Genomic DNA, 55366 nt, shown 5'->3' on the forward strand with positions numbered 1-55366 from the left:
GATGTCGGTCAATCCCGGCTTCGGCGGCCAGGCCTTCATCCCTTCCGCGATCGGCAAGATCCGCGACATCCGCGCGATGACGGCCGGACGCCCGATCGACATCGAGGTTGATGGCGGGGTCGGCCCCGACGTTGCGGGCGCGCTCGCCGCGGCCGGCGCCAACGCCTTCGTCGCCGGCACATCCGTGTTCAGGGGCGGCATGCAGGAAGCCTACAAGACCAACATCGCCGCGATCCGCAATGCCGCGCTGGGGGCTCGCGGCGAAGCGATTTGAGCTGGACCAAACGGCGCAGGCGGACGGCGGAAAAGCCCGCGGCTTTTACGGGTATTGCAACGCGTAATGCCTAAAATTGCGCTCTTGATCCGTACTCATCCGGACTTCACTGATTCGCGCAAATCACCGCAAGTGACTCCTGCCTGCTTTTGACGGGAGCACATCATGGCGACGACCCTGGTTTGGACTGGCGTAGCGTTGTGGCTCGGTTTCAATGCGGCGATTGCGGCTCGCAGCCTCTATGTGGATGTGGCGCGACCGGTGAAGGCCGCGGCTTCTGCCCGCATCATCCACCTTCGTCGTCGGGGCTGAGCGCCATGCAGATCGCACTCGTGAAGCGCCAGCCGAAGCGCAGGTGCCGGATCCCGCGCCGCCCGCATCCGGGCCTCGATTATTTCTTCGGCCGCCTCGAGCGTGCCGATGGCGGGCTGGACGACGATGCCGGGTTCGACAATTCAGACCTCGATCATTCGTTTCCTTCGCAGCGCCGACGCTGAGACACTCTTTTCCGGACCACCTCCCATGAAACCGCACTGCCCGAACTGCCTCAAGGAAATGACCAAGGCATCCGCGTCGCGTAACCTGTTCAATTGCGAGCCCTGCCGCGAGATCATCCAATATTTCGGCGGAAGCGCGGATCACGGCGAGCCCGGCCCGCAATTCTCCTGGCCGATCCGCCGCAAGCGCACTGCTCACTCCGCCCACGCGGCCTGATCACAGCCTCAAGTCGGCAGGCGGCCTATCCCGGCGCCTCGCCGGCATTGGCCTCGCCGGCCTCCCCCGCCATCCGCGGCGGCCGCACCACGGTGACGGTGCAAGACGCTTCCGCGGCCACCTTGGCCGAAACGCTGCCAAGCAGCGTGCGCCTGAACGAGCCCTGCCGCGCCCCGATGATGACGTGATCGACGTGGTTGACCTCGGCGAATTCCAGGATCGCCGCGGCGGGGTCGACCGCCTCCAGCACATGAGCCGACAGCCGGCTCTCGTCCAGCTTCAGCGGCGTGGCCCAATGCCGGAGCGCCACCAGCCGGTCGATATGCTTGTTGGAGCCCTGCTCGTCCAGCGTCCGATCGATCGCGATGCGGTTGAGCTTTAGCACGTTAAGGCAGGCGAGCCGCGCCGAGGGCAGCGTGGCGAGAATGCGCTCGGTGGTGACGCGCAGCGCCTCGTTCAGCTCGGGCGCGCCTTCCACCGTGTCGAGCGCCACCGCGAGGATCGGGCTCGAGGCAATCTGGGCTGCGACATCTGATTTCGCGCGCGGCTGCATGACGCCCTGGTTGAAGCGGCGCCGCCAGGCGATGCTGAGGGGGTCGCGCTTCATCCGCTCCGAGCGCGTCGTGAGCCTGACCTGATCCGGGTGGGTCAGATCGAAGGCGAGCTGGGACGCAGTCGGATAGCGCCGCACCGGCTCGATCTCGAGGCAGCGCAACACCACCTCCTGCAGCCAGGGCGGATAGTCGGCGCGCAAGCTTCGCGGCGGATGCGGATCGCGCCACAGCCGGCGCCGCATCGCGCGCAGCGTCTCGCCCTCGCCGAACGGCCGTTCGCCGGTGGTGAAGAAATAGAGCAGCACGCCGAGCGAAAAAAGATCGCTGCGCGGGTCGTCGCGTACCCCTGACAGCCGCTCGGGTGCCATGTAGGGCGCGGTGCCGTAAGGCAGGCGGAACTCCTCCTGCAGGAGATCCGGCAGGTGGTTGTGATGCGACAGGCCGTAGTCGATCAGCACCGCCTCGCCGCTCTCGCGGAACATGATGCTGCTCGGCTTGATGTCGTGATGGATCACGTTCTGGCGGTGAAGATCGGCAAGCGCGGTCGCGATCCTGGCGACGAGCTGCCGCGCCTCGTCGTAAGGCAGCGGCAAGTCGGGCAGCCTCTTGTAGAGCGTGGTGCCTCCGATGCGCTCGATCACGACATAGGCCTGGTGCGCGAAATCGCCGGTGCCGAAACAGGCCGGGACGTGCGGACCCGCGAGCCGCGGCAGAATCATCATCTCCATCTCGAAGGAGACGATCGCGGCTGGGTCCTCGCCCTCCGACACCCGCGGGATCTTCATCAGCAAGGGTACATCGATGCCGGGATGGGTGACCGTCCACAGCGTCGCCATGCCGCCGGCATGAACGCATTCACCGATGGTGTAACCATCGATCACCGCGCCGGATTTGACCAGGGGCTTCGGCATCGCCGTCAGCGCCCCTGCGAGAGCCGATCGGCGAGCCAGTGCGGCAGGCCGTTGTCACGAATCCTGTCCGCCGCGGTCCCGATGTCATAGGGCGCGCGGCAGTAGGTGATCTGGCACGATTCGGTGTCGAACAAGACGAAGGCCGCCGACGGATCGCCGTCGCGGGGCTGGCCGACCGAGCCGAGCACGGCGAGCCATTGCCGGCCGCGCAGAAGCTGCACCGGGACGTCGGTCTTCGGCACGAAGCTTGTCATCTTGGCCGTCACCGACATCGAATAGAGCGCGGGACGATGGATATGGCCGCAGAACGTGACATGGGCGGGCGTCGCAATCAGGCTCTTGGCGGCGTCCACCGTCGAGCGGACGTAGTGCCAGCGCTGGGGGCTGGAGGCTTCCGAATGCACGAAGAGACGATCGCCATCCTCCACCAGCATCGGTAGTTCGGTCAGGAACCGCCGCTGCGCGGTATCAAGGCGGCCGCGGGTCCATTCGATCGCGATTTGCGCCTCGGCGTTCATGGTCTCCGTCGAGGAATTGACCGCCTGGTCGTGATTGCCGCGGACGGCGATCGCCCCCTGGGCAACGAGCTCCATCGCGGTATCCACCACCCATTCCGGATCGGCGCCATAGCCGACGAAATCGCCGAGCAGGACGAACCGCTCAGCGCCCTTCGCCCGGGCAACCTTCAGGCAGGCCTCGAAGGCCTGCCTGTTGCCGTGGATATCCGAAAAGACAGCTAGGAGCACGCACCCTCCACCCTCCAAATCTTATTGAAGCCCGATAAGGCCAAATTGAGGGAGGTCAAAACCTTGCGCCAGCGCCGCGCCGTTTACCAGCGCAGCCTTGCGGTGATGATCTTGCGGCGCTGGTGAAGGGCCTATTGCTCGTCCTTTGGCGGCATTCGAGGCGGCGGCAGCGGGGTGAAGCTCACGCCTTGCGCGCCGGCCGGTGGTGCGATGAATTCGCCGGTCGAGGAATCGCCGCCGGTCGTCTCCATGATCGTCTTGGGCGTCACATATTCCCGGACCATGTCGATGAGGCTGCCATCACCGCCGCCGAAATCCGCGGCGCGGCCACCTTGCGGATGTCCCAACGCGATCTCGTTCTCCGCGGCATGGGTCTTGTCGGCAAGCCTGTCGTCGTAGGGTACACGGAAGGCGCGCGGGATGCCGCTCGGGCGATTGTCCTCGTCCAGCTGCTCGACCCACAGATAGATCGAGCCGGGATCACCCTGAAGCGAATGCGGCTCGACGATGCGGGCCTTCAGCAGCTTGAAAGTCGCCGGCAGCCGGTCGGCACTGGCCCAACCGAGCAGCCCGCGCATTTCGGTGAAGCTGACGACGTAGAAGGCGCTGGTCACGACCACGGCGATCGCCTTCAGCGACCAGTGCAGGCGCGCGTAGACCAGCACGACCAGCAGCAACGCGCCGATCACGGCGTAGGCGAGCGACAGTGTGAGGATGACCGTTTGCAGGCTAGTCACGGCGCACCCTCGCAGCGTCCTTGCTCACACCGGTCCTCGGATCGAGATCGGCGCCGTTGCGCCAGCTGCTGCGGAACGTCTCCAGCAGCGATTTCGGCCGCTGGTCCACATTGACGACCTTGCCCTCGGCATCGAGCCGGAACCGCACCGCGGTCTTCTCGTCACCGGTGTGGTCGAGCGTGAACTTGTTGTCGAAGACCACCTGCGCGGTCGGATTGAGCTTCTGCACCTTCACATTGGCCGTGACGGGTTCGCCGGTCGTCGCCACGAAATGCGAGACGTTGACGGTGTATTCGCCGGCGATGATGCCGCGCACCGTGACGATCTCCTCGCGGATCGGCGAGGCGATCTTCTTGCCGTTGACGATGATGAAGTCGTTGGCCCCGCCGCGATCGTCGCGATCGAGGGTCAGGAAACCGGCCTCACGATGGCGATACCAGGCGATGTTGCCGGCGGGATCCTGCACGAACAGGTCGAGATCGTCGGGGTGGCTGTCCGGCCAGTCCAGCGTGATCATGAACTCCGCCTTGGAGTCGATTTTGCCCTCCTTGGCATCAGGAGAGACCGCGAGTAGCGCAAGAAAGAACAGGAACGCGATCACCTGGAGCGCCTTGAACAGCATCACGCCCAGTGGATCGAACGACTCCTCGCGCGGATAGAGACCGAAATCATCCATCATGACGGGATTCCGGCACCCTTGATTCCAGAGCCCTTTTCAGAACCCTTGCGCTCCAGCACCGGCGTCACATAGGTCTCGGTCAGCACGACCGCATCCGAGAACACCCGCTGGGTCGCGGCATCCAGCATGTAGTACTGGATGCGGACCAGGATCGAGCCGACGAGACCTGCGAGCGTCGTGTACATCGCGACCGCCATGCCGTCGCTCATCAGCCCCATCGAAGAGCGCATCGCGACCTTGTCGGCGGCATCCAGCCCCGCGATCGGCGCCAGCATGATGATGAAACCGACGATGGTGCCGAGCAGGCCGAGCTTCATCAGCGTATCCGAGACGAAGGCGCCGAACCCATTGGAACCGCGCAGCCGGTCCGCGAGCGTCCGCAACAGCAGAGTCTGGTCGACCGGGCGGTAGTCCTGCGCGGCCGCTTTCGTCACGAGGCTCTGGATGTGGTCGCGCACCAGCCCGCGCGGCAGCGCGGCCGCGCTCGCATCGAGCACCTTGCCGCCGTCAGGCACCGCGAGCGCCTCGCGGCAGCGCCGCGCCGCTGCGCCTTCACGCGCGATCGCCCGCGTGCGCAGGAAGCAGTGGCCGCAGGTCAGGACATAGAGCACTGCGATGACGCTCGAAATGTAGGTCCGGTCCGAGGTCAGCATCAGATGAATCAGGCCGAAGCGCCACAGCAGCACGACGGCGAAGATCGAAAGCCCCGTGAAGATCATCCAGAACAGCAGCGCGCTGCGCTCGGATGGGTCGGTCGCCGCTCCCGCGATCGGTCCAATCGTGATCGAACTCATGCTGCACTGCTCCCGGCCCGCAACGATTGGCCTGCAAAGATTTCTGGCCGATTAGATCAAAGTCGCCGCGCCCGGTCCAAAGACCCATGCCCAATCCGGCTTGGGAAATTTGCCCGAGCTGCAATCCTGCCACACCCCGCAATTGGCAAGGCGCGCCGGCGTTGTTAGGCTCAGCTTATCAAACGTCGGGGATGATCGCATGCGCCTCGTGCTTCAGCTTGTCGCCCGTCTGCTGCTTATCGTGGCCCTGTGCCTTGGCGCGGCAACCATATGGGCCACACTCGACGCCTATCGCAGCGTCGACCGGTCGACGGCTGCCTCGGCCCAGCGGGTCGCGCAGGCGCTTCAGGCGCTGTATTGGCGCGAGCTTTTGTTGCGTAGCAGCAGAGCGCGCGAGCATCTCCTGCCCGTTCCGGACTGGCGCACCCTGGAGACCATGAAGCTGATTTCGCCCGGCGTCTGCGTCGAGTTCCAGCCGGCCGCGGCATTCGAGAAGCCGCTCTGCGGCCAGAGCGAGGGGCTAGGCAAGACGCCGCCGCGCTGGTTCGCCGCGATCGTGCCGACCTTCCTCGGCAGCCACGCCGAGGCGGTCCGACCCGTCAGTCCCCGTGCCGCTTCTGCCGGCACCGTGGTCGCGACGCCGGATGCCGCGGCCGCCATCTCGCTCGCCTGGGAGTACATCCTCAACGTGATCGACGTCGCGCTATTGATGGCGGCGGCGATCGCGCTGCTGGCTTCGCTGGCGATCGCGCATGCGCTGGCACCGGCGCGCGCGATCGTGACCGCCCTGCAGCGCATGGCGCGCGGGCAGTACCGCACCAAACTGCCGCGCTTCCGCTCCATGGAGCTCGCGATGATCGGCAACGCCGTCGACGCGCTCGGCGGCCGCCTGGAGGAAGCCACCGAGCAGCGCGCGGCGCTGACGCGGCGCCTGCTGGAGATCCGCGACGACGAACGCCGCGCCCTCGCCCGCGAACTGCACGACGAGTTCGGGCAGAATCTCTCCGCCATTCTCGCTTTCGCCAACACGATCGAAACGGCGAACACAAAGGACAACCGGGATCACGGCACCGCGCAGGACGCGCGCATGATCTCGCAGGCCACCCATCATCTGATGGCCTCGCTCCGCGATGCGCTGAAGCGCCTGCGCAATCCCCTGCCCGAGGAGCTCGGGCTCGAGGCAAGCCTCGTCAATCTCGTCGACAGCTGGCGCTCGCAAAGTGCCGCGCGGCCGACCATCCAGCTCGATCTCAGAGGTGACCTCACTGACATCAGCGGTCCGGCCGCCACCACGGCCTATCGCGTGGCACAGGAATGCCTGACCAACGCGCTGCGTCACGGTGCGGCGCGCGAGATCAGCTTGCGCATCGAACGCCGGGCCGGCGAGGATGACGCCCTGCTGATCCGCGTCGAGGACGACGGCGGCGGCGATGCGGAGCGCGTCGCGCAATCGGCCGGCTTTGGCCTGACCGGCATCCGCGAGCGCGTCACGGCGGCCGGCGGATCGCTCTCGATCCTGCCCGCCCGCGGCGGCCTCAGTGTCGCCGCCACCATCCCGCTTGCCGCGTGAGGGCGGAATGAGCGAGGTTGCGGCAACAGGCATCTCCGTGCTGCTCGTCGACGACCACCCGATCGTCCGCCAAGGCTATCGGCGCGTGCTGGAAAGCCAGGGCGATCTGCACGTCGTGGCGGAAGCCGACAACGCCGCGGACGCCTACGGCGCGTTCAAGGCACATGATCCCGATGTCGTCTTGCTCGATATCTCGATGCCCGGCGCGAGCGGGCTGGAGGCGATCCGCAACATTCGCGCGCGCAGCCCGCGGGCGCGGATCCTCGTCTTCACTATGCACAACGAGGCCGTGCTGGTGAAAGCCGCCTTCGGCGCCGGCGCCAGCGGCTTCGTCACCAAGAGCAGCGAGCCGTCCGCCGTCGTCACCGCGATCCGCGCCGTCGCGCGCGGCGAGCGCGCCATGAGCGACGATATCGCGCACATCCTCGCCGAGGACAGCCTGTCGGCGGGCTCAGCGTTGGATCAGCTGGGCGAGCGCGAGATCGAGATCCTGCGCCAGTTCGCCGGCGGCGCCACCACCGAGCAGATCGCGACGCATCTCAATCTCAGTGTGAAGACAGTGCAGAACTACCACTATCTGATCAAGACCAAGACCGGCGCGCGCACCGACGCGCAGCTGGTGCGGCTGGCAGCGAGTTGCGGACTGACGAGGATTTAGCAGCAAAGCTGCCGCACTGCCCCCTGCCCCCTTGAAGCTTCTCAATCTGCTGAACGAAATTGGAACGGACCCCATCCGGCTCCGGTTAGTATCGGAGTGAAGGAGTCACAAGGTCATGAGTAAGGGTCATCACAAGGCGGTCGACCATCCCCCGATCATCACAGTAGGCGAGCTCATCGACGAACTTTGCCGCCTGCCGGACACAGCCATTGTCCACTTCCGCTGTCCAATGCTCGATCAGGAGCTAACCTTCTACCGTCTTCGCAAGCGATCAAAGGACTCCGTCGAAATCGCGGTCAATGCATATCCGAATAGTCCGCCGGTCGTTCCATCGTCCGATCCTGTCTTCCACGCGCGAAGACATTCGGCTTCCTCGCCATCGCTTCGCGACGGCGTCCTTCTTCACAAGGCGAGAGGTTGATCGGCGGCACCGCGGATTGAACGGGTTCCTGCGGCCTCAGGCCGCCTTCAGACCGCGCAGCAGCAGCGCGAGCGTCGCGTCGACGCGCGCGGAGAGATCAGCATCCTTCCACTCGTCGGCATGCGCCGGATGGTGGAAGCGGCTGGTTGCATCGTAAATCGCGCGCGCGGTGGCCTTGACGTCGTCGATGGCGAAGACGCCCTGCGCCACACCGTCGGACAGGATGGCCACGACCTGGTCGGTCAGGGTGTCCTTGTGGCATTTGACGGCCGCGCAGGCCTCGCGCGCCAGCGTCAGATAGGTGTCGAACATTTCGGGGTCGTCGAGCACTCGCGAACGCTTGGCGGCGAACAGCGTGCGCAGCCAGCGGTCGAGCCGCGCCGGCGCCGGACCCTGCTCCTCGGCGATCTGGCGAAGCGGCGCATCGATGCGGTCCAGCCAACGTTTGGCGACGGCCTCGCGCAGCGAAGCCTTGCTCGGGAAATGGCGATAGACGCTGCCGTGGCTCACATCGAGCGCACGGGCCACGTCGACCACGGTGGCCTTGGCAAGTCCGTAACGCCGCAACACGTCCTCGGTCACTTCGAGGATCCGCTCCGGCGTCAAGACAACGGCTTCATTCATGCCAGCACCATGTTCCCGTTTGGGCTCAGTTATCCGGCTAGAGCTGCTTCCGAAGCGCCCCTGCCGGCCGTTTCGGAAAGCTCTCGCCTCAATGAGGCAGTTTTGCAGCCTGCGCCGCGATCTGGCGCGCCACCAGCAAATTGAGCCAATGCCCAATCGCCCCGGTGAGATTGATGATTTCGGTCGTCATTTTCTTATATCTCCATTCGTCCACGGCCCTCGCCCTTCGATGGCGACCGTCGATCCGAGAGGTATTTCGGATGTCGGGCTCCCCCTGGAGGTAACCGCGGGACGCCCAATCGGAGCGTCCGAGAACGGATATACACGTCCCGCTGACAGATTTCAATATCTGTCAGTCAATGATCCGTGATTGACAGTTAATATTTGGGGCCGGACCCCTGCCCCCTGCCAGCCGGCCCGGTGGATAGCTCGGCGATACCGCTCTCCCGGGGCCCAGACCGTTTGTTTCGCCCTGCCCGCTCTGTTAAATCACGGCGTAAAAAGCATTTTGGCCAGCGCCGCCCCTTGGGGACCGCCCGCCCACCTTCCTGGAGCCGTCAGATGATCCCCCGCTATACCCGCCCGGAAATGGCCTCGATCTGGGAGCCGCAGACCCGGTTCAAGATCTGGTTCGAGATCGAGGCGCATGCGGCGGACGCCCTCGCCGAACTCGGCACCATCCCCAAGGAGGCCGCCAGAACGGTCTGGGCCAAGGCCAAGGACGCCACCTTCGACGTCGCCCGCATCGACGAGATCGAGCGCGAGACCAAGCACGACGTCATCGCCTTCCTCACCCACCTCGCCGAGATTGTCGGCCCCGAGGCGCGCTTCGTGCACCAGGGCATGACCTCCTCGGACGTGCTCGACACCTGCCTCAACGTCCAGCTCACCCGTGCCGCTGACCTTTTGCTCGCCGACCTCGACAAGGTGCTGGCCGCGCTGAAGAAGCGCGCCTTCGAGCACAAGATGACGCCGACCATCGGCCGCAGCCACGGCATCCATGCCGAGCCCGTCACCTTCGGCCTCAAGCTCGCTTATGCCTATGCCGAATTCTCGCGCGCCAAGGAGCGCCTGATCGCGGCGCGCAAGGAGGTCGCGACCTGCGCCATCTCCGGCGCCGTCGGCACCTTCGCGCAGATCGATCCGCGCGTCGAAGAGCACGTTGCGAAAGCCATGGGCCTCGTCCCCGAGCCGATCTCGACCCAGGTGATCCCGCGCGACCGCCACGCGATGTACTTCTCGACGCTCGGCGTGATCGCCTCCTCGGTCGAGCGCATCGCGGTCGAGATTCGCCACATGCAGCGCACCGAGGTGCTGGAGGCCGAAGAGTTCTTCTCCGAAGGGCAGAAGGGCTCCTCCGCGATGCCGCACAAGCGCAACCCGGTGCTGTCGGAGAACCTCACCGGCCTCTCCCGTATGGTGCGCGCCTATGTGACGCCTGCGCTGGAGAATGTCGTGCTCTGGCACGAGCGCGACATCTCGCACTCCTCAGCCGAGCGCATGATGGGTCCGGATGCCACCGTGACGCTCGACTTCGCGCTGGTGCGCCTCGCCGGCCTGATCGACAAGCTCCTGGTCTACCCCGCCAACATGCAGAAGAACCTCGACCGCCTCGGCGGCCTCGTGCATTCGCAGCGCGTGCTCCTGGCGCTCACGCAGAAGGGCGCAAGCCGCGAGGACGCCTACAAGCTCGTGCAGCGCAACGCGATGCCGGTCTGGCGCGGCGAAGGCGATTTCCTTCAGCTGCTGAAGAAGGACACGGAGGTGAAGAAGTATCTCAGCGACGCCGAGATCGAGGAGCAGTTCGACCTCGGCTATCACCTCAAGCACGTCGACACGATCTTCAAGCGCGTGTTCGGCGAGAGCTGAGCATCGCTTGCGTCGCCCGGGAGCCACATTCGTGGCTGCCGGGGCACGTGCGATTGCGGTCTATAGTCGCTTCTGCAGCCATTTCACGAGCGCGGGGCTGCCGATGGTGGCGGTGATGAAGCCGCACATGTTGCCGTCGACATAGCCCGCGCGGCCCCGCCCCTGCACATAGCGCTTGCTGAAGAAGATCGTGTGCAGCTGATTGCCGGCGTCATCGAGGAAGACGAGCTGCCAGCGCAAATCGGGTTGGTAAGACAATTGTGCGGGCGCCAGCGCCTTGACGGCTGCCGCCAGTTCGGTCGCGTCGGTCGCGGTCAGGACCTGTGTCTTGCGTTCGCTCGCATAGCTCGCAAAATGCTCCGGCGAGATCGGAATGCTGGCGAGCAGGCGATCGGAGATCTTCAGAAGATCGATCCTCTTGATCTGGCCCGCCTGGATCTTCTGGCTGATCGATCCAATCGCGGCAGTGGCCGGGCCGACATCGCAGGCGAAGGCCGGGCTGGCCATGATCGAGAAGCAGCCCGCCAGCACAAGAATGTCGCGTCCGAACTTCATGGCCTGCCCTCGTCCCCGGCGTATCGCTGCCTCACCTTATAGCCACGGAACGGGGCGACGAAAGCCCGGCGACCATTTGCGGACCGCGATGCCGCGGAGTACGCTTCCAGCTCATCAATCCTGCGAGCACAGAAGAAACGGACCTTTTCAATGCCCATCGTCAACCGCGTTGCCGCCCTCTCCGACGAAATGGCCGCCTGGCGCCATGACTTCCACGAGAACCCGGAGCTGCTCTACGAGGTCCACCGCACCGCGGGCATCGTCGCCGAGAAGCTGCGCGAGTTCGGCTGCGACGAGGTGGTGACGGGTATCGGCAAGACCGGCGTGGTCGGGGTGATCCGCGGCCGCAAATCCGCCTCCGGCAAGACCATCGGCTTGCGCGCCGACATGGACGCTCTGCCGATCGTGGAGACGTCGGGCGTGCCTTATGCGTCGAAGATCCCCGGCAAGATGCACGCCTGCGGCCATGACGGCCACACCGCGATGCTGCTGGGCGCAGCCAAATATCTCGCCGAGACGCGTAACTTCGACGGCACGGCGATCATGATCTTCCAGCCCGCCGAGGAAGGTGGCGGCGGCGGCAAGGCCATGGTCGAGGACGGGTTGATGACGCGCTGGAACATCCAGGAAGTCTACGGCATGCACAACATGCCCGGCCTGCCCGAAGGCCATTTCGCCACGACCCCGGGCGCGATGCTCGCCTCTTCCGACAACATCCAGATCACGGTTCACGGCAAGGGCGGCCACGCTGGCGCGGGTCCGCACAAATCCGTCGACAGCGTGCTGATCGGCTCGCAGATCGTCAACGCGCTGCAGTCGATCGTGGCGCGCAACGTCGATCCGCTGAAGTCGGCCGTCATCTCGATCACGCAATTCCACTCCGGCACCGCCTTCAACATCATCCCGGAGGTCGCCGAGCTCGGCGGCACCGTGCGCACGCTCGATCCCGAGGTGCGCGATCTCGTCGAGCGCCGCATCGGCGAAGTCGCCGAAAGCGTCGCCCGCGCCTATGGCGGCTCTGCCGAGACGAAATATACGCGGATGTATCCGGTGACGATGAACCATGCGCGCGAGGCCGGGCTTGCCGCCGACGTCGCCCGCGACATCGTCGGCACCGATCGCGTCAACGACAAGTTCATCCCGATGATGGGCGCCGAGGATTTCTCGTTCATGCTGGAGGCGCGTCCCGGCGCGATGGTGCTGGTCGGCATGGGCGACGGCAACGAGTGCCATCACCCGGCCTACGTCTTCAACGACAACATCCTCGGGCACGGCGCGTCGTTCTGGGCGCGTCTGGTCGAGACGCGGATGCCGGCTGGATAGTCGCGCATTCGCAAAGGTCAGATGATGAAGCCAACCAGTTCTCCGACAAGGCCGGTCGGAGGCCTGGAGGACATCAGCTGCAGACCTCGATCACATTTCCCCTGGCGCGCAGCACGGCTAATTGCAGACTTCCGCTTGTATCATGCCGGCACTACCCGGCCTGGGATCCCGCACGATGCGGCACCCCTTGGCAACCGGCCTGCATCCGGCACTCGTGCAGATTATCTGTCCTGAGGCTTGCGGCGCTGCCGGCGCCGCCTCCGTCTGCTTTCGATCCGAATCCCGCCTCCGCGACTCCTCGCGCGTTGCGACCGGCTTCTTCTCCTGGACCTTCTCGCATTCATTGTCCTCGCCGACGCGATAGCCGGCGCGGCAGGTGATCTTGACGCATTGGTCGCCGTCGGCCTTGAAGCCGAAATTGCACACCAGCGGGCAAACCCTTCCCGGCTTCGCCTTCAGCGCATCGAGCGCATCCACGCTCGCGAGCTTCACGTCGAGCTGGGTGCCGGCATATTTGTTGAACAGCGTCAGCGAGCGCTGCGACGTCGCATTCCAGTCACCGTCCGCCGCGGCGGACAGGCAGCCGACGCGGCGCAACTCGCTCTGCACGGACTTAGTTAGATCAGCCGCCGACAATGTGGACGCCGGAGCGGGCGAGAGCGCGGCGACTTTCTGGTTCTCGACTTCGGGCATCTGCCGATCGGCCGTCGGCTTGGCCGCCTGCTCAGCCTTCTCCGCTGCCTGCTTTGCAGCAAGCTCGGCCTTGGCCTTCTCCGCCGCCTGCTTCTCGGCCAATGCCTTCGCAGCCGCCGCCTCGGCCGCCTTGCGTTGCCGTTCGGCAGCTTCCGCCTTCGCCTGCTCGATCTGCTTTTGCTTCTCGGCCGCGATCCGCGCCTCTTCGGCCGCCTTGGCCGCCGCTGCCGCCTTGTCCTGCTCGGCCTTCTGGGCGCGCTCGGCAATGAGCCTCGCCTTCTCCTGCTCGGCCGCCTTCGCCTTTTGCTCGGCTGAGGCACGCGTCTCCTCGGCGCCGATCTTGTTCAACTGACCTTTGGCGAGATTCGCATAGAATCCCTCGGGATATTGCGCCAGGAACGCTTCCCAGCCGTCACGGGTGCCGAGTTGGAGCGCAAGTTCATAGTCTCGCCTGAGCTCAGACTGCGGATTGGCTTGCGGGCCGGTCGCAACGGGCTTGGCAGGAACGAGCGGCACGTCGTCGCCGCCGAGCGAGCCATACACGAAGGGCTCTTGCTTGTTGGCCGTGCTCTTCAGCACGTCATCGCGCACGAAGCCGAACGCTTTGCGCAGATCCAGGCCGGGCTTTGGCAGGTGGTCTGCGAGAGCCGTGGCAAACGGGCTGTTTCTGGAGTCTCCGTCGGACGCCGTCGAACCGGCCTTGGCTGCAAACGCAATCATCGTGTTCGGAGTGGTTGGCTCGACCTTGGCGAGCCCGCGGCCGATCGCGCGCGAGGCCACCGTGCGCTTCATGGATTTGGCGAATGGATTGTCGCGGCAGGCATCGAGAATGACGAGACGAAGCTGTTTGGCGGGCTCGATGCTCACCAGCACGCGATCGATCGGCAGCGCCTCGTCGTAGACGTCGGTGTCGGTCTCGAGCGCGGCATCGATCGGGATCAGATAGTTGGTGCCGTCCACCTCCATGCCGTGGCCCGCATAGTAGATGACCGCGACATCGGCATCCCTGGTCCGCCCGCCGAATTCACGCAGCGCCTTGCGCATTTCAGACGCGTTCAGGTCCTGCCTGACGTCGACCGTATCGAAGCCGGCCTTCCTCAACATGCCGCCGATCAAGCCGGCGTCGCTCGCGGGGTTGGCAAGCTTCGGCACGCTCTTGTAGGCGGAATTGCCGATCAGGAGCGCGACGCGCTTGTCGGCGAGCGCCGGGCTGCAGGCGAGACAGCCTGCAAGAGCAAAAAAAGCAAGGGCCGTCAGCGCGATGGAGCAAGCCCGAAAGATGTGCTTCATCATCAGTTGCATATTTCAGCCGGTATCTTAGCCGCGGGATTGGAAGGATGATTAGCGGTCCCGAGCCGGCATCCCTTGGCGATCGGCCTGCATCCGGCGGCATTGCAGATCATCTGTCCCGAGGCTTGCGGCGCGGCCGGCGCGGCCTCCCTTTGCTTTCGATCCGTATCCCGCCTCCGCGACTCCTCGCGCGACGCGACCGGCTTCTTCTCCTGGACCTTCTCGCACTCGTTGTCGTCGCCGACGCGATAGCCGGCGCGGCAGGTGATCTTGACGCATTGGTCGCCGTCGGCCTTGAAGCCGAAATTGCAAACAAGCGGGCAGACCCGCCCCGGCTTCGCCTTCAGCGCGTCGAGCGCATCCACGCTGGCGAGCTTCACGTCGAGCTGGGTGCCGGCATATTTGTTGAACAGCGCCAGCGAGCGCTGCGACGTCGCGCTCCAGTCGCCGTCTGCGACGGAGGACAGGCAGCCGACGCGGCGCAATTCGCTCTGCACGGATTTTGTCAGATCAGCCGCCGATAACGTCGATGCCGGCGCGGGCGAGAGCGCAGCGACTTTCTGGTTCTCGACTTCGGGTATCTGCCGATCGGCCGTCGGCTTGGCGGCCTGCTCAGCCCTCTCCGCCGCCTGCTTCGCGGCAAGCTCGGCCTTGGCCTTCTCCACTGCCTGTTTCTCGGCAAGCGCCTTCGCAGCCGCCGCCTCGGCCACCTTGCGCTGATGCTCGGCCGCTTCTGCTTTCGCCTGCTCGATCTGCTTTTGCTTCTCTGCGGCGATCCGCGCCTCTTCCGCCGCCTTGGCCGCCGCGACCGCCTTCTCCTGCTCGGCCTTCTGAGCGCGCTCGGCGATGAGCCTCGTCTTTTCCTGCTCGGCCACCTTGGCCTTTTGCTCAGCCGACGCGCGCGTCTCTTCGGCGGCGATCTTGTTCAACTGGCCCTTGGCGAGGTTAGCGTAGAAACCGTCGGGATACGCCGCCAGAAACGCTTCCCAGCCGTCGCGCGTCGCAAGCTGAAGCGCGAGCTCGTAATCCCTGCGAATGGCATCCTGCGGGTTGGCCTGCGGACCGGTCGCGGCCGGCCTCACGACGAGGGGCACGTCGTCACCCCCGAGCGAGCCGTAGACATAGGGCTCCTGCTTGTAGCCGGTAGTCTTGAGCACGTCGTCGCGCACGAAGCCGAACGCCTTGCGCAGATCCAGCCCCGGCTTCGGCAGATGCTCGACCAGCGCGGTGGCGAACGGGCTGTTTCGGGCATCGCCATCGGACGCCGTCGATCCCGCCTTGGCCGCGAACGCAATCATCGTGTTCGGGCTGGTCGGCTCGACCTTGGCGAGCCCGCGCCCGACGGCGCGTGAAGCCAGCGTACGTTTCATCGACTTGGCGAACGGGTTGTCGCGGCAGGCATCCAGGATGATCAGGCGCAGCTGCTTGGCGGGCTCGACCGCGAACAGCGCGCGTTCGACCGGAATGGTCTCGTCGAGAACGTCGCCATCCGTCTCCAGTGTCGCGTCGGTCGGAATGAGATAGTTGGCTCCATCGAGCTCGATGCCGTGGCCGGCGTAATAGATCACCGCCATGTCCGCGTCGCGCGTCCTGCCGGCGAACTCGCGCAACATGCGCCGCATCTCGCTGGCACTGAGATCCAGCCTGACGTCGACGGAATCAAAGCCCGCCTTCTTGAACATGCCGCCGACCAGCGTGGCGTCGTTCACCGGATTGCTGAGCTTGGGCGCGCTCTTGTAAGCGGAATTGCCGATCACGAGCGCGACCCGCCGGTCGGCATGCGCCGGTCCGCAGGCAAGGCCAATCGCGAATATCAACAAGGCAAACAGTCGAAACGGAATCACTTGCGTCCCCCCGGATGCAATTCCCTGAGACTATTCGCTAGCGTCGCCGATTGCTAATTCTTCCTATGTGATTCCTGTCACACAAGCCGGTCTAACGGGGGTAAGGATAATGCGGCGAAGCGTCACCCTGGTTTTTCCAGGGGACGCCGCCGTCTGTCGAGGCCGCTACTTTTGCACCACCTCGTGGCGGATCACGAAGGGTGCAAGCAGCGCGTGTACCTCGCTCGCAACCGCCTCGCGCTGGTCCGACGGCAGCCCGGCAAGGGTCACGGTGGCGATTGATCCGTGACTGCCATGGGCACCGACTTTGACCCTGCAATCGATGCCGCGCTCGACCAGCGGCGTGAGCACCTTGGTGAACACGCGCTCCGCCGCGTCCCAGCGCAACTGAGGCTTGAACACCTTGCCGACACCGGTCACCGGCATCTGGTCGATCGGAATGACCTGCACCGGAACGGCGGCACGCTCCGGCGTGCGCTCGCGAACCCAGGATTCCAGTTCGCCGGGCTCCACGGTGGCGCCGGGCTTCAACTGCACGTATCCCACCGGCAGTTCGCCGGCATAGGCGTCGGGCTGGCCGACGACGGCGGCGAAGCCGACCGCGGGATGCCGGAACATGATCTCCTCGACCGGCGCGGGATCGATGTTATGGCCGCCACGGATCACGAGATCCTTGGCGCGGCCAGTGATCCAGAGATAGCCCTCGGCGTCGAGCCGGCCGAGATCGCCGGAATTGACCCAGACCTCGTCGACGAAGGCGCCCTTGTTGTGCTCGTCGTTGAGATAGCCGCCGAACACGCCGGGCCCCGCCATGATGACGACGCCGATCTCATCAGGCGCGCAGTCGCGGATCAGGCGGCCATCGGCATCGAGTTGCACGATGCGCACGCGCGCATAAGGCATGGGAAGGCCGACGGAGCCGAGCCTGATCGGCCGCGATGGATAGGCCAGCGTGTGCACGCTCGAGGTCTCGGTCATGCCATAGACCTCGACCACCGGCAGCTTCAGCTTGTCCTGGATCGCCGAGCCGACCGCGACGGGGATCGCCGAGCCGCCGCCTGCGGCATATTTCAGGCTGGAGATGTCGGCATCGCCGGGCGGCACCGCGAGCGTCGCCGCAAGCACCGTCGGCACGCTCGACAGCGCTTCGGGCTTGAACCGCTCCACCAATTTCCAGATGTTCTTCACCGCATTCGGATTGCGCCATCCGCTCGGCGACAGCACGACCAGCGAGCCGCCCGCCGACAGCGTCAGCAGCACCTGCGTCAGCGATCCCCCGACATGGAACAGCGGCATGCCGAACAGCATGTTGCCGCCCGGCTTCGACTTCAGCAGCAGATTGAGCGCCCAGGCCTGATAGACTTGGTTGGTATGCGTATGCCGCACCAGCTTGGGCGTGCCGGTGGTGCCACCGGTGTGGAAATAGGCGGCGATGTCGGCACCCGAAATCTTGCGCCCGCTGACAAGCCGATCCGAGGGCTGCTGCTTGATCAGGTCGCTGAAGGCGAAGATGCCATTCGCGGGATCGCCGCCGCCGAACACTTGCACGATCGCCTTGAGGTGCTTGAGTTGCGGGCGGATCTGCTCGACCTTTTGCCAGATATCGGTGCCAGGCATCGGCCCGAGCGCCACCAGGATTTTGGTGTTCGCAGCTTCCAGGATCTCCGCAATCTGGTGCGGCTCGAGCAGCGGATTGACGGGATTGGCGATGCCGGCAGCCTCCGCGCCGAACAGCGTCACGAAGGCATCCGGCACCAGCGGCAGCATGAAGCTGATGACGTCGTCTTTCTCCGCGCCGAGCGCGTGAAACATGTTGGCAGCCTGCGTGACGCGCGCAATGAAATCGCGGTACGTGACCACCAGTGGCGTGTCGGCGGGATCAGCGTTTTGCAGAAACTGGATCGCCGCCCCGTCGGGATTGCGCGCCGCACCGAGCCTGATCGCGTCAAACGTGCTCTCGGCGGCGATGCGGTCCGCATAGGGGACCCGCTCGAACGCCCGGACCTCCTCGTCGGTCAAAAGGTTCGGATAGTCGCTGCCAATGAGCCGATCGAGCGCGTGGATGCCCGCCATGGAATTCCGTCCTCCCTCAGATACATGTCCCCGCCCCCTGTCTTTTGACATTTTGGGTCGGCGAGGCCCCGACCGATGACCGGCCCGGCGCGGACAGAATGATGGATGATTTGGCGTTCGTCCATCGCCAACGGCTCCGGCGATCGAATGCAACCTGAGCGGCGTTTGAACCTCCGCGGCCGATCCGGGGACCAAGAACTGGCGCTGAATTCGCTCGCCAGCGCCCTGCCGCAAGACTTGAGGTCATCATGACGACGCCCCTGCGGAACCGCGTCACACGGCTGATCGCCGCATTCGCCATCGCATCGACGATCGCGCTGCCCCGCGCGGCGCTCGCTGCGGACGGCCAGCTCGACAAGATGCGCGCCAAGATCGCAGCATTCGTCACCGACAAGATGGAGAAGCTGGGCGGATCGCGCATCATCTACAAGGTGGATAGTGACGCCTTGCGGGAGGCGGTCACCACGGATCTGCGCGACGACGTCTACAAGACCCTGCGCGAGGGCCGGATCGCCTTCGCCGGCCTTACGATTCGTGACGGCGGCGTCGACGTCAAGATCGCGGACGCCAAGGGCCGCGAACTGCTCACGCGCAAGCTCGCCTCGGCGGCAGAGGGATTGCCCACGCACGCGCTCGCCGTGACCGACGCCGGAGACGGGCTGATCAGGCTTGCGCCGACCGATGCCGCATCCGCCGCACGGCTGCGCGATCTCGTCGAGGATTCCATCGCCATGATCGAGCAACGCCTCAAGGACGCCGGCGTCACACTGGCCAGCGTCCAGCCTGAGGGAACGGATCGCATCCGCATCTTCCTGCCGGGCACGATGGAGCCCGAGCGCATCACCGCGATCTTCGCCAGGAGGGTCAAGGTCAGCTTCCGCCTGATCGATGTCACGATGTCGGCGGAGCAGGCGCAATCCGGCACGCCTCCAGCAGGCACGGAAGTCATGTTCGGCTTCAAGGACAAGCTCCCCTATCTCGTCAAGGCCAGCGCGCTCGACGGTGACGACATCAGCTACGCGGGACCGGGATTGACGAGCGACACGAAGGAGCCGATCGCCTCGTTCCGCTTCAACGGTCGCGGTACGCGACGCTTCGCTCACATCACCGCAGAGAACGTTGGAATGCCCTTCGCCATCGCGCTCGACGACAAGGTGATTTCCGCCCCCGTGATCCGCGAGCCCATCACCGGCGGCTCAGGCCAGATTTCCGGCAACTTCACCCTGGAAGAGGCCAACAGCGTCGCCATGCTGCTGCGCGCCGGCTCGCTGCCCGGTCGTCTTGGCTTCGTCGAGCAGCAGGTCATCCAACCCGCCGCCAAGCCATAAGGCGAAGTTCGTCCGACGCGCCCCGCCTCGGGCATCCAGCCCCTCCACGACGCCGAAGTCCGCCCGAATCACGGCCCCGTTGCAGCCGGACGCACAACCAACGGGCAATTGCCGAAACGCCCGATCAGGCTAAAATTTGCCTCTTGCGGCGTGACGGCCAAAGGCTTCATTTCAGGCGGCCGTCATTCGATTTCGGCTATTAGGTGTCGAGCATACCGACCAGGACTGAAAGCCTTACGCGGGGTTAGTACCATGCCGTCCGGCAGCGCAGACATTTCCTCGATCCTCGACCGCATTCTCGATGCGGCAACGGACAACCTCAGGATCGCGAAGATCCTGGTCCAGATGGGCCTCGACCCGAACAACGTCACCTATGATGCGATCTTCAACCGGCTGCTGGAGATCTTGGTCCACAACATCACGTTTGCCAATCTGTTCGCCGCGGTCGGCGCCGGTTTCTTCGTCGCCACCCTCTTGATGCGGACCATGGTGCCCCTGCGCGTTGCCAACATGATCGGCTGCGCGTTTTTTGCCGTCTTCGGCGCGCTCTCCGCCAATGTCGCGACGTTCCTGCTCTATCTGCTGCTGCTTCCGATCAACGCTCTGCGCCTGCGGCAGATGCTCAAGCTGGTCAAGAAGGCGCGCCACGCGGCCGAGGGCGACATGTCGATCGAATGGCTGAAGCCGTTCATGACCGAACGCAAATATCGCCGCGGCGACACGCTGTTCAAGCTGGGCGATCCGGCCAAGGAGATGCTGCTCACGGTCACCGGCAAATTCCTGGTCAAGGAGATCAACGTCGAGATTGGGCCGGGCGCGCTGATGGGAGAACTCGGCTTCCTGACGCCGGACAACCGGCGCACCGGAACCATCGAATGCGTCGAGGACGGACAGGTGCTGACGATCACCTATGACCGTCTGCTCGAGATCTACTTCCAGGACCCGCAGTTCGGCTACTATTTCCTGGTGCTGACCAGCCAGCGCCTGCTGCAGAACATCGATCGCCTGCAGAAGCAGCTGGCCACGGAGCGGGCGGCCACGACGAACAGGATCGCGTGATCGCCGCTGCTCAGTCCAGCAGCAGCGCCATGCCGGGATCGCCCTTCTCCATCGCGCGCCGGTACGCGGGACGTGCACTGACGCGGCCGAGATATTTGACCACGTTCGGGCAGCGTGCGAGATCATAGGGCTGGAAGTAACGCATCGTCGTCAGCGAAAAAAACGTCATGATGTCGGCGGTGGTGAAGGCGTTGCCTGCCAGATATTCGGCCTCGCGAAGGCGCGCGTCGAGCAGATCGTAGGCGCGATCGAGCCGTCCCTTCATGGCAAGCAAGGTCGCGTTGTCCTTTGCGAGATCGAGCCGATTCAAAATCATCATCCGCCCCATGCCGGGTTGCAAGGTGCCATTGGCGAAGTGAAGCCAGTACAGGAACTGCGGGAAGGCGGGGTCATTGGGGCCAAGCACCAGACGGCCGTTGCCGTACTTTGCGACGACGTAGTCGACGATGGCGCCGGACTCCGCGAGCACGAGATCGCCGTCGGTCACGACGGGCGCCGCCCCACTCGGGTGCAGCGCCTTGTACTCCGGCGGCGCCAGCATGGTGACGGGATCGCGTGCGTAGCGCTTCAGCTCGTAGGGAAGCCCCAGTTCCTCGCACAGCCAGACGATGCGCTCGGACTGAGACTTGCCGAGATGATGGACGGTGAGCATGAGGCCTCCTGCAGCGGTAAGTTGGGCACGTCGTGATGACGCATATAGCAGCCATTGCCAGGGGTGGGATCTCGGTCTTGCGCCCAGTCCGCAGCGCCTCCAGCCTCCCCCCAAACAGCCCCGCCGCAAAATCGCCCTAAAAACCGAATGGTAACCATGCCGGGCTAGGGTAATGACGTGACCAATTCTCCGACGATCCTGGTGTTCGATTCCGGCCTTGGCGGGCTTACGGTGCTCCGCGAGGTCGTGGCCGCGCGTCCGGACGCCCATTTTGCCTACGTCGCCGACGACGCCTTCTTCCCCTACGGCCACCACAGCGAGGACGAGATCATCGCCCGCGTCGTGCCGCTGATGGGTGAACTGATCGGCACGCATGACCCTGATATCGTCGTCATCGCCTGCAACACGGCGTCCACCCTGGTCCTGTCTCACTTGCGCGCCGCCTATTCGGTGCCCTTCGTCGGCACGGTGCCGGCGATCAAGCCGGCCTGCGCACAATCGAGGACCCGCCGCGTCTCGGTGCTCGGCACCAAGGGCACGGTGAAGCGCGAATACACCAAGGCCCTGATCCGCGATTTCGCCCAAGGATGCGAGGTGACGCTGGTCGGCTCGCCCGAGCTTGCCTCGCTGGCCGAAGCTGAGCTCAGCGGCGCTTCCGTCAGCGACGGCGACATCCTGGCCGAACTCGCCCCCTGCTTCGTCGGCGAAGACGCGACCTCGCGCACTGACACCGTCGTGCTCGCCTGCACACATTATCCGCTGCTGCTCGACCGGTTGAAGCGGCTGGCGCCCTGGCCGGTGGACTGGATCGATCCGGCGCCGGCGATCGCGCGCCGTGTCTCGGATCTGCTCGGCCCGCGCGGGGGCGGCATCGCACAGGCCGGCGCCGAGATGATCTTCACCTCGAACCGCGTGCACGGCCTTTCGGCCACGCTGACGCCGTTCTTCGGCGGCCGCGCGCTGGCCTGACTTTGCGCATCGGCGCTGCGCTGCTAGGTTTTGCCGTCGTCACCTCCCCGCAGGCCTTTCCATGTCGGACCAGACCCCGCCGCTCAACCGCCTCCGCCAATTGTGGCGCGAGGGCCGCCCCGCCTTCGGCGCGATCGCGACCATCCCGAGCGTGCAGATGGTGCAGATCATGGCGCGCTCGCTCGACTGGATCATCGTCGATCTCGAGCATGGTCCCATCGGGCTGACCGAAGCGCACGCAATGATCGCGGCAACGACCGGCACGCCGTGCACGCCCCTAGTGCGGATCGCGGCGAACGAGCCGTGGCTTGCAAAGGCGCCCATGGACATCGGTGCCTTCGGCATCAACTTTCCGATGATCACGAACCGCACTGATGCCGAGAAGGCGGTCCGCAGCGTGCGCTACCCGCCGCGCGGCGACCGGCTCTGGGGTCCGTTCCACGCCCCGTTCCGCTGGGGCCAGTCGATGCCGGACTACATGGCAAGCGCCGACGACGAGATGATCTGCATGATCACCATCGAACATGTCGATGCCGTCAACCGCATCGACGAGATCATGGCGACGCCGGGCATCGACGTCGCGGTGATCGGGCCCGGCGATCTCGCCACCTCCATCAACAAGCGCGGACAGATGGACGATGCGGAACTGCTGGAGTTGGTCGCGCGCGCCGAGGCCGGCATCCTCAGAAGCGGCGTGCCGATCGGCGGCGTGGCCCGCACTGCGGACCAGGCCAACGCCCTGGTCGACCGCGGCTACCGCGCCATCGCGCTCGGCTTCGACTGGTCGCTGCTCCAGCGCGGCATCATGGCGGCGTTCGAGGGCATCAGGCGCTGAGCAGGCCGACGCCACCTTGCCGGGAACTGCGGCCCTGCTAGGGTCGGCCGCACCAGGGAGGAAACAATGCTCAAAAAGACTTTGCTCGCTCTTGCCTTCACCGGCCTTGCCTTCGCGGCCTTCGCCCAGCAGCCCGGCATTAAGCGCACCCCGCTCCAGAAGGTCGAATTTCCGGACGGCTACAATACCATCACCGCCATCGCGGAAGTCCCGGCGGGAGGCTCGGCCGGACGCCATACCCATCCCGGAATCGAGACGGGCTACGTGCTCGAAGGCGAGCTGAACCTCCTGATCGACGGTCAGCCGGAGAAAACCCTGAAAGCCGGTGATTCCTACCAGATCCCGGCAGGCGTCGTGCACGACGCCAAGGCTCATGGCGATAAGGCCATGAAAGTGCTGGGAGTTTACGTCGTCGACAAGACCAAGCCGCTGGCGACGCCGGCCCCTTGATATGTCGAACCGACCGGCCCCAAGCCGGTTGGTTCGTGCTAGAGCAGGCGGCGAGCGGGCGCCCCGCTCGCTGCTCATTTTTTAATCCGCGGGAACCGAAGACCGATGCGCGGGACGCCAAAGCCGATTTCGCTGCCGCGCCGCCTGATCTGCGACCTCATGCGGGCGTCGATGGACGTGCCGTTCGTATCGCTTTCCCGTTCACTCAACATCCGCCCCCTGCTCGAGGCACGCGCCGCAGCCGCCGCACCGGCGGGCTGGGCTGCGACCTTCGTCAAGGCGTTCGCCTTGGTCGCCAGGGACGAGCCGATCCTGCGCACCGTCTACGCCAAATGGCCCTGGCCGATGTTCTACGAACTGCCGAACAGCGTGGCGTCGGTGGCGATCGCCCGGGTCGAGGACGGCGAGGAATGCGTGATGCCGCAGCGAATCGCAGCCCCCGAGGCCATGGCGTTGGCCGCCGTCGATGCCGAGATCCGGCGCGGCAAGACGGCACCGATCGCAGACGTCCCGATGTTCCGGAAGATCATGCGGGCAACCCGCCTGCCGCTGCCGCTGCGGCGCCTGTCCTGGGCGATCGGGCTCAATTTCGGCCGCCAGCGCGGTAATTGGTTCGGCAGCTTTGCGGTGAGCTCGGTGGCCGCCTATGGCGGCGGCGAGCTCCATCCGATTACGCCCGGCCCCTTCATCGTCAGCTACGGCCTGGTTGAGCCCGACCAGACCATTCATGTCGTGATCCGCTGGGATCACCGGGTTACCGATGCGGCCCCGATCGCCCGGGTCCTGACCCGGTTGGAACAAGTCCTGAACACTGAAATCGCTGCCGAATTGCGGGCGGCCGGCTCGAAGCCCATTCGGGCGGTCGGGACCTGATTCCGGGGCTATTCGCATTGACAGCGAACCCCAAACTCACCTAAAAGCCGCCTGCTCGCGGGCCGATTTCGGCCCGCGAAGCGTTTCGCGACCCGTGGTCCACTCCCTTAAGCTTTGGGGATCGGACCTGTCAGTGCCGGGCTAGCCCGTCACACAGGAGGGCGCGTTTCCTCAAACCATGCAACCGAAGAGGACGCGATGACTAAGCGCAGTGAGGCGAAGTACAAACTCGATCGCCGTATGGGCCAGAACATCTGGGGCCGCCCGAAGAGCCCCGTGAACCGCCGCGAGTACGGCCCCGGCCAGCACGGCCAACGCCGCAAGGGCAAGCTCTCGGACTTCGGCGTGCAGCTGCGCGCCAAGCAGAAGCTGAAGGGCTACTACGCCAACATTTCCGAGCGCCAGTTCCACGGCATCTATGTCGAGGCGAGCCGCCTCAAGGGTGACACCGGCGAGAACCTGATCGGCCTCTTGGAGCGTCGTCTCGACGCGGTCGTGTACCGCGCCAAGTTCGTCTCGACGATCTTCGCCGCCCGCCAGTTCATCAACCACGGCCACATCAAGGTGAACGGCCGCAAGGTCAACATCTCGAGCTACCAGCTCAAGGTCGGCGACGTGATCGAGGTCAAGGAAGCTTCCAAGCAGCTCGCCCACGTGCTTGAAGCGAGCCAGCTCCCCGAGCGCGACACGCCCGACTATCTCGAAGTCGACCATGGCAAGATGACCGCAAAATACATCCGCATCCCCGGCCTCTCCGACGTGCCGTTCCCGGTGCAGATGGAGCCGCATCTGGTCGTCGAATTCTATTCGCGCTAAGATCTGAATATCGAAAGGCCCCGGTTCGCCGGGGCCTTTTTGCTTAAGAGCCACACTTCAGTGGCCGTCATGCCTGCAGGAGGCGTCGCATGCTCTACACCCCTCCCCCGATCGATCCCAAGGCGCCGCCGGTGCGCATCAATCTGCTCTCGGACACGCAGACAAAACCGACGGCTGGGATGCGCGAGGCGATGGCGCGGGCTGAGGTCGGTGACGAACAGGTCGGCGACGATCCGACCGTGAACGCGCTGTGCGAGCGCGTGGCGGATCTGCTCGGCAAGGAGGCCGCGGTCTATATGCCCTCGGGCACGATGTGCAACGTGACGGCGACGCTGGTGCATTGCCGTCCCGGCGACGAGATTTTGGCGCATGAGACCGCGCACATCATCGCCCGCGAAGGCGGCGCACATGCCGCGATCGGCGGCTTCCAGGTCACCCAGTTGAAGGGCCCCGACGGCCAGTTCACGCCGGAGACGTTCCGGAAAGCTCTGCACCCACGCACGCGCTACCAGCCGCCGCAGACCGTCGTCAGCGTCGAGCAGACCGCCAATATCGGCGGCGGCACGATCTGGAAGAAGGCCGCGCTCGACGAGATCGTCGCGATCGCGAAACAGCACGGCCTCGTCACTCACATGGACGGTGCGCGCCTGCTCAACGCCACCGTCGCCAGCGGCATCTCCCCGCGCGACATGACCGCCGGCTGGGATTCGGCCTGGATCGATTTCTCCAAGGGGCTGGGCGCGCCGATCGGCGGCGTGCTCGCGGGCTCGCGTGCCTTCATCGAGGCGGTCTGGCAGTGGAAGCAGCGTCTCGGCGGCTCTATGCGGCAGGCCGGAATCTGTGCCGCCGCCTGCATCTACGCGCTCGACCATCACGTCGACCGCCTCGCCGACGACCACGCCAATGCACGCGCGCTCGCCCGCGGCCTGTCGCAGATCCCCGGCGTCGAGGTGCAGGAGCCCGAGACCAATCTCGTGTTCTTCAAGCCAGACGGCGCCGGCATTGCTGGCGACAAGATGGTTGCAGCGCTGCGCCAGCGCGGCGTGACGCTTGCGATGATGGACGGCCGCATCCGCGCCTGCACCCATCTCGACGTCGATGCGAGCCAGATCGAGGAGACGATCGGGTACGTCAGAGAGATCGTGCGCGGGGCGTAGCTCTTGTCGCCCGGATTACGCTGCGCTCCATGCGGGCTACAAGTAGGCTGCGATCACCGCCCCATCGCCTGATAGATCAGCGTCTTCAGCGCCAGCTGGATCCGGCCGCGCTGCGACGGGGTCTGCACCATGAAGATCCCGAACAGATCGTCTTCGGGATCGATGAAGAAGAAGGTGCCGCCGACGCCGTCCCAGCGATATTCGCCAAGCGGCCATGACGTCCCCGGCGGCACCGAAGTGCGCACCGCAAAGCCGAGGCCGAAGCCGGAGCTGCCGCCCGGATAATAGCTCTGGTCGCGCGCGATCCTGGTTTCGGGGCCGACATGATCCGACGCCATCAGCGCGATGGTCTCGGGCTTGAGATAGCGCCGCCCGTCATAGGTCCCGCCGTTGAGCAGCATCTGGGCGAAACGGGCGTAATCACCGACGGTGCCGACCATGCCGGCGCCGCCCGATTGCCAAATCGCCGGGCGCCTGATGTCGCGAACCGGCGTCGCTGGATTGATGTTGCGATCGTCCGGCATCGGTTCGGCGATGCGCGGGAATTTGGCGGGGTCAGTGACGTAGAACGCCGTCTCCGTCATGCCGAGCGGATCGAGCAGCCGTTCCTTCTCGAAATGCAGCAGCGTCTTGCCAGAGACGATTTCGACGACGCGGCCGAGCACGTCGGTGGCAAAACCGTAATCCCACAGCGTGGCCGGCTGCTCGGCGAGCGGCAGCGCCGCGAGCTTCGCGACGAAATTGGCGTTGGAAACGTCGCCATTGAAGAGGTTGGCGGCAGCATAGAGCTCACGCACGGCGCCGCCGCCAGAAGAACCGTAAGGCAGCCCCGCGGTGTGGCGCAGCAGGTCCTTGATCGTCACCGGACGCGCCTGCGGCTCCAGTGCCAGTGAAACCTTGCCGTCCTCCGCCTTCTTCTCGACGCCGACCTTCATGCCGGCAAAGACCGGAACGTACTTTGCGACGGGATCCTCGAGCGCGAGCTTGCCTTCCTCGACCAGCATCATCGCCATGACGGACGTGATCGGCTTCGACATCGAATAGAGGCGGAAGATCGTGTCCGCGCTCATCGGGATTCCGGTGGCGACGTCGCGGACGCCGAAATTCTGGTGATAAATGGGCTTGCCGTGCTGCTGGAGCAGCAGGATGGCGCCGGGGATCTTGCCGGTGGCGACCTCGTTCCGGATGTAATCGGAAACCTTCGCCAGCCCTTCGGCCGAGAGAGTGCGGGCGGAGCGTCCTTCGGAGCCGGCCTTCGCACCGACCACTCCGACCAGAAGTACGAGCGCCGCGATGAAAACGCGGCGCCCGAACATGTCACTTTTCCATGGCTTCATAGACCAGCTGCTTCAGTGTCCGCTGCACGCGCTGGCGCTCGGTCGGGGTCTGCTCCAGAAGCACGAAGAACATGTCCTGCTTGGGATCGATCACGAAATAACAGCCGGAGGCGCCGTCCCATTTCAACTCGCCGAGATCGCCGGGCGGCGGCGGCTTGGCGTTGCCGGGATCGGTGCGCACCGCAAGCCCGAGGCCGAAGCCGAAACCGTCGCCGGGGAAGTAGAAATAGTCGCGATCGACGCCCGATTTGGGGCCGAGCTGATCGGTCGTCATCAGCTTGAACGTCTCGGGCTTGAGAATGGTCTTGCCGTCGAGGCTGCCGCCGTTGAGCAGCATCTGCGCGAAGCGCTCATAATCGGCCATGGTCGTCACCATCCCGCCGCTGGCGAACTGGATCTTCTTGACCACGGTCGGATCATTGATCCGTCCGACCCGGAAGTCGCTGTCGTTCGGCACCGGCTGCGCCAGCAGCTTCTGCTTCTCGGGGGCGGTGACGAAAAAGCCGGTGTCGACCATGCCGAGCGGATCGAGCAGCTTCTCGCGCATGATGTCGATCAGCGGCTTGCCGGCCGTGATCTCCATCACGCGTGCCAGCACGTCGGTGGAATGGCCGTATTGCCAGAGCGCGCCCGGCTGGTTGTGCAGCGGCAGCTTGGCGATGCGCTCGGCGAACTCGGCGAGGTCGAAATCGCCGGCGTAGATGTTGGCGTCGCGATAGGCCTTGCGGACCAGGCTGTCGCCGTAGAAGCCATAGGTGATGCCCGATGTGTGCGTCATCAAATCGTGCACCGTCATCGGCCTGTTCGGCGGCACCAGCTCGAGCGACTTGGTGCCGTCCTCGGCCTTCTTCTCGACCCCGACCTTCACGTTGGCGAAGGACGGAATGTACTTCGAGACAGGATCATCCAACTTGATCTTGCCGTCCTCGAGCAATTGCATCGCGACCACCGAAGTGATCGCCTTGGACATCGAGAACAGGCGGAAGATCGTCTTGTCCGTAATCGGCGCCTTGCTGACCACGTCCTGCACGCCGAAGGCTTCGTGATAGACCGGTTTGCCGTGCTGCCGGATCAGCACGGTCGCACCGGCGATCTTGCCGGTCGCAACCTCATTCTTGAAGAATTCGCTGATCTTGCCGAGCTTGTCCTGATTGAAATGCGCGCCGGCCGGAATCTCGTAGGTGCCCTCTGCCCGTGCGAACGACACCGCACCCAGGGACACCAGCGCGCCGCAGACCAGCGCACGCAGTCCAATACCTGAAATCATATCCCCTCCCCGGAACATGGTCCGGCGGAGTGTACTGACCGCGTCAGTGGGCACAAGGGCTGGCGTGTCGCGCAAGTGCCTCGGCATGGAGTTTGGCGCTCGGCTCGGCGAAGCAGCAGAACACCACGCGGGCCACGGATGGCGCCGCAGCGAGCCCTTCGATTGTCGTACGAACGGCGATATCGGCCGCCCGGTCGGCGGGAAAGCGGAAAATGCCGGTCGAAATCGCGGGGAATGCCACCGAGGTCAGCTTGTGCTTCCCGCACAGCTCCATCGAGCGGCGATAACAGGAGGCGAGCAGGTCATCCTCGCCGAGGGTACCGCCATTCCAGACCGGTCCGACGGTGTGGATCACATGGGCAGCCTTGAGCCGGTAGCCCTTGGTGATCTTGGCATCGCCCGTCTTGCAGCCGTGGAGCATGCGGCATTCGGCGACCAGATCGGGCCCTGCCGCCCGATGGATCGCACCATCCACGCCGCCCCCACCAAGGAGCGACGTGTTGGCCGCGTTGACGATGGCGTCAACGCTCAGCGTTGTGATGTCTGCGACAATGACCTCGAGCTCGGCGCCGCCGATCCGGCGCGTCAGCTGGATCACCTATCAAGCCGCGACGACGACGCCCTTCTCAGTGAAAAGCTGCTGCAATTCGCCGGCCTGGAACATCTCGCGGATGATGTCGCAGCCACCCACGAACTCGCCCTTCACATAGAGCTGCGGAATGGTCGGCCAGTTGGAGAAGGTCTTGATGCCGTTGCGCAGTTCGGCGGATTCGAGAACGTTGAGGCCCTTATAGCCGACGCCGATGTGGTCGAGGATCTGGACGACCTGGCCGGAGAAACCGCACTGCGGAAATTGCGGCGTGCCCTTCATGAACAGAACCACGTCGTTCGACTTCACTTCGTTGGCGATGAATTCCTCGATGCTCATTTCCATGTCCTTCTGGGGCGGAGCCCTCACCAATCAATTCGGGCTGGCTCAGCCGATCTAACCCGATACATGCCCATATATGTAGCCCAAACCGTTGTGCATCCAAAGTAAAATGGCGGCGACACGCCCCCCGCTGGCCGGTTTGCCCCCAGCCGGATCCATAGGCTGATGACATCAATATCATCGCCGGGGAGGACTTTCATACCGTAACGGAGCCCCTATCTAGGACGAACCCAGGTTTTGGAACCGGGCAACGCCAACAACGTTCTCTTGTCCTGTCTGGAGAAAAACGTGACGAAACAAGCCTCCGCTACGGCCGCCCCCTCGCTTTCGTCACTGTCCTCCGCCGGTAACCTCGCCCAGCGGCTGGAAGATGCTTTTCTCGCCGTCCGCAACGAGACCGAACGCCGGGCTGCGCCGCTGTCGCCGGAGGACCAGCAGATCCAGTCCATGCCCGATGCGAGCCCGACGAAATGGCACCGGGCCCATACCACCTGGTTCTGGGAGCAATTTTTGCTCGGCGAGCACGCGGCCGGCTACCGGCCCTTCCACCCCGATTTCGCATTCCTGTTCAATTCCTATTACGTCAGCGCCGGCCCGCGTCACGCGCGCAATCATCGCGGTGATATCACCCGTCCCAGCGCAAACGAGGTCGGCGCCTATCGCAACTATGTCGATGCGGCCGTCGTCAAATTCTTCCGCGAGACCGGCGCGGACAAGCTTCGCGCGATCGCACCGCTGGTCGAGGTCGGGCTCAACCACGAGCAGCAGCACCAGGAATTGATGTTCACGGACATCCTGCACGCCTTCGCGCAGAACCCGGTCTATCCGGCCTATGACCCGGACTGGCGCTTTCCGGCCGCGACGCGCGCCGGCGATGACTGGCTGACGCTGAACGAGGGCATCCACACCGTCGGCCATGTCGACGACAGCTTTCATTTCGACAATGAGAAGCCGGCGCATCGCGCCCTGGTCGGCCCGGTCAAGGTCGCCCGCAATCTCGTCACCAATGCCGAATGGCTCGACTTCATGCAGGACGGCGGCTACCGGACCGCAACACTGTGGCTGATGGACGGCTTTGCCGCGGCCAGCAAGGAAGACTGGCAGGCCCCGGGCCATTGGCGCGAGGTCGATGGCGCATGGCAGGTGATGACGCTGGCCGGTGTGAAGCCGGTCGATCCCAACGCGCCGGTCTGTCATATCAGCTATTACGAAGCCGACGCCTTCGCACGCTGGGCCGGCAAGCATCTGCCGACCGAGATGGAGTGGGAGGTCGCGGCCCGCGCCGGCCAGCTCAACGATGCCTTCGGCATCGTTTGGCAATGGACCCGCAGTTCGTACGCACCCTACCCCGGCTACCGCGCCATCGAAGGCGCGCTCGGCGAGTACAACGGCAAGTTCATGGTCAACCAGTTCGTGCTGCGAGGCTCCTCGCTTGCAACTCCGGAAGGCCACAGCCGTATCACCTATCGGAACTTCTTCTATCCGCACCACCGCTGGCAGTTCACCGGACTGCGGCTCGCCGATTACGACTAACATTTCCGACGACAAATGCGCGCCGGACAGCGCGTTCAGGAGAGTATCATGAATGTGCACGCCAGCGCTTTGGCCGAAGCCCATCTTCCCGACGAGCAGACCACCGCCTTCGCCCGCGAGGCCATCAAGGACCTCTCGCAGCAACCGAAAACACTGTCGCCGAAATATTTCTACGACGCGACCGGATCGGAGCTGTTCGAGGCGATCACGCGCCTGCCGGAATATTATCCGACGCGGACCGAGCTCTCGATCCTGAAGGATCGTGGCAGCGAGATCGCGACGATCATTCCGGAGCATGCCGCGCTGGTCGAGTTCGGCGCGGGCGCGACGACGAAGGTCCGCCTGCTGCTGAACCATTGCAGGTTTGCGGCCTATGTCCCCGTGGACATCTCCGGTGACTTCCTCAAGGCGCAGGCGAACGGCCTGAAGCGCGATTTTCCCTCGCTCGGCATCTATCCGGTGGCTGCCGATTTCACCACGCCGTTCGAGCTGCCCAAGCAGGTCGCCTCGATGCCCAAGGTCGGCTTCTTCCCCGGCTCGACCATCGGCAATTTCGAGCCGCAAGAAGCCCAGGCTTTCCTGAAGAGCGCGCGCGCGATCCTGGGCCGGGGCGCGCAGATGATCATCGGCGCCGACCTCGAAAAGGACGAGCGGGTGCTGCACGATGCCTACAATGATGCGGCCGGCGTCACCGCGCGCTTCAACCTCAATGTGCTGGTGCGGATCAACCGCGAGCTCGGCGGCAATTTCGACCTCTCCGCCTTCACCCACCGCGCGGTCTACAATCGCGAGCGGCACCGTATCGAGATGCACCTGATCAGCAAGAAGAGCCAGACCGTGCGCCTGCTCGGCACCAGTTTCTCGTTCCGCCCCGGCGAGAGCATCCACACCGAGAACAGCTACAAATACAGCCTCGAGCGTTTCGCCGCGCTGGCCCAGGGCGCCGGCTGGCGGGTGCGCGAGAGCTGGACGGATGCGGCCAGGATGTTCTCGGTGCACGCGCTGGAGGTGGCGGAGTAAACGCGCCGCGCCACCGCGCGTGGTTCAATGCTCTTCGGCCTCTTCCGGAGCAGATCCGAGCGACACCGATTCCCACACCGCGACCATGATCATGATCGTGCTCGTCGCGACCGATAGCCAGAGCGGCGGAAGGTCGCCGGCGAACCACCACAGCACCAGCAGCAGGATGATGCCGATGCCGTGGGAAAGCTGGAGGAAGCCGCGGATCGCGTGCTTGAACAGGATGGTGCCGACCAGGAACACCAGGGGTCCGCCGATCGTGCTCACGATCGTCCGCATATCGGAATGACCGGTCGGGTGCTTCAGCACCAGCTCGTCCGAGACCGCGGTGAGGATGATGCCGGCGATGATCGGCATATGCAGATAGGTGTAGGCGAGCCGCGCCAGGCGGCCGGATTCGGCGGACTTCGAGATCCGCTCCGAGCCGGCCTCGGCGCCCTTGTGGAAATAGACCCACCACATCGCGATGGCGCCGACCAATGCGGAAACGAAGGCCATGATGTTGTCCGCGGTCCACTCCAGCTCGGCAAAGGTCGCGCCGTTGACGACGACGGCTTCGCCGAGCGCGATGATGACGAAGAGAGAGCAACGCTCGGCCATGTGGCCGCCCTCGACGGCCCAGGCCTCGACCGACGAGAAGCCGAGTTTGGGAACCCAGAAGCGCGCCGCCGGCGAGACGTATTCCCACGTGACTGCCGCAATCCACAGCCATAGCCGCGTCTCGCCTTCGGACAGGCCGCCCGCGATCCACAGCACCGCGGAGATTGAGAGCCAGCTCAGAATGCGGATCGCGTTGTGGCGGACCGCGGTCCGATGCCGCGGCGTTGCGAACAGCCAGAAGGCGGTGCGCCCGACCTGCATCGCCGCGTACGCGATCGCAAACCACAGGCCCCGCCCTTCGAAAGCGGTCGGGATCGTCGTCGACAGCACCAGCCCGCCCAGCATCATCAGGAAGAGCATGACGCGGACCGGGGTCAGCTCGGGATTGAGCCAGTTGGTGACCCAGGCGGTGTAGACCCACACCCACCACACCGCGAGAAACAGCACTGTGACATGCACCGCGCCGAGCGGCGTGAAATGGTGCAGCAGCGTATGCGACACCTGCGTGACGGCAAAGACGAAGACGAGATCGAAGAACAGCTCGACATTGGTGACGCGGCTGTGCTGGTTCGGCACGATGACGCGGAACATCGCGCCGCGAGAATTGTCCGCAGCCATCGTCGTCTCCCGTCGCGCGATCAGGTCAGGCGCCCGGCACGCCGGTTTGCAGCGCCAGCGCGTGCAGCACGCCGCCCATCTGGCCGCGCAGGGACTGATAGACGATCTGGTGCTGCTGGACGCGGGATTTGCCGCGGAAGGATTCCGAGATCACGGTCGCGGCATAGTGATCGCCGTCGCCGGCGAGGTCACGGATGGTCACCTCGGCATCGGGGATCGCCGCCTTGATCATCGCCTCGATATCGTGGGCGTCCATGGGCATTCGGGTCTCGCTCCTTCTGGTCTCGAATCGCTGCCGGGGTCCCCTCGCCGGCTGCGCCAAACTTAGCGTGAACGGACTTCTGCGTCACGCTTTCCGGCACTATATCCATGATCCCATCAGGATAAAGGCACGACAAAGTGCCGCGCGCGGCAGATTGATCGAAAAGGCGTGAAATCATGAAGCTTCCAGGGCCCGACCATCCCATCACCATCACCCAAAATCCCCGGCGCGTCCGTGTGACCGCCGGCGACATCGTGATCGCCGAGACCAGCAAGGCGCTGACGCTGAAGGAGGCCAAATATCCGGCGGTGCAATATGTGCCGCGGGAGGACACCAACATGGCCTTGCTGGCGCGTACCGACCGCGTCACCCACTGCCCCTACAAGGGGGATGCGAGCTATTACAGCGTAAAGGCCGACGGCAAGGTGCTGGACAATGCGATCTGGACCTACGAGACGCCCTTTCCCGCGATGAGCGAGATTTCCGGCCATCTCGCCTTCTACCCGGATAAGGTGAAGATCGAGGAAGTGGGGTAGGCCCACGGCGCTGTGACGCCGGGGAGATCATGGATCGCCTCCAGTCGACACAAGGCACGAGATGCCGCGCAAGGCCGCAAGACTGATTGGGGTCTCGTTGCTGGGGTTGGCCAGCGTCCTCGTTGTGCTGACCGCTGCCGGACTGGGTTTTCGTGCCTATCGTCAGCACCTTGCTGCCCAAACTCTCGCGATCCGCTCTCCTGCAGGCATGCAGGAGGCAGAGTTCATCGATATCGGCGGCATCAAACAGTGGATCCAGGTCCGCGGCGAGGATCGAGATAATCCGGTGCTCCTGTTCGTCCACGGCGGACCCGGGGGGACGACTTTGCCGATCTCCTCGGGTTGGCGCCCCTGGGAAAAGCACTTCACCGTCGTGCAGTGGGACCAGCGCGGCACCGGCCGCACTTTTGGCGCGGCTGGAGACGCGCTCGGTCCCACGATGACACTGGAGCGGATGACGCAAGACGGCATCGAACTGGCCGAGTACCTGCGCACGCATTTGCACAAGGACAAGATCGTCCTGGTCGGGCATTCCTGGGGCTCATTCCTGGGGATTCGAATGGCGAAGCAGCGTCCGGATCTATTCTCGGCTTATGTCGGCACGGGCCAGGTGGTCGGCAGGGCGACCTTCGAGAAGGCCTTCGAACTCACGATCGCGCGTCTGCAACGGCTTGCGGCAGCGGCCACCAACAAGGAGGCGCTGGCCGAATTGGCGCCGATCGCTTCGCAGCCGGTCCTCACCCCGGAAAATCGCCTGATTGCGGACAAATGGAGCAATGTGCTGGGGCTGCCGCTCGCCGACGGCTTCCAGCTCGCCGGTCCCATCCCGCCGCTCTTCATGCCGGATGTCTCGCTGCTTGATCTGTACAATTGGCGGAGGGGCGCCGCCTTCTCAGCAAAGTACCTGACGGGACGGAACGGGCCGATGTTTCAGAGCGACATGGCCTCGCTCGGGTTCGAATTTTCGATCCCGATGTTCTTCATTGAGGGCGATGCGGATGGCGTGACGCCGAGCGAACCCGCCGAGCAATATTTCAAGGAGATCACCGCCCCGCACAAGGAATTTGCTCGGATTCGCGGCGGCGACCATTTCATTCCGTTCGATCGGCCTGATGAATTCTTGGCCGAGCTGATGGCCCGCGTCATGCCGTTCGCAGCCCACTGAGGACTGGTGCAGCGGCCCGGCTACGCCCTGAAGATCGTGAGCCCAAGTATCAGCAACACCAGGAAGATCACGACGAAGACGTAGAACAGGAAGCGGGCGATATCGGCGGAGACGGCCGAAATGCCGCTGAAGCCGAGCACGCCGGCCACGATCGAGACAAGAAGGAAGATCAACGCCCATTTCAGGATCGTCATTGCCAGCTCCGAATTGTGCCGCTCGTCGCGGCCATCAGCCCTTTGGCGGACGCTAACTTCGCTGCGCGGAGCTGGTTCCTAAGGGTGTCAGCACCCAAGTCGGGCCTCGAGTCGGGGCTCAAATCGGGCCTCAACTACGGCGCAAAGGAGCCTTGCTGAATCCGGCTCGCGGCGGCACAGTCCGGCCCGGGGCAGGAGCGCGGGGCGACATGATGACGATGGCAGATTCAGCGACGATCGGCGCGGAGGCACACGCCGCGCCGAAAACCAAAGCGCGCAATTTGTCGCTCGATCGCGCCCGCACCTTCCTGACCCTCGTGGTGCTGCTGCATCATGCGGTGATCCCGTACACGCATTTCGGTCACACCGATCCGGCCTCCTTTGCCGGTTTCGACATGATCGTGCTCGCCACCGACAGCTTCTTCATGGCGATGTTCTTCTTCCTGTCGGGCCTGTTCACCTGGCCCGGCATCGCGCGCAAGGCACCGTCGGTCTTTTTGCGTGACCGCCTGCTGCGGCTCGGGCTGCCGTTCGCGATCGCGGCCCTCACCGTCATCCCGCTCGCCTATTACGCCATCGCGCTACGGGCCGAGCCCGAGCTGACCTTCGCCGCGTTCTGGTGGAAGACGGTGACGTCGGGCCCATGGCCGAGCGGCCCGATCTGGTTCGTATGGGTGCTGCTCGCCTTCGACCTGACCGCGAGCCTGCTCTACCGGGTCTCGGCGCATCTGGTCGATCCCGGCAACCGCATCTCGTTACGCGGATTTCAGCAGCCGGCCGTGTTCTGGCTGATGCTCGTCGCCGTAAGCGTCATCGTCTATCTGCCTGCGCTGCTCTATTTCGGTACCAACAAATGGTTCGAGTTCGGACCGTTCTCGGTGCAGGCCAGCCGGATCCTGCTCTACTTCAGCTACTTCTTCATCGGCGCCAGCGTCGGTTCGGCGAATTTCGATCGCGGCATCCTCAGCGCCGACGGCCAGTTGCCGAAGCAGCGCTGGCTATGGGTGATCGTCACGCTGATCCCCTACTGCCTGATGTGGTGCATGATCTACATCAAGCGCGAGATCCTCGGGAATCCCGATCACCTGCCGCACTGGTACCACGTGTTCTACGGCACGTTCTTCGTGCTGTTCTCGGCCTCGATCCTGCTCGCGATCCTCGCCTTCTTCCTGTATTCGAAGGCACCGGGGCCGACCCTGCTCGACCGCATGCAGGCGGATGCCTATGGCATCTTCCTGGTGCACTACCCGATTGCGCTGTGGATCCAGTACGCGCTGTTCGACTATGCGTGGCCTGCGATCGTGAAGGCCGCGATCGGCCTCGTGCTCACGGTGATCCTGAGCTGGGGCCTGACGGCGGCGTTGCGGAGGATACCGGGCGCGTCGCACGTGTTGTGAGGCTGGGCACCCGTAGCCCGGACGAGCGCAGCGATATCCGGGAAACAGTGCCAGCAAAGACCCGGATGTCGCTGCGCTCATCCGGGCTACGGGACTGAGTTCGCGGCCCCGCCTCAGGCCGCCTTGCCGCCCATATACTCCGGCAGCCAGCGCTCGAACGACTTGCGCAGGGCATCGATCGTGACAGGCGCCTCGCCGGCGATCGCGATCGCATCGCCGCCGGTGGTGCCGATCCGCACGCAGGGCACCTCGCAGCCACGCATCTTGGCGAGCACGCGGCCGGCTTCGGTCTCCGGCACGGTGACGAGATAGCGCGCCTGATCCTCGCCAAACCAATAGGCCTGCGAGACCAGTGAAGTCGGCGCCGCCAGCAGCTTGGCCCCGATGCCGCTCGCCATCGCCATCTCGGCAAGCGCGATCAGAAGGCCGCCGTCGGAGAGGTCGTGCACGGCGGTCGCGGTACCGCCATGGATCATGCCGCGCACACAATCGCCATTGCGCTTCTCGGCGGCGAGATCGACCGGCGGCGGCGCGCCCTCCTCGCGGCCGCAAATGTCGCGCAGGTAGACGGACTGGCCGAGCCAGCCATGGGTCTCGCCGACCAGGAGGATCGCTTCGCCCTCGGCCTTGAAGGCGAGCGAGGCCGATTTGGTGAAATCGTCGAGCAGGCCGACGCCGCCGATCGAAGGCGTGGGGAGGATCGCGCGGCCGTTGGTCTCGTTGTAGAGCGAGACGTTGCCGGAGACGACCGGGAAGTCGAGCGTGCGGCAGGCTTCCGAGATGCCCTTCAGGCAGCCGACGAACTGGCCCATGATCTCGGGCCGTTCAGGGTTGCCGAAGTTGAGGTTGTCGGTGATCGCGAGCGGCTTGCCGCCGACCGCGGTGATGTTGCGCCAGGCTTCCGCCACCGCCTGCTTGCCGCCTTCGAACGGGTCCGCCTCGCAATAGCGCGGCGTGACGTCGACGGTCAGCGCAAGCCCCTTCGGCCCGTCCTCGATGCGCACCACGGCGGCATCGCCGCCGGGACGCTGCATGGTGTTGCCGAGGATGACGTGGTCGTACTGCTCCCAGACCCAGCGCTTAGAGCACATGTCGGGCGTGCCGATCAGCTTCTCCAGCGCGCTACCTACGCCCATCGGCGCCGGCACCTCGCGGGCATGCACGACCGGCAGCGCGGCGGAGGGAACATGCGGGCGGTCGTAGAGCGGCGCCTCGTCGCCGAGTTCCTTGATCGGCAGATCGGCCATGACGTCGCCGCCATGCTTGACCACGAAACGCTTGCTCGGCGTGGTGTAGCCGACCACGGCGAAGTCCAGGCCCCACTTCTTGAAGATCGCCTCGGCTTCCTTTTCCTTCTCGGGCTTGAGCACCATGAGCATGCGCTCCTGGCTCTCCGAGAGCATCATCTCGTAGGCGCTCATCCCGGTCTCGCGGGTCGGCACCGCATCGAGATCGAGATCGACGCCGAGGTCGCCCTTGGCGCCCATCTCGACCGCAGAGCAGGTCAGGCCCGCCGCGCCCATGTCCTGGATCGCGATGACGCAGCCCTTCTCCATGATCTCCAGGCACGCCTCGAGCAGCAGTTTTTCGGCGAAGGGATCGCCGACCTGCACGGTCGGGCGCTTCTCCTCGGACTTGTCGTCGAACTCGGCCGAGGCCATCGAGGCGCCGTGGATGCCGTCGCGCCCCGTCTTGGAGCCGAGATAGACGATCGGCATGTTCACGCCGGAGGCGGCGGCATAAAAGATCTTGTCGGTGTCGGCGAGCCCGACGGCCATCGCGTTGACGAGGATGTTGCCGTCATAGCGGGTGTGGAAGCGCACCTGGCCCCCCACCGTCGGCACGCCGAAGGAATTGCCGTAGCCGCCGACCCCGGCCACGACGCCGGAGACCAGATGCCGCGTCCTGGCATGCTCGGGCGCGCCGAAGCTGAGCGCATTGAGGCAGGCGATGGGACGCGCGCCCATCGTGAAGACGTCGCGCAAGATGCCGCCGACTCCGGTGGTGGCGCCCTGGTAGGGCTCGATGTAGCTCGGATGGTTGTGGCTCTCCATCTTGAAGACCACGGCCTGGCCGTCGCCGATGTCGATCACACCGGCATTCTCGCCGGGGCCCTGGATCACCCAGGGCGCCTTGGTCGGCAGGCCCTTGAGATGGATGCGCGAGGATTTGTACGAGCAGTGCTCGTTCCACATCGCCGAGAAGATGCCGAGCTCGGTGAAGGTCGGCTCCCGCCCGATCAGCTTCAGGATGCGCTCGTATTCGTCGGGCTTGAGCCCGTGGGCGGCAACCAGTTCGGGGGTGATCTTGGGTTCGTTCTTCATGGCTTCAGGGGCTTTCGGCGGCGGTTTGGCCGTTCTTAGGAACATCCGGGGCTCGCGAAAAGCCCTTTATGGCCCATTTTCCCACTGTCCCACGTTTTGCAGGCGGGGACGGCGGGAACAGGAATTGCACGGCGCGGACGGATCGGATTTAAGGGCTGAAGACCCGCAATTGAAGGCCCATTTCCTTGCACGAATTGACCAAAGCGCCCCCGCCCCGCCGCCCCGACCTCCACGTCGCCACCGAGGGCGAATTTGTGGGCTGGCGGACCTGGATTCGCGACAGTTTTGAAGCCCATGTCGGGCCCTTCTGGCACCGGATCGAGGCGGACGGCAGCGTCCGCAGCGCCTTCCGGGTCGAGAAGAAGCACCTCAACGGCTCCGGGAACGTCCATGGCGGCTGCTATATGGCCTTTGCCGACTACTCCCTGTTTGCGATCGCCACCCATGTCCTGGACAGCCGGGCTGTCACGACCAATTTTGCCTGCGAATTCCTCGACGCGGCACGCGAGGGCGAGCTGATCGAATGCACCGGCGAGGTCACCCGCGCCGGCGGCTCGCTGATCTTCCTGCGCGGCAAGATGATGTCGGGGACGCGGGTGCTGCTCACCTTTTCCGGCACGATCAAGCGGATGAAGCGGAAGGCGCTACCTCAACCAAACGCATAGCTCGGCGCCTTCCCTTTTCGCGCCCCCTCGCCCAGACTTCCCGGCAAGCGCTGTCGCGCCGGGGAGCAGGAACAAGGTGCCGCAGAGCACATCGGAGGCGGGGCGCTCAGCGGCCTCCGTTTCATCGCCGTTGCCGTCCATGGCCGCCACCGGCGCGCGCAACTGGCGCGACTATGCGCTGCTGCTCGCGCTCGCCTGCTGCTGGAGCTCGACCTACCCGCTGGCCAAGCTGGCGCTTCCCACCATCCCGCCCATCACCTTCATCTCGGCGCGCTCGCTGATTGCGGCCGCCTTCCTGTTCGCGATCCTGTGGATGCGCGGCATCAGGGTCCCGACCGACGCAAAGGCGTGGAAGCTGTTCGCGACCCAGCAGCTGATCAATTCGACCTTTCCGTTCCTGATCATCACCTGGTCGCAGCTCTATGTGCCGGCGTCGAACACCGTGGTGCTGGCCTCGACGACGCCGATCTTCGCCTTCCTGATCACCTCGCTGATCACGCGGCATGAGCCGGCAACGCTGCTCAAGCTCGCCGGCGCGATCCTCGGCCTCGCCGGCACGATTCTCATCGTCGGCCTCGATGCCCTGCGCGGCTTCGGCAGCGAGATCGTGGCGGAGATCGCGATCCTGCTCGCCACCATCTCCTTTGCCTGCGCAACGATCTTCGGCCTTCGCCTCTCCGAATACGACCCGATGGTGGTGGCGGCCGGCTCGCTATTGTTCGGCGGTCTCATCCTGCTGCCGCCCTCGCTGATCATCGATCAGCCCTGGACTCTGCAGCCGACCTCGACCGCGATCATCGCCACCACCGTCATGGGCATCGTCTCCAGCGCGCTGGGCCTGATGCTGTTCTACGTCTGCCTCGGCCGGCTCGGCACGCTGACCACCAACGCTCAAGGGTACTTGCGCATCCCGATCGGCGTCGGCCTCTCCGTGCTGCTGCTCGGCGAGAGCGTGCCGTCGAACCTGGCGCTGGGGCTAGTGCTGGTGATGGCGGGTGTGGCCGCGATGACGGTGCCGGCGGAGCGGTTGAAGCTGCGGTAGCGCGAGACGCTATTACTTGGCGTCGTCCGCCAGCATTTTCCGATATTTTTCGACGTCGCGTGTCACGAGCTGCTGCAGCAGCTCCGGCGTATGCTCATTGGCATCGGGCGCAACGGTCGACAGGTCGGCAAAGCGCTTCTTGACCGCGTCGGTCTCCACCGCCGTGCGCGCCGCGGCGTTCAACTTGGCAATCACGGCCGGCGGCGTGCCCTTGGGCGCGAACAGGCCGTTCCAGCCCTGTGCCTCGAATTCGGGCAGGCCCGCTTCCGCCGAGGTCGGCAGGTCCGGCAGCGTAGCGAGCCGCACGGTCGAGCCGACCACGAGGCCCTTCACCAGCTTCTCGTTGATCGACTGCGAGACCGAGGCCGCGGCATCGCAGACGCCGTCGATCTGGCTGCCGACCGCGTCAGTGAGCGCAGGCGCGGCGCCGCGATAGCCGACCAGCGTCGCGTCGATCCCGGCGGCGGTGACGAAGCTCTTGCAGATCAGATAGTTCGAGGAGCCGACGCCGGCATGGCCGAGATTGATCTTGCCGGGATTGGCCTTGGCGTAGGCGATGAACTCCTTGAGGTCCTTCGCCGGAAAATCCTTGCGCAGCGCGACGATGCCGAACGTCTTCGCCACCATGGCGATCGGCACGAAGGAATCAGGCGTGAACGGCAGCTTGGGATAGATCGTGTAGGTCGCGGCATTGGTGCCGGCATTGCCGATTGCGATGGTGTAGCCGTCGGGCTCGGCACGGGAGGCGCGCGCCAGCGCGGTCGAACCGCCGGCCCCGGCGACGTTCTCGATCACGATGGTCTGGCCGAGCGCGATGCCCATCTGCTCGGCCACCGCGCGCGCGATCACGTCCGAGGTGCCACCGGCCGCGAACGGCACGATCATGGTGATCGGACGCTTTGGATAATCCTGCGCGAACGCGGCCGTCGCGAATGCCAGCGCCGCGATCGCAGCGAGAGCCCGCTTCACCGCGAACGCAATCACGCGGCTTTTTCCAGATGCGCTGTCAGGCCCGCGAACAGGCCGCGGCCGTCGGTGCAGCCCATGATGTCTTCGACGTGGTTTTCCGGATGCGGCATCATGCCGAGCACGTTGCCCTTGTCGTTGACGATGCCGGCGATCGAATGCGCCGCGCCGTTGATGTTGCTGTCGTCGTCGACCACACCGTCGGCGGAACAGTAGCGATAGAGCACCCGCCCCTCGCCTTCGAGCCGCTTGATGGTCTCTTCATCCGCCTCGTAATTGCCTTCGCCATGGGCGACCGGCACGCGGATCACCTGCCCGGCATTGTAGCCGCGGGTGAACGGCGTGTCGGAACGCTCGACGCGCAGATGCACGTCATGACAGATGAATTTCAGCCGCGCATTGCGCATCAGCACGCCCGGCAAGAGGCCGGACTCGCAGAGGATCTGAAAACCGTTGCAGACGCCGAGCACGAGGCCGCCCTTGGCCGCATAGTCGCGCACCGCGTCCATCACCGGCGCGCGTGCCGCGATGGCGCCGCAGCGCAAATAGTCGCCGTAGGAAAAGCCGCCCGGCACCACCACGAGATCCGTGCCCGCAGGCAGCGCCGTCTCGGCGTGCCAGACCATCGCCGGCTCGCTGCCCGAGATCATCCTCAGAGCACGCGCCATGTCGCGTTCGCGGTTGATTCCGGGAAAGACGAGGATGGCGGCTTTCATGGCAAAAGTTCCGACGGTGATGGGAATCGGGCTGGCCAAAGGGCCAATTCGCGAAGAGACATAGCCATTTGACGGGGATTTTACCAGTGCTAGCCTTGCCGGACGGCCTTGTACACAGGCCATAGCCGAGGCACTTTTGCCCGACGATCTTGCCCGGGATTGAAGCCATGAACGTCCCGTCGCTGCCCACGTCCCCCTCCGAGCCCGTGTCCACCGAGGGCGTCGTCGCCGCCGGCGCCTATGTCGATGGCCGCCGCATCGCCAATATCGCCATCAGCGAGGCCTCGAGCTGGCGGGCCAAGCCCGGCCACGTGGTCTGGATCGGCCTGCACGAGCCCGACATGGCGCTGCTCGGCGCGGTGCAGAAGCAATTCGACCTGCACGAACTCGCGATCGAGGACGCCAACCACGCCCATCAGCGACCCAAGATCGAGCAATATGGCGAAGCCCTGTTCATCGTGGCGCGGACGGCGCAGCTGGTCGAGGGCCGCATCGTCTTCGGCGAGACCCACATCTTCGTCGGCGAAGGTTATCTGGTCTCGGTGCGCCACGGCGCCTCGACGTCCTACACGCCGGTGCGCGAACGCTGCGAAAGCTGCCCGCGGGCGCTCGCCCGCGGCGAGGATTACATTCTCTATGCGATCCTCGATTTCATCGTCGACAATTACTCGCCCGTGCTCGAGAGCATTCACGACGAAGTCGAGGGTATCGAGGACGACGTGCTGTCCAAGGCGATCAGCAAAGCCCAGATCGAGCGGCTCTACATGTTGCGCCGCGACCTGTTGCGGCTGCGCAACGCGATCGGGCCGCTGGTGGAGGTCTGCCGCCGGCTGGAGCATGACGAGCTGTCGATGGTGCGGCAGGCCATGCAGCCGCTGTTCCGCGACGTCACCGACCACGTCCGCAACATCCAGGAGCGCATCGATTCCATGCGGGAGGTGCTGGCTTTCGCCTTCGAGGCCAGCCTGCTGGTCGGCCAGGCGCAGGAGACGGCGGTGTCCAAGAAGCTCGCGTCCTGGCTCGCGATCATCGCGATCCCGACCGCGCTTGCCGGCATCTACGGCATGAACTTCAAGCACATGCCGGAGCTGGAATGGGACTACGGCTATTACATGCTGCTCGGCGTGATGCTGACGGCGTGCACCGCGCTGTACTGGCGTTTTCGTCGCGCCGGATGGCTGTGAGGAAATCGCTTCGTAGCCCGGATGGATCGAAGCGCAATCCGGGCTACCATGGCGGACAGGCCTAGACGATTTCGACCCGATAGTTCTCGATCACGGTATTCGCCAGCAGCTTGTCGGCGGCTTCCTTCAGCGCGGCTTCCGCCTTGGTCTTGTCGGCGCCGGCGAGCTCGATGTCGAACACCTTGCCCTGGCGGACGCTGGCGACGCCGTCGACGCCGAGCGACTTCAGCGCGCCTTCGATGGCCTTGCCTTGCGGATCGAGGATGCCCGTCTTCAAGGTAACGGTGACACGTGCCTTCACGTCGAAAATCCCCTCAGCTCTTCACCAGCACCGGGCCGGAGCCCTGCGGACGCTCGTTCTCCATGAGGATGCCGAGACGTTTTGCAACTTCAGTATAGGCCTCGAGCAGGCCGCCGAGATCCCTGCGGAAACGATCCTTGTCGAGCTTCTCGTTCGACTTGATGTCCCACAGACGGCAGCTATCCGGCGAGATCTCGTCGGCGACGATGATGCGCATCATCTCGTTCTCGAACAGGCGTCCGCATTCCATCTTGAAGTCGACGAGGCGGATGCCGATGCCGAGGAAGAGGCCGGTGAGGAAGTCGTTGACACGGATGGCAAGCGCCATGATGTCGTCGATCTCCTGGGGCGTCGCCCAGCCGAAGGCCGTAATGTGCTCTTCCGACACCATGGGGTCGTTGAGCTGATCGTTCTTGTAGTAGAATTCGATGATCGAACGGGGCAGCTGCGTGCCCTCCTCGATGCCGAGGCGCTGCGACAGCGAGCCGGCGGCAACGTTCCGCACCACCACCTCGAGCGGCACGATCTCGACCTCACGAATCAATTGCTCGCGCATGTTGAGGCGGCGGATGAAATGGGTCGGCACCCCGATGTCGTTGAGGTGCTGAAACAGGTACTCCGAGATCCGGTTGTTGAGGACACCCTTGCCCTCGATCACCTGATGCTTTTTCGCATTGAACGCGGTCGCGTCGTCCTTGAAGTGCTGGATCAGGGTACCGGGCTCCGGACCTTCATACAGAACCTTTGCCTTGCCTTCATAAATGCGACGCCGCCGGCTCATGGGGATGTACCGTGTTTTGTTGAAATCCATGTATTTGGTGTGCTCCGGTTACTAGGATTTACGACCCACAGCGGAGCTGCCGTGAACGACCCGGAACCCCGTCCATAACCCTTGGAAACAGAACGGGAACCAAGCCTCCAGGCAACCTATCCGATTGGCTGACCGAGCACAATCGATCCGGCCGTCCGGCGCCAACTTATACCATCTTGCCTGCGGCTTAACGGCCCGTTGTTTTGCCGATTCGTGCTATCTATGTAGGCATGCAGTCGGGTCGCCGCAACGGAAGGCTCCCGCTCCATTCAGCAGGGGATTTGGAACAAGGCATGAGCGAGTTCGACAAGCGTCAGGAAGGTTTCGAGAAGAAATACGCCCTCGACGAGGAGCAGAAATTCAAGGCGGAGGCCCGCCGCAACCGGCTGCTCGGGCTGTGGGCGGCTGAAAAGCTCGGCATATCGGGCGATGCCGCCACCGCCTATGCCAAGGAGGTGGTCGCGGCCGATTTCGAGGAGGCTGGCGATGCCGACGTCCTGCGCAAAATCACAGCCGATTTCGCCGCCAAGAACGTCGTCGTCACCGAGCAGGCGATTCGCGCCAAGATGAGCGAGCTGCTCGCGGTGGCGGCCGCCGAGGTGAAGGCGGGGAAGTGACCCCGCCGTCTGGCTCTATTTCAGCGTGATCTGAAAACCCATCGATCCGCTGATATTGAATCCCTCCGCTTGTTGCGGTCCGAACTGCCGGTTGATGTTGGTGTTGACCGACTCCATCCGGCAATCGCGGGCAAGAACCTCGCGCAGGAGATCACATTCGCGCGCCGCCATCTCATAGACCGTGCGGCGCGCGCGGTCGCGCAGTTTCTGGGCCTCCTCGCTGTCCCCGGTCGGACCGGCGACAAAGAAGTTGATCGAGGTCTGCACACGCACCGATCCTTCCTGCCGCAGACCCCCGCCGCCTTGCTCGGCGATGACACGCTGGGACTGGGCCTTGGCGGGGGCAATCACGACCAGCAGACCAACGCCTGCCAAGACAAAACGCGAGCGAAACTTCATCAGGGGTACCTGTGGTTGAAGCGAGGTCCGTTACCTAGCCTCCAGAGGTTGCCGTCAGGCAAACCATGGACCGCAAACACCGGGCCGCCGCTTCACCAGCGGTTAACTGCGTCGGTCACTCCTCCTTGAAGCCGTATTCCGGCACGTTGCCGCTGGCGCCGTAGTATTTGTACGGCAGGAATTTGCCGCTCATGGTGATCTTGACGCGGTCGCCTTTCGGGTTGGCGACGCGCTCCATGGCCATGTCGAAGTCGATCGCCGACATGATGCCGTCGCCGAATTCTTCCTCGATCAGCGCCTTCCAGGCCGGGCCGTTCACCATCACCATTTCGTAGAAGCGATAGATCAGGGGGTCGGTCGGCGGCATCGGCGTGCCGGTGCCGCGCATCGGCACCTCGTTGAGCATCGCGACTTCCGCCTTCGACAGGCCGAACAGTTCGCCGGCATTGGCAGCCTGCGGTTTCGTCAATTTCATCTGGCCGAGGATGGCGCCGACGATGAGGACCTCGGAATACCCCCCGATCTTGTCGCAGATGTGCTTCCAGCTCCAGCCCATCTCGCGCTTGATGTCGAGCAGCTTCTCGGTGAGGTCTTCGCGTTTCATGTCAGGGTCTCCCTTTTCAAGCAGTCAGTCCGGGACTGGTCCCGGGCGTCCAGGTCTGGCGTTGCTCGTCACCACTGGACGCGATCGTCAGTCCGGGCTTGCCGATATGCACCAGCGGCACATTACGCGGATCGTGATCGGGTGTCTCGACGGTAAACGTCTTGCTGCGCGTCACCAGGAAATCGATGATGTGGTTGCGCAGCGCGTAGTAGAGCGGATGGCGGTGCAGATCGGTGCGGCCGCGATCCCTCGGCAGCGGGTTCTCGACGACCTCGGCCAGCACCGCGCCGGGCCCGTTGGTCATCAGGAAGATCTTGTCGGCGAGATAGATCGCCTCGTCGACGTCATGGCTGATCATGAATGCGGTCTGCCCGGTCTCCAGGCAAATGCGCCGCACCTCGTCCTGCAGCGTGCCGCGCGTCAGCGCGTCCAGCGCCGAGAACGGCTCGTCCATCAGCATGATCTTCGGCGTGATCGAGAGCGCGCGGGCGATGCCGACGCGCTGCTTCATGCCGCCGGACAGCTCCGAGGGGCGCTTGTGCTCCGAACCTGTCAGCCCGACGAGATCGATGAAGGTCTGCGCGTGCGCCCTCACCTTGGCACGGTCCCAGCTCCGCCATTTCGAGCTCACGGCATAGGCGACATTGCCGAGCACGGTGCGCCAGGGCAACAGTGCGTGGCTCTGGAAGATCACGGCGCGGTCGAGGCTGGTGCCCGAAATCGCCTGCCCGTCGACGATGACGGCGCCCTCGCTCGGCGCATCGAGGCCGGCGAGAATGTTGAGCACCGTGGTCTTGCCGCAGCCGGAATGCCCGATCACGCAGGCAAACTCGCCGCGCGCCATCGACAGCCACAGGTTCTCGAAGATCGTGGTCGTGGCGCCGCTCGCACCGGGATAGCGTTTGGCGATGCCTTCGATGGAGATGAATTTGTCGGTCATCGCCCCTACTCCGGAAACGTGACCATGCGCGTGAAGCGCGCCAGGATCTGGTCGAGCAGCATGCCGACGATCCCGATCAGCAGGATCGCGATGATCACATTGGTGATCGAGAGATTATTCCACTCGTTCCAGACGAAATAGCCGATGCCGGTGCCGCCGACGAGCATTTCGGCGGCGACGATGACGAGCCAGGCGATGCCGATCGAGATGCGCATGCCGGTCAGGATCGTCGGCGCCGCCGCGGGGAGGATCACGGTGAAGGCCCGCCTGATGGTGCCGACCTCGAGCGTGCGCGCGACGTTGATCCATTCCTTGCGCACGCTGGCGACGCCGAACACGGTATTGAGCAGCATCGGCCAGATCGAGCAGATGAAGATGACGAAGATCGCCGAGATCGAGGAATCCTTGATGGTGTAGAGCGCGAGCGGCATCCAGGCCAGCGGCGAGATCGGCTTCAGCACCTGGATGAAGGGATCGAGCGCCTTGCTCAGCAGCGGCGACATGCCGATCAGAAAGCCGAGCGGGATCGCGACCAGCACCGCCAGCAGATAGCCGGTGCCGACCCGCGCGATGGAGTATCCGAGCTGGATGCCGAGCCCCTTGTCGTTCGGCCCATTGTCGTAGAACGGCCGCCTCAAATGCTCCCACAACTTGGCGCCGACATCGAGCGGCCCGGGCATTGCCGATTTGCCCTGCGTCGCGGTCAGGCCCATCAGCTTGGCGTATTCAGGGCTCATCGTGGCGACGGGGCCTGTCGAGCGCGTGGCGAGATGCCAGATGCCGAGGAATGCGGCGAGCAGCGCGATGGAGACGAGACCGGCGCGGAGACGGAGGGAGGAGGTCATCTCACACTCCGCCGTGTCCCGGGCGCGGCGCAGCATGAAGTGATGCGACGCAGAACCGGGACCCATGCGGCCCGAATGGGTCCCGGCTCAGCGATGCACCACTTCGTGCTGCATCGCGTCCGGGACACGAGAGTGGAGATCATCACGACGCCTTCCTGATCTTGAAGCTCGCGACGTAATCCTCGGGCTTCGCGGGATCAAACGTCTTGCCCATCACCGCAAACGACTTGTAGCTGCTGGCCGGCGGCGACAGGCCCATTTCGGTCATCAGCTTCTTGGTGTCGGTCGCCAGATACACCTGCTCGGCCACCGCCTTGTAGTCGACGTCGCCCTTGATCTGGCCCCAGCGCTTCATCTGCGTCAGCATCCACACCGCAAAGGACTGCCAGGGGAACGGATCGAAATCGACGCGTTTCGCATCGGTCTTCACCCCGCCGAGGCCGTCGGCATAGGTGCCGGTCAGGACCTGCTCCAGCACCGTCACCGGCGCGTTGATGTAGTTCGCGGGCGCGATGGCCTCCGCGATCTGCTTGCGGTTCTCCGCTTTCGAGGCATAGGCCGTGGCATCGACGATGGCGCGGGTCAGCGCCGCAAAGCTGTTCGGCGCACTCGTGATGAACTCGCGGCTGGCGGCGAAGCTGCAACAGGGATGACCGTCCCAGATCTCCTTGGACAACAGATGCATGAAGCCGACGCCGTCATAGATCGCGCGCTGGCAGATGTTGTCGGGGGCGAGGAAGCCGTCGATGTTGTCGGCACGCAAATTGGCGACCATCTCCGGCGGCGGCACCGAGCGCAGCTGCACGTCGGTATCGGGATCGAGCCCGTGCTCGGCGAGATAATAGCGCAGCAGGTAATTGTGCATGGAATAGTCGAAGGGAATGGCGAATTTCAGGCCCTTCCAGTCCTTCGGGTCGCGCTTGTCCTTGTGCTTGGCCGCCAGCACGATGCCCTGCCCGTTGATGTTCTCGATCGCGGGTACGGCAAAAGGAATCGCGTTGGCACCGAGGCCCAGCGAGATCGCGATCGGCATCGGTGCGAGCATGTGCGCGGCGTCGTATTCCTTGTTGATGGTCTTGTCGCGGATCACGGCCCAGCCGGCGGTCTTGACCACCTCGACGTTGAGACCGTGCTTGGCATAGAAGCCCATCGGCGCCGCCATGATGATCGGCGTGGCGCAGGTGATCGGGATGAAGCCGACCTTGAGGTCCTTCTTCTCGGGTGCGCCGGTTTGCGCAAACACCTCGGTCGCGGTCCGAAGCGGAAAGAACTGCGATAGCGCGGCCAGTGCGGTGGAGGCCCCGACCGATTTCAGGAACGCCCGCCGCGCCACGTCCTGCGGAAACATCGCCCGCATCACCGCGGACGCAACCACACCCTCGTAGCGTTTCTCCTCGCTCTCGACCGGCTCGCAGCGCAGCGCCGCCTGCTCGTGCTCCCCCGCCGAACGGTGCTGGCCGCAAACGCAGCCCGCCCCGAGACTGCGGTCGCCATCAAACGGATCGTCGAACGTGGACATGCTACTGCGCCCCTTTGTCACACTGCGCGGCGGACGCCGTTGTCCGCCGCGTCAGGTCAAGATTCCATCGTGGTCCGGCTACAGCTTGCGCAGCCGGGCCATTGGAAACATGCAGGTTCTATGCCGCCTTGCCTGTTACCTGGGCAGCCATGGGCAGCCCCTGCTCGATCGGCAGCGACGGATCACGTGACCATTCGTTCCAGGAGCCGAAATACATCCGCACGTCCTTCACGCCGGCGTTCTTCAGCGCCAGGAAGGTGTTCGAAGCGCGCGCCCCTTTGAAGCAGTAGAGATAGACCGGCGTTGACGGCGAGATGCCGACGGTGGCGCATTCCGCCAGAATCTCGTCCTTGGACTTGAAGCGGGGCCCTTCCGCGGTCGGCTTCATCATGCGGTACCATTCCAGCCACACCGCACCGGGGATGCGGCCCTTGCGGGGGCAGAAATCCTTGCCATAGGGCGACGAGCTGTCGCCGATCCACTCGTCGACATCGCGCACATCGAGAATGGCGATGCCGGGCTTGCCGACCGCGGCAAGCATGGTCTTCGCGTCGATCAGGATCTCGCCGGCTTCCGGCACGACCGCGAACGAGGCCTTCGCCGGCACCGGGACATCCTTCGTCACCGGAAGGCCCGCGGCCGACCAGGCGTCGAAGCCGCCATGCAGCACCTTGATCTTGGGATAGCCGAGCATGGTGAGCAGATAGTAGCCGCGGCAGGACTGGCCGAAGCCGGAATTCATCGACTGCTCGTAGATCACCGCGGTCTCCTTGCCGGAGAGACCGGCGGCACCGAAGGCGTCGGCGAATTTGGTCTTCAGTTCGCTCATGCCTTCCGGCGTGGAGGTCGCGAGAAACGTGAAGATCTCGTGCACGTTCACCGCGCCCGGCAGATGCCCGGCGCCATAGGCGTCGGGATTGCGGGTGTCGATGACGACACAGGGTTCGAGCTTCAAGAGATCGGCAAGTTCGCTGGCAGAGATCAGAACGTCCGTCATTGGCAGCCTCTCCGTTGAGGTTAAGTGGTGGTCTGGGGTGGACTCGTGAAGATCAGGACTCGGCGAGCATCTTGCGCAGCTGCTTGGTAGCCGGCGTGACGATCGCGACGAAATAGGCCTCGCGCAGCCGCCGCTGCGCGCGGTGGCTCCTGAGGTAGCCGCGCGCGCCACAATGCAGCATCGCCGCATGCGCCGCCGCGACGCTGGCTTCGCCGGCGCGAAGCCTGAGCGCGATTACCTTGCGCCAATAGGTCTCGTCCTCGTTGTAGGGATCGCGCGCCAGCGCCATGGTCTCGGCTTCGAGCTCGGCGGCGAGATCGCGGAAGTGCACCGGCTGCTGCGGCAGATAGCGGTTGATATGGCCGAGCGGACTATCGACCTCGCCCATGATGTTGATGCAGTCCTTGATGAGGCCGAGCGCCATGCCGGCCTGGAGCAGGATGAAGCCGGCGCGGATCTTCTTGACGAAGGGGCCGGCGGGGTCGGCGAGGATCAGCTCGTCGGGCACGAAGACGTCGCGGAACTGCACGCCGTAGGTGCCGGTGCCGTCCATCGCCATGAACGGCTTGCACGGCGTCAGCGTGATCGCCGGGTCCGAGCAGTCGGCCAGGAACATCACAGTGCCGGGCTCGCCACTTGCGATGCCCTGATCGTCCTCACGCTCGAAGATGGTGCCGAAATAATGGTCGGGACCGAGATTGGAGACCCAGGGCAGCGCGCCGCGCACGATGTAGCCGCCCTCGACCTTGCGCCCTTTCAGCTTCAGCTTCTCGATCCCGAAAAAGCTCTTCATCGGGTTGGAGAGCCCGGTGCCGCCGAGCACGCGGCCGGTCGAGAAGGCATCGCCGAAACGCTTTGCGAGCTTCAGATTGGTCGAGTTGGCGGCGTACCAGACCAGCGTGTTCTGGCACCAGGCCATGAAGGCCGTCGCCCCACACACCTCGCCGATCGCAGCCATCGCCTGGATGGCACAGCGCAGGTCGGCCGGACCTTCGTGCGGCACGTGACTGCCCCAGGCGCCGACCGCGCCGAACTTGCGCAACACCTCGGCCGGATAGACCGAGCCGTCGTCGATACCGACGGCAAGCGGCGCGAGATCTTCGCGCGCGATCCGCGCCACCTCCCCTGCAATGGACGGTGCGGGCTGATCCAAAATTTCGGCCCGCGATAAAGCCAGTGAACCCATGATCGTCTCCCGCACCTTGTCCTGGTTGCTACCTGCTAGATGCCGACCTCGAGATTGACCGGGCGGGTGAAGGTGTTGGCGACCGGCGACCATTTCTTCACATGGGCGACCAGCGCGTTGACCTCGTCCTGCGAGACGCCCTCGCACGCCATGTCGACCTTGACCCGCACGTCGGTGAAGCCGACCGGCTTGTCCGAGGTATCGCCGGTGCCCCAGACCGCGGTGATGTTGAGGTCGCCTTCGAGCTCGAGCTCGAGCTTGTTGACGATCCAGCCGCGATGCACGGCGTTGGCATGCAGGCCGACGGCGAGGCACGAGCCGAGCGCGGCAAGCGAGGCTTCCGACGGATTCGGCGCGGTGTCGTCACCCAAAAGACCCGGCGGCTCGTCGACGATATAGGGCGGCAGATTGCGGATGTAGTTGGCGTGACGGAATTTGCCTTCCGCGACCGTCTTGCACTTCAAGGTCTTGACGACCTTCGGATTGGCCTTGCCGCTCGCGATCAGTTGCTCGAGGCCATTCTTGTCGATGGGCGCAAGGCACCCCGTCAGCACTGTCTTTTGAACGACGGCAGTCATCATCTTCTCCCTGGCAGCCGTGGAAAACGGCAGGATACCGAACGGTCTGTTTCCTTGCATGGAGCGTGCCAGAAGCGGCCGAAAACGAAATGCGAGGCATTGGAGCCGCTTAGCGATGGCTGCCTGCGGATTGATCAGCCGCGCTCTGCTCAAAGGCGATGCAGATGAGATTGCCGATGCGAATCTTTTTGGCGCGGACCAGATGCGGCTTGATGATACCGCGCGGCTGCGATTAAGTTGCAGTCCATGGCCAAGCCTTCACTGAACAAGTCCTCACTGAACAAGATGTCGTCGAAGAAGAACGCGCCGCATTCAGGCGCCGGCGACGACGAATCCGCGCGCGGGCGCCTGCTCAGCGCCGCCTCGCATCTGTTCTGCAAGAATGGGATCAACGCCACCGGCATCGATGCGATCATCGAAGAGGCCGGCACCGCGAAGACCACGCTTTACAAATTGTTCGGCTCCAAGACCAACCTCGTCAACGCGGTGCTGGAAAGCGAAGGCAAGCAGTGGCGCGAATGGTTCATCGCTGCCATGGAAGACGGCGGCGGCGACGCGCAGGCGAAACTCACGCGCATCTTCCCGGCCCTGAAGAGCTGGTTTGCCGAAGAGCGCTTCTACGGCTGCCCCTTCATCAACGCGGTCGGCGAGCACGACAAGGACGCCAAGCAGTTCCGCAACATCGCACTGAAGCACAAGAAGATCGTGCTCGGCCACATCGAGAAGCTCGCCGGCGAGCTCGGCTCGAGCGAGCCCGCGGTGCTCGCCCACCAGCTCGGGCTCCTGATCGACGGCGCGATCGTCGCCGCGATGATCTCGCGTGATCCCGGCGTGGCAGATACGGCGGCGCTGACGGCCGGCCCCCTGCTCGGCCAATTGAAGGCGAAGAAGAAGCGCGGCGCAGACCAACTCGAGACGGTGTGACCTCACACCTGCACCAAACCGCATCTTCCTGCACGGCCGCCGTGCGCGTCGGCCGGTTTACCTTGTGTCAAGCACGGCCGGCGATCCCTGGCTGCCTTAAAAGGCTGTTAGGAGCGGTCATCGTTGTTGGCGCCCGGAATACGGGGACGCTCCGCAATGCAATCGGACAAGGGACTCTACAGTGCGCCGCGCTGGCGCCTGACACGCTGGCTCGCCGAGCCGGGGCCAGGCGCGCCCGACGACATCCGGGCCGCCCTCATCGCCCAGCTCTATGGATCGCTGCCGGTGTTTGCCGCCGGCGCAGTCAATACGATTGCCGTTGCCGCCGTGATTGCCGGCCGCAAGCAGACCGCGCCGTTCGTGATCTGGCTGGTGATGGAGATCGCGATTTGCCTCGCCCGTCTCGTCGTGCTCGTGAGCGCGCATCGCGCGGCGCACCTGCAGCGACCGACACCGACCGACCTTCATCTCCTGCTTGCGGTCGCCTGGAGTGCCAGCGTCGGATTTGGCGCCATTGTCAGTCTCGCCAGCGGCGACTGGGTCGTTGCCATGCTGGCGTCGCTGTCGGCGGCGGCGATGGTCGGCGGAATCTGTTTTCGCAATTTCAGCGCGCCGCGGCTGGCCGGGACCATGATCCTGTTGAGCCTCGGCCCCATCGTCCCCGGCGCCGCGCTCGCGGGCGAACCGCTGTTCTACATCGTCTTCCTTCAGGTGCCGATGTATCTGGCCGCGATGACGGCCGCGGCCTTCCGCCTCAACCGGATGCTGGTCACCACCATGCGCGCCGAGCGCGAGAACAGCCATCGCGCCCATCACGACGCGCTCACGGGCCTGCTCAATCGCGCAGGCTTCGTCGAGGCGCTCGGCGGCAGGCTTGCAGCGCGCGCCGAACGGCCGTTCGCGGTGATGTTCTTCGACCTCGACAATTTCAAGCCGATCAACGACACGTTCGGACACGCGGCGGGGGACTCGGTGCTGAAAGCGGTGGCCGCGCGCGTGCGCCGGCTGCTGCCTGATGACGCATTGGTCGCCCGAATGGGCGGTGACGAATTCGTGGTGCTCCTCGACGGCGTCACGGCCGAGACGGCACAGCAGACGGGACATCGCCTCATCAGCGAGGTCGCATTGTCCTATGAGCTCAGCGGCGAGATGCACGCCTGCATCGGCGCCAGCGTCGGCATTGCGCTGTCTCCGGATCACGGCGCCGACGTCGCCGGATTGCTGGCGGTCGCCGATGCCGCGCTCTACCAGGCGAAGTCGGGCGGCAAATCGCGTTGCTGCCTGGCGTCGGTCGGGTCCAACCTCGCGGCGTTGCGCCAGCTCCAGCAGGGCCCGAAAGCCCCTCTCCCAAGCGCGGCCTGAGGCGGAGCTCGGAGGGTGGATTAGCGAAGCGTAATCCACCAAATCCATATCAGCGAGC

General features: G+C 64.7%; 58 protein-coding genes (1 of these 58 cut by a window edge). 27 read left to right on the forward strand and 31 right to left on the reverse strand.

Annotation, left to right across the window (positions count from 1 at the left end):
• From rpe to AABA86_RS08710, 4 genes are all read left to right on the forward strand, one after another.
• Positions 1 to 274 carry the 3' portion of a ribulose-phosphate 3-epimerase gene (gene rpe / locus AABA86_RS08695; protein ID WP_338306456.1) on the forward strand. It extends 428 nt beyond the left edge of the window, so the window shows 274 of its 702 coding nt (coding positions 429-702); its start codon lies off the left edge, out of view; it ends in the stop codon at positions 272 to 274.
• Positions 275 to 439: 165 nt separating this feature from the next.
• The gene (locus tag AABA86_RS08700) at positions 440 to 586 is read left to right on the forward strand and encodes a hypothetical protein (RefSeq protein WP_338306457.1); all 147 of its coding nucleotides are present in this window, start codon (positions 440 to 442) and stop codon (positions 584 to 586) included.
• A 5-nt stretch (positions 587 to 591) separates the two neighbouring features.
• Positions 592 to 771: a hypothetical protein gene (locus AABA86_RS08705; RefSeq protein WP_338306458.1), complete on the forward strand. Its 180-nt coding sequence runs from the start codon at positions 592 to 594 to the stop codon at positions 769 to 771.
• A 25-nt stretch (positions 772 to 796) separates the two neighbouring features.
• A complete protein-coding gene (locus AABA86_RS08710) occupies positions 797 to 988 on the forward strand; it encodes a hypothetical protein (protein WP_338306459.1) in 192 nt (63 codons plus the stop codon).
• A gap of 25 nt (positions 989 to 1013) precedes the next feature.
• On the opposite strand, the gene AABA86_RS08715 is transcribed toward AABA86_RS08710, so the two are convergent.
• From AABA86_RS08715 to AABA86_RS08735, 5 genes are all read right to left on the reverse strand, one after another.
• Entirely contained in the window at positions 1014 to 2453 is a 1440-nt protein-coding gene (locus AABA86_RS08715) for a serine/threonine protein kinase (protein ID WP_338306460.1), read from the reverse strand.
• A gap of 5 nt (positions 2454 to 2458) precedes the next feature.
• Positions 2459 to 3199, reverse strand: a complete 741-nt coding sequence (locus AABA86_RS08720) for a metallophosphoesterase family protein (RefSeq protein WP_212251713.1) — start codon at positions 3197 to 3199, stop codon at positions 2459 to 2461.
• A gap of 131 nt (positions 3200 to 3330) precedes the next feature.
• On the reverse strand, positions 3331 to 3936 hold the full coding sequence (locus tag AABA86_RS08725) for a hypothetical protein (protein ID WP_212251715.1): 606 nt from the start codon (positions 3934 to 3936) through the stop codon (positions 3331 to 3333).
• The gene (locus AABA86_RS08730; RefSeq protein WP_338306461.1) at positions 3929 to 4615 is read right to left on the reverse strand and encodes a hypothetical protein; all 687 of its coding nucleotides are present in this window, start codon (positions 4613 to 4615) and stop codon (positions 3929 to 3931) included. The genes AABA86_RS08725 and AABA86_RS08730 overlap by 8 nt, the downstream gene beginning before the upstream one ends.
• Positions 4612 to 5409, reverse strand: a complete 798-nt coding sequence (locus AABA86_RS08735; RefSeq protein WP_212251718.1) for a MotA/TolQ/ExbB proton channel family protein — start codon at positions 5407 to 5409, stop codon at positions 4612 to 4614. The genes AABA86_RS08730 and AABA86_RS08735 overlap by 4 nt, the downstream gene beginning before the upstream one ends.
• A 199-nt stretch (positions 5410 to 5608) precedes the next feature.
• Here AABA86_RS08735 and AABA86_RS08740 point away from each other — a divergent pair, with 199 nt between their 5' ends.
• Positions 5609 to 6979, forward strand: a complete 1371-nt coding sequence (locus tag AABA86_RS08740; protein WP_338306462.1) for a sensor histidine kinase — start codon at positions 5609 to 5611, stop codon at positions 6977 to 6979.
• Positions 6980 to 6986: 7 nt separating this feature from the next.
• Positions 6987 to 7637, forward strand: coding sequence for a response regulator (locus tag AABA86_RS08745; protein WP_212251722.1), 651 nt, complete (start codon positions 6987 to 6989; stop codon positions 7635 to 7637).
• 457 nt (positions 7638 to 8094) lie between these two features.
• On the opposite strand, the gene AABA86_RS08750 is transcribed toward AABA86_RS08745, so the two are convergent.
• Positions 8095 to 8682, reverse strand: a complete 588-nt coding sequence (locus AABA86_RS08750; RefSeq protein ID WP_212251726.1) for a TetR family transcriptional regulator — start codon at positions 8680 to 8682, stop codon at positions 8095 to 8097.
• Between the two features lie 561 nt (positions 8683 to 9243).
• Between AABA86_RS08750 and purB the strand changes: the two genes are divergently transcribed.
• The gene (purB, locus tag AABA86_RS08755) at positions 9244 to 10551 is read left to right on the forward strand and encodes an adenylosuccinate lyase (RefSeq protein ID WP_338306463.1); all 1308 of its coding nucleotides are present in this window, start codon (positions 9244 to 9246) and stop codon (positions 10549 to 10551) included.
• A gap of 60 nt (positions 10552 to 10611) precedes the next feature.
• Here the strand turns inward: purB and AABA86_RS08760 are convergent, their stop codons facing one another.
• Positions 10612 to 11106: a hypothetical protein gene (locus AABA86_RS08760; RefSeq protein WP_338306464.1), complete on the reverse strand. Its 495-nt coding sequence runs from the start codon at positions 11104 to 11106 to the stop codon at positions 10612 to 10614.
• Positions 11107 to 11256: 150 nt separating this feature from the next.
• On the opposite strand from AABA86_RS08760, the gene AABA86_RS08765 reads away from it, so the two are divergent.
• A complete protein-coding gene (locus AABA86_RS08765; RefSeq protein ID WP_338306465.1) occupies positions 11257 to 12429 on the forward strand; it encodes a M20 aminoacylase family protein in 1173 nt (390 codons plus the stop codon).
• A gap of 117 nt (positions 12430 to 12546) precedes the next feature.
• Here AABA86_RS08765 and AABA86_RS08770 read toward each other — a convergent pair whose 3' ends face one another.
• The 3 genes from AABA86_RS08770 to AABA86_RS08780 all read right to left on the reverse strand — a co-directional run bounded on the left by AABA86_RS08770 (position 12547) and on the right by AABA86_RS08780 (position 18329).
• A complete protein-coding gene (locus AABA86_RS08770) occupies positions 12547 to 14415 on the reverse strand; it encodes a caspase family protein (protein WP_338306726.1) in 1869 nt (622 codons plus the stop codon).
• Entirely contained in the window at positions 14415 to 16256 is a 1842-nt protein-coding gene (locus AABA86_RS08775; RefSeq protein WP_338306466.1) for a caspase family protein, read from the reverse strand. The genes AABA86_RS08770 and AABA86_RS08775 overlap by 1 nt, the downstream gene beginning before the upstream one ends.
• Positions 16257 to 16421: 165 nt before the next feature.
• On the reverse strand, positions 16422 to 18329 hold the full coding sequence (locus tag AABA86_RS08780) for an acyl-CoA synthetase (RefSeq protein WP_338306467.1): 1908 nt from the start codon (positions 18327 to 18329) through the stop codon (positions 16422 to 16424).
• Positions 18330 to 18577: 248 nt separating this feature from the next.
• On the opposite strand from AABA86_RS08780, the gene AABA86_RS08785 reads away from it, so the two are divergent.
• Together AABA86_RS08785 and AABA86_RS08790 are read left to right on the forward strand one after the other, a co-directional pair.
• Positions 18578 to 19657 (forward strand): SecDF P1 head subdomain-containing protein, encoded by a 1080-nt coding sequence (locus AABA86_RS08785; RefSeq protein ID WP_338306468.1) that lies wholly within the window; start codon positions 18578 to 18580, stop codon positions 19655 to 19657.
• 252 nt (positions 19658 to 19909) lie between these two features.
• Complete coding sequence (locus AABA86_RS08790; protein WP_212251740.1) at positions 19910 to 20716, forward strand: Crp/Fnr family transcriptional regulator; 807 nt, start codon at positions 19910 to 19912, stop codon at positions 20714 to 20716.
• A gap of 10 nt (positions 20717 to 20726) precedes the next feature.
• Here the strand turns inward: AABA86_RS08790 and AABA86_RS08795 are convergent, their stop codons facing one another.
• Positions 20727 to 21368 carry a glutathione S-transferase family protein gene (locus tag AABA86_RS08795; protein ID WP_338306469.1) on the reverse strand — a complete coding sequence of 214 codons (642 nt, stop codon included), beginning with the start codon at positions 21366 to 21368 and terminating at the stop codon, positions 20727 to 20729.
• A gap of 177 nt (positions 21369 to 21545) precedes the next feature.
• Here AABA86_RS08795 and murI point away from each other — a divergent pair, with 177 nt between their 5' ends.
• The 6 genes from murI to AABA86_RS08825 all read left to right on the forward strand — a co-directional run bounded on the left by murI (position 21546) and on the right by AABA86_RS08825 (position 26468).
• Positions 21546 to 22337, forward strand: a complete 792-nt coding sequence (gene murI / locus AABA86_RS08800) for a glutamate racemase (protein WP_338306470.1) — start codon at positions 21546 to 21548, stop codon at positions 22335 to 22337.
• A gap of 61 nt (positions 22338 to 22398) precedes the next feature.
• Positions 22399 to 23172, forward strand: a complete 774-nt coding sequence (locus tag AABA86_RS08805; RefSeq protein WP_212251746.1) for an HpcH/HpaI aldolase family protein — start codon at positions 22399 to 22401, stop codon at positions 23170 to 23172.
• A 66-nt stretch (positions 23173 to 23238) separates the two neighbouring features.
• On the forward strand, positions 23239 to 23622 hold the full coding sequence (locus tag AABA86_RS08810) for a cupin domain-containing protein (RefSeq protein ID WP_338306471.1): 384 nt from the start codon (positions 23239 to 23241) through the stop codon (positions 23620 to 23622).
• Positions 23623 to 23727: 105 nt separating this feature from the next.
• A complete protein-coding gene (locus tag AABA86_RS08815) occupies positions 23728 to 24495 on the forward strand; it encodes an acyltransferase (protein WP_212251748.1) in 768 nt (255 codons plus the stop codon).
• Positions 24496 to 24693: 198 nt separating this feature from the next.
• Positions 24694 to 25311 carry a 30S ribosomal protein S4 gene (gene rpsD / locus AABA86_RS08820; RefSeq protein WP_212282272.1) on the forward strand — a complete coding sequence of 206 codons (618 nt, stop codon included), beginning with the start codon at positions 24694 to 24696 and terminating at the stop codon, positions 25309 to 25311.
• An 89-nt stretch (positions 25312 to 25400) separates the two neighbouring features.
• Positions 25401 to 26468 (forward strand): threonine aldolase family protein, encoded by a 1068-nt coding sequence (locus AABA86_RS08825; protein ID WP_338306472.1) that lies wholly within the window; start codon positions 25401 to 25403, stop codon positions 26466 to 26468.
• A gap of 53 nt (positions 26469 to 26521) precedes the next feature.
• On the opposite strand, the gene AABA86_RS08830 is transcribed toward AABA86_RS08825, so the two are convergent.
• The 4 genes from AABA86_RS08830 to grxD are packed head-to-tail and all read right to left on the reverse strand — an operon-like array spanning position 26522 to position 30000.
• Positions 26522 to 27784 (reverse strand): serine hydrolase domain-containing protein, encoded by a 1263-nt coding sequence (locus AABA86_RS08830; RefSeq protein WP_338306473.1) that lies wholly within the window; start codon positions 27782 to 27784, stop codon positions 26522 to 26524.
• Position 27785: 1 nt separating this feature from the next.
• Positions 27786 to 29072, reverse strand: coding sequence for a serine hydrolase domain-containing protein (locus AABA86_RS08835; RefSeq protein ID WP_338306474.1), 1287 nt, complete (start codon positions 29070 to 29072; stop codon positions 27786 to 27788).
• 43 nt (positions 29073 to 29115) lie between these two features.
• Positions 29116 to 29670, reverse strand: coding sequence for an O-acetyl-ADP-ribose deacetylase (locus AABA86_RS08840; RefSeq protein WP_338306475.1), 555 nt, complete (start codon positions 29668 to 29670; stop codon positions 29116 to 29118).
• 3 nt (positions 29671 to 29673) lie between these two features.
• The gene (gene grxD, locus AABA86_RS08845) at positions 29674 to 30000 is read right to left on the reverse strand and encodes a Grx4 family monothiol glutaredoxin (RefSeq protein ID WP_091965898.1); all 327 of its coding nucleotides are present in this window, start codon (positions 29998 to 30000) and stop codon (positions 29674 to 29676) included.
• 240 nt (positions 30001 to 30240) lie between these two features.
• Between grxD and egtB the strand changes: the two genes are divergently transcribed.
• Both egtB and egtD read left to right on the forward strand, forming a co-directional pair.
• Positions 30241 to 31536 carry an ergothioneine biosynthesis protein EgtB gene (gene egtB, locus AABA86_RS08850; RefSeq protein ID WP_338306476.1) on the forward strand — a complete coding sequence of 432 codons (1296 nt, stop codon included), beginning with the start codon at positions 30241 to 30243 and terminating at the stop codon, positions 31534 to 31536.
• 48 nt (positions 31537 to 31584) lie between these two features.
• The gene (gene egtD / locus AABA86_RS08855; RefSeq protein ID WP_338306477.1) at positions 31585 to 32556 is read left to right on the forward strand and encodes an L-histidine N(alpha)-methyltransferase; all 972 of its coding nucleotides are present in this window, start codon (positions 31585 to 31587) and stop codon (positions 32554 to 32556) included.
• A gap of 24 nt (positions 32557 to 32580) precedes the next feature.
• Here the strand turns inward: egtD and AABA86_RS08860 are convergent, their stop codons facing one another.
• Complete coding sequence (locus AABA86_RS08860) at positions 32581 to 33774, reverse strand: low temperature requirement protein A (protein ID WP_338306478.1); 1194 nt, start codon at positions 33772 to 33774, stop codon at positions 32581 to 32583.
• 25 nt (positions 33775 to 33799) lie between these two features.
• A complete protein-coding gene (locus tag AABA86_RS08865) occupies positions 33800 to 34036 on the reverse strand; it encodes a BolA family protein (protein ID WP_018316584.1) in 237 nt (78 codons plus the stop codon).
• A gap of 176 nt (positions 34037 to 34212) precedes the next feature.
• Here AABA86_RS08865 and AABA86_RS08870 point away from each other — a divergent pair, with 176 nt between their 5' ends.
• Positions 34213 to 34572, forward strand: a complete 360-nt coding sequence (locus AABA86_RS08870) for a DUF427 domain-containing protein (protein ID WP_212251766.1) — start codon at positions 34213 to 34215, stop codon at positions 34570 to 34572.
• A gap of 61 nt (positions 34573 to 34633) precedes the next feature.
• On the forward strand, positions 34634 to 35737 hold the full coding sequence (locus tag AABA86_RS08875) for an alpha/beta fold hydrolase (RefSeq protein ID WP_338306479.1): 1104 nt from the start codon (positions 34634 to 34636) through the stop codon (positions 35735 to 35737).
• Between the two features lie 20 nt (positions 35738 to 35757).
• Here AABA86_RS08875 and AABA86_RS08880 read toward each other — a convergent pair whose 3' ends face one another.
• Entirely contained in the window at positions 35758 to 35931 is a 174-nt protein-coding gene (locus AABA86_RS08880; protein ID WP_028142852.1) for a DUF1328 domain-containing protein, read from the reverse strand.
• A gap of 209 nt (positions 35932 to 36140) precedes the next feature.
• On the opposite strand from AABA86_RS08880, the gene AABA86_RS08885 reads away from it, so the two are divergent.
• Positions 36141 to 37328 (forward strand): acyltransferase family protein, encoded by a 1188-nt coding sequence (locus AABA86_RS08885; protein ID WP_338306480.1) that lies wholly within the window; start codon positions 36141 to 36143, stop codon positions 37326 to 37328.
• Between the two features lie 113 nt (positions 37329 to 37441).
• On the opposite strand, the gene purL is transcribed toward AABA86_RS08885, so the two are convergent.
• Positions 37442 to 39652: a phosphoribosylformylglycinamidine synthase subunit PurL gene (purL, locus tag AABA86_RS08890; RefSeq protein ID WP_212251826.1), complete on the reverse strand. Its 2211-nt coding sequence runs from the start codon at positions 39650 to 39652 to the stop codon at positions 37442 to 37444.
• Positions 39653 to 39837: 185 nt separating this feature from the next.
• Between purL and AABA86_RS08895 the strand changes: the two genes are divergently transcribed.
• Both AABA86_RS08895 and AABA86_RS08900 read left to right on the forward strand, forming a co-directional pair.
• Positions 39838 to 40317: a PaaI family thioesterase gene (locus AABA86_RS08895; RefSeq protein WP_338306481.1), complete on the forward strand. Its 480-nt coding sequence runs from the start codon at positions 39838 to 39840 to the stop codon at positions 40315 to 40317.
• A gap of 76 nt (positions 40318 to 40393) precedes the next feature.
• Complete coding sequence (locus AABA86_RS08900) at positions 40394 to 41359, forward strand: DMT family transporter (RefSeq protein WP_338306482.1); 966 nt, start codon at positions 40394 to 40396, stop codon at positions 41357 to 41359.
• A 12-nt stretch (positions 41360 to 41371) separates the two neighbouring features.
• Here the strand turns inward: AABA86_RS08900 and AABA86_RS08905 are convergent, their stop codons facing one another.
• Complete coding sequence (locus AABA86_RS08905) at positions 41372 to 42343, reverse strand: tripartite tricarboxylate transporter substrate binding protein BugD (protein ID WP_212251776.1); 972 nt, start codon at positions 42341 to 42343, stop codon at positions 41372 to 41374.
• The gene (gene purQ, locus AABA86_RS08910) at positions 42340 to 43041 is read right to left on the reverse strand and encodes a phosphoribosylformylglycinamidine synthase subunit PurQ (RefSeq protein ID WP_212251777.1); all 702 of its coding nucleotides are present in this window, start codon (positions 43039 to 43041) and stop codon (positions 42340 to 42342) included. The genes AABA86_RS08905 and purQ overlap by 4 nt, the downstream gene beginning before the upstream one ends.
• 167 nt (positions 43042 to 43208) lie before the next feature.
• On the opposite strand from purQ, the gene AABA86_RS08915 reads away from it, so the two are divergent.
• Positions 43209 to 44225 carry a magnesium and cobalt transport protein CorA gene (locus AABA86_RS08915; RefSeq protein WP_338306483.1) on the forward strand — a complete coding sequence of 339 codons (1017 nt, stop codon included), beginning with the start codon at positions 43209 to 43211 and terminating at the stop codon, positions 44223 to 44225.
• A 61-nt stretch (positions 44226 to 44286) separates the two neighbouring features.
• Here the strand turns inward: AABA86_RS08915 and purS are convergent, their stop codons facing one another.
• Together purS and purC are read right to left on the reverse strand one after the other, a co-directional pair.
• The gene (gene purS / locus AABA86_RS08920) at positions 44287 to 44526 is read right to left on the reverse strand and encodes a phosphoribosylformylglycinamidine synthase subunit PurS (RefSeq protein ID WP_028142840.1); all 240 of its coding nucleotides are present in this window, start codon (positions 44524 to 44526) and stop codon (positions 44287 to 44289) included.
• A 13-nt stretch (positions 44527 to 44539) separates the two neighbouring features.
• Positions 44540 to 45307: a phosphoribosylaminoimidazolesuccinocarboxamide synthase gene (gene purC, locus AABA86_RS08925; RefSeq protein WP_173015815.1), complete on the reverse strand. Its 768-nt coding sequence runs from the start codon at positions 45305 to 45307 to the stop codon at positions 44540 to 44542.
• Positions 45308 to 45630: 323 nt separating this feature from the next.
• Between purC and AABA86_RS08930 the strand changes: the two genes are divergently transcribed.
• Positions 45631 to 45954, forward strand: coding sequence for a DUF1476 domain-containing protein (locus tag AABA86_RS08930; RefSeq protein ID WP_212251780.1), 324 nt, complete (start codon positions 45631 to 45633; stop codon positions 45952 to 45954).
• 15 nt (positions 45955 to 45969) lie between these two features.
• Here AABA86_RS08930 and AABA86_RS08935 read toward each other — a convergent pair whose 3' ends face one another.
• From AABA86_RS08935 to AABA86_RS08970, 8 genes are all read right to left on the reverse strand, one after another.
• On the reverse strand, positions 45970 to 46353 hold the full coding sequence (locus tag AABA86_RS08935) for a hypothetical protein (protein WP_028142838.1): 384 nt from the start codon (positions 46351 to 46353) through the stop codon (positions 45970 to 45972).
• A gap of 115 nt (positions 46354 to 46468) precedes the next feature.
• Complete coding sequence (gene cynS / locus AABA86_RS08940) at positions 46469 to 46957, reverse strand: cyanase (protein WP_338306484.1); 489 nt, start codon at positions 46955 to 46957, stop codon at positions 46469 to 46471.
• A gap of 16 nt (positions 46958 to 46973) precedes the next feature.
• Positions 46974 to 47897 carry an ABC transporter ATP-binding protein gene (locus AABA86_RS08945; RefSeq protein ID WP_338306485.1) on the reverse strand — a complete coding sequence of 308 codons (924 nt, stop codon included), beginning with the start codon at positions 47895 to 47897 and terminating at the stop codon, positions 46974 to 46976.
• A gap of 5 nt (positions 47898 to 47902) precedes the next feature.
• The gene (gene ntrB / locus AABA86_RS08950) at positions 47903 to 48742 is read right to left on the reverse strand and encodes a nitrate ABC transporter permease (RefSeq protein WP_038948064.1); all 840 of its coding nucleotides are present in this window, start codon (positions 48740 to 48742) and stop codon (positions 47903 to 47905) included.
• A gap of 142 nt (positions 48743 to 48884) precedes the next feature.
• A complete protein-coding gene (locus AABA86_RS08955) occupies positions 48885 to 50261 on the reverse strand; it encodes a CmpA/NrtA family ABC transporter substrate-binding protein (RefSeq protein ID WP_338306486.1) in 1377 nt (458 codons plus the stop codon).
• Positions 50262 to 50379: 118 nt separating this feature from the next.
• Positions 50380 to 51258 (reverse strand): sulfurtransferase, encoded by an 879-nt coding sequence (locus AABA86_RS08960; RefSeq protein ID WP_338306487.1) that lies wholly within the window; start codon positions 51256 to 51258, stop codon positions 50380 to 50382.
• A 52-nt stretch (positions 51259 to 51310) separates the two neighbouring features.
• Entirely contained in the window at positions 51311 to 52444 is a 1134-nt protein-coding gene (locus AABA86_RS08965; RefSeq protein ID WP_212251792.1) for an acyl-CoA dehydrogenase family protein, read from the reverse strand.
• 35 nt (positions 52445 to 52479) lie between these two features.
• Positions 52480 to 53022: an OsmC family protein gene (locus AABA86_RS08970; RefSeq protein WP_338306488.1), complete on the reverse strand. Its 543-nt coding sequence runs from the start codon at positions 53020 to 53022 to the stop codon at positions 52480 to 52482.
• A gap of 246 nt (positions 53023 to 53268) precedes the next feature.
• On the opposite strand from AABA86_RS08970, the gene AABA86_RS08975 reads away from it, so the two are divergent.
• Both AABA86_RS08975 and AABA86_RS08980 read left to right on the forward strand, forming a co-directional pair.
• Positions 53269 to 53946, forward strand: a complete 678-nt coding sequence (locus AABA86_RS08975) for a TetR/AcrR family transcriptional regulator (RefSeq protein ID WP_212251796.1) — start codon at positions 53269 to 53271, stop codon at positions 53944 to 53946.
• Positions 53947 to 54102: 156 nt separating this feature from the next.
• Positions 54103 to 55308 carry a GGDEF domain-containing protein gene (locus AABA86_RS08980; protein WP_212251798.1) on the forward strand — a complete coding sequence of 402 codons (1206 nt, stop codon included), beginning with the start codon at positions 54103 to 54105 and terminating at the stop codon, positions 55306 to 55308.
• Positions 55309 to 55366: the final 58 nt, after the last annotated feature.

The sequence above is a fragment of the Bradyrhizobium sp. TM233 genome (assembly GCF_036247965.1).
GTDB classification, from domain to species: Bacteria; Pseudomonadota; Alphaproteobacteria; order Rhizobiales; family Xanthobacteraceae; genus Bradyrhizobium; species Bradyrhizobium ottawaense.

What these genes read in the sequence shown, in the direction of transcription:
- AABA86_RS08760 (WP_338306464.1), bottom strand. Translation starts at nt 11,106, where the DNA reads ATGAAGTTCGGACGCGACATTCTTGTGCTGGCGGGCTGCTTCTCGATC.
- AABA86_RS08810 (WP_338306471.1), top strand. Translation starts at nt 23,239, where the DNA reads ATGCTCAAAAAGACTTTGCTCGCTCTTGCCTTCACCGGCCTTGCCTTC.
- AABA86_RS08765 (WP_338306465.1), top strand. Translation starts at nt 11,257, where the DNA reads ATGCCCATCGTCAACCGCGTTGCCGCCCTCTCCGACGAAATGGCCGCC.
- AABA86_RS08740 (WP_338306462.1), top strand. Translation starts at nt 5,609, where the DNA reads ATGCGCCTCGTGCTTCAGCTTGTCGCCCGTCTGCTGCTTATCGTGGCC.
- AABA86_RS08980 (WP_212251798.1), top strand. Translation starts at nt 54,103, where the DNA reads ATGCAATCGGACAAGGGACTCTACAGTGCGCCGCGCTGGCGCCTGACA.
- AABA86_RS08885 (WP_338306480.1), top strand. Translation starts at nt 36,141, where the DNA reads ATGATGACGATGGCAGATTCAGCGACGATCGGCGCGGAGGCACACGCC.
- AABA86_RS08735 (WP_212251718.1), bottom strand. Translation starts at nt 5,409, where the DNA reads ATGAGTTCGATCACGATTGGACCGATCGCGGGAGCGGCGACCGACCCA.
- AABA86_RS08945 (WP_338306485.1), bottom strand. Translation starts at nt 47,897, where the DNA reads ATGACCGACAAATTCATCTCCATCGAAGGCATCGCCAAACGCTATCCC.
- AABA86_RS08710 (WP_338306459.1), top strand. Translation starts at nt 797, where the DNA reads ATGAAACCGCACTGCCCGAACTGCCTCAAGGAAATGACCAAGGCATCC.
- AABA86_RS08860 (WP_338306478.1), bottom strand. Translation starts at nt 33,774, where the DNA reads ATGGCTGCGGACAATTCTCGCGGCGCGATGTTCCGCGTCATCGTGCCG.
- grxD (WP_091965898.1), bottom strand. Translation starts at nt 30,000, where the DNA reads ATGAGCATCGAGGAATTCATCGCCAACGAAGTGAAGTCGAACGACGTG.
- AABA86_RS08865 (WP_018316584.1), bottom strand. Translation starts at nt 34,036, where the DNA reads ATGCCCATGGACGCCCACGATATCGAGGCGATGATCAAGGCGGCGATC.
- AABA86_RS08705 (WP_338306458.1), top strand. Translation starts at nt 592, where the DNA reads ATGCAGATCGCACTCGTGAAGCGCCAGCCGAAGCGCAGGTGCCGGATC.
- AABA86_RS08875 (WP_338306479.1), top strand. Translation starts at nt 34,634, where the DNA reads ATGCCGCGCAAGGCCGCAAGACTGATTGGGGTCTCGTTGCTGGGGTTG.
- AABA86_RS08965 (WP_212251792.1), bottom strand. Translation starts at nt 52,444, where the DNA reads ATGGGTTCACTGGCTTTATCGCGGGCCGAAATTTTGGATCAGCCCGCA.
- purB (WP_338306463.1), top strand. Translation starts at nt 9,244, where the DNA reads ATGATCCCCCGCTATACCCGCCCGGAAATGGCCTCGATCTGGGAGCCG.
- AABA86_RS08935 (WP_028142838.1), bottom strand. Translation starts at nt 46,353, where the DNA reads ATGAAGTTTCGCTCGCGTTTTGTCTTGGCAGGCGTTGGTCTGCTGGTC.
- AABA86_RS08805 (WP_212251746.1), top strand. Translation starts at nt 22,399, where the DNA reads ATGTCGGACCAGACCCCGCCGCTCAACCGCCTCCGCCAATTGTGGCGC.
- purC (WP_173015815.1), bottom strand. Translation starts at nt 45,307, where the DNA reads ATGAGCCGGCGGCGTCGCATTTATGAAGGCAAGGCAAAGGTTCTGTAT.
- egtD (WP_338306477.1), top strand. Translation starts at nt 31,585, where the DNA reads ATGAATGTGCACGCCAGCGCTTTGGCCGAAGCCCATCTTCCCGACGAG.
- cynS (WP_338306484.1), bottom strand. Translation starts at nt 46,957, where the DNA reads ATGAAACGCGAAGACCTCACCGAGAAGCTGCTCGACATCAAGCGCGAG.
- AABA86_RS08785 (WP_338306468.1), top strand. Translation starts at nt 18,578, where the DNA reads ATGACGACGCCCCTGCGGAACCGCGTCACACGGCTGATCGCCGCATTC.
- AABA86_RS08825 (WP_338306472.1), top strand. Translation starts at nt 25,401, where the DNA reads ATGCTCTACACCCCTCCCCCGATCGATCCCAAGGCGCCGCCGGTGCGC.
- AABA86_RS08795 (WP_338306469.1), bottom strand. Translation starts at nt 21,368, where the DNA reads ATGCTCACCGTCCATCATCTCGGCAAGTCTCAGTCCGAGCGCATCGTC.
- AABA86_RS08870 (WP_212251766.1), top strand. Translation starts at nt 34,213, where the DNA reads ATGAAGCTTCCAGGGCCCGACCATCCCATCACCATCACCCAAAATCCC.
- AABA86_RS08955 (WP_338306486.1), bottom strand. Translation starts at nt 50,261, where the DNA reads ATGTCCACGTTCGACGATCCGTTTGATGGCGACCGCAGTCTCGGGGCG.
- AABA86_RS08745 (WP_212251722.1), top strand. Translation starts at nt 6,987, where the DNA reads ATGAGCGAGGTTGCGGCAACAGGCATCTCCGTGCTGCTCGTCGACGAC.
- AABA86_RS08915 (WP_338306483.1), top strand. Translation starts at nt 43,209, where the DNA reads ATGAACGTCCCGTCGCTGCCCACGTCCCCCTCCGAGCCCGTGTCCACC.
- AABA86_RS08730 (WP_338306461.1), bottom strand. Translation starts at nt 4,615, where the DNA reads ATGATGGATGATTTCGGTCTCTATCCGCGCGAGGAGTCGTTCGATCCA.
- AABA86_RS08700 (WP_338306457.1), top strand. Translation starts at nt 440, where the DNA reads ATGGCGACGACCCTGGTTTGGACTGGCGTAGCGTTGTGGCTCGGTTTC.
- AABA86_RS08930 (WP_212251780.1), top strand. Translation starts at nt 45,631, where the DNA reads ATGAGCGAGTTCGACAAGCGTCAGGAAGGTTTCGAGAAGAAATACGCC.
- AABA86_RS08750 (WP_212251726.1), bottom strand. Translation starts at nt 8,682, where the DNA reads ATGAATGAAGCCGTTGTCTTGACGCCGGAGCGGATCCTCGAAGTGACC.
- AABA86_RS08815 (WP_212251748.1), top strand. Translation starts at nt 23,728, where the DNA reads ATGCGCGGGACGCCAAAGCCGATTTCGCTGCCGCGCCGCCTGATCTGC.
- AABA86_RS08975 (WP_212251796.1), top strand. Translation starts at nt 53,269, where the DNA reads ATGGCCAAGCCTTCACTGAACAAGTCCTCACTGAACAAGATGTCGTCG.
- AABA86_RS08790 (WP_212251740.1), top strand. Translation starts at nt 19,910, where the DNA reads ATGCCGTCCGGCAGCGCAGACATTTCCTCGATCCTCGACCGCATTCTC.
- purQ (WP_212251777.1), bottom strand. Translation starts at nt 43,041, where the DNA reads ATGAAAGCCGCCATCCTCGTCTTTCCCGGAATCAACCGCGAACGCGAC.
- ntrB (WP_038948064.1), bottom strand. Translation starts at nt 48,742, where the DNA reads ATGACCTCCTCCCTCCGTCTCCGCGCCGGTCTCGTCTCCATCGCGCTG.
- AABA86_RS08780 (WP_338306467.1), bottom strand. Translation starts at nt 18,329, where the DNA reads ATGGCGGGCATCCACGCGCTCGATCGGCTCATTGGCAGCGACTATCCG.
- AABA86_RS08970 (WP_338306488.1), bottom strand. Translation starts at nt 53,022, where the DNA reads ATGACTGCCGTCGTTCAAAAGACAGTGCTGACGGGGTGCCTTGCGCCC.
- AABA86_RS08770 (WP_338306726.1), bottom strand. Translation starts at nt 14,415, where the DNA reads ATGATGAAGCACATCTTTCGGGCTTGCTCCATCGCGCTGACGGCCCTT.
- rpsD (WP_212282272.1), top strand. Translation starts at nt 24,694, where the DNA reads ATGACTAAGCGCAGTGAGGCGAAGTACAAACTCGATCGCCGTATGGGC.
- AABA86_RS08960 (WP_338306487.1), bottom strand. Translation starts at nt 51,258, where the DNA reads ATGACGGACGTTCTGATCTCTGCCAGCGAACTTGCCGATCTCTTGAAG.
- AABA86_RS08880 (WP_028142852.1), bottom strand. Translation starts at nt 35,931, where the DNA reads ATGACGATCCTGAAATGGGCGTTGATCTTCCTTCTTGTCTCGATCGTG.
- AABA86_RS08835 (WP_338306474.1), bottom strand. Translation starts at nt 29,072, where the DNA reads ATGATTTCAGGTATTGGACTGCGTGCGCTGGTCTGCGGCGCGCTGGTG.
- AABA86_RS08830 (WP_338306473.1), bottom strand. Translation starts at nt 27,784, where the DNA reads ATGTTCGGGCGCCGCGTTTTCATCGCGGCGCTCGTACTTCTGGTCGGA.
- purL (WP_212251826.1), bottom strand. Translation starts at nt 39,652, where the DNA reads ATGAAGAACGAACCCAAGATCACCCCCGAACTGGTTGCCGCCCACGGG.
- AABA86_RS08715 (WP_338306460.1), bottom strand. Translation starts at nt 2,453, where the DNA reads ATGCCGAAGCCCCTGGTCAAATCCGGCGCGGTGATCGATGGTTACACC.